General features: G+C 73.5%; 49 protein-coding genes and 3 pseudogenes (1 of these 52 running past the window's edge). 33 read left to right on the top strand and 19 right to left on the bottom strand.

What is annotated here, in order from left to right; all coding sequences use genetic code 11:
• The 3 genes from ACIRVF_RS35905 to ACIRVF_RS35895 all read left to right on the top strand — a co-directional run.
• Window positions 1-259 carry the 3' portion of a DoxX family protein gene (locus ACIRVF_RS35905; protein ID WP_033354361.1) on the top strand. 224 nt of this gene lie to the left of the window's left edge, so 259 of the gene's 483 nt are visible here — the last part of the coding sequence; its start codon lies beyond the left edge, outside the window; it ends in the stop codon at window positions 257-259.
• 144 nt (window positions 260-403) lie between these two features.
• On the top strand, window positions 404-1,828 hold the full coding sequence (locus tag ACIRVF_RS35900) for a dihydrolipoyl dehydrogenase family protein (RefSeq protein ID WP_402827700.1): 1,425 nt from the start codon (window positions 404-406) through the stop codon (window positions 1,826-1,828).
• Window positions 1,829-2,016: 188 nt separating this feature from the next.
• Entirely contained in the window at window positions 2,017-2,784 is a 768-nt protein-coding gene (locus tag ACIRVF_RS35895; protein WP_402827697.1) for a GPR1/FUN34/YaaH family transporter, read from the top strand.
• A 380-nt stretch (window positions 2,785-3,164) separates the two neighbouring features.
• Here ACIRVF_RS35895 and ACIRVF_RS35890 read toward each other — a convergent pair whose 3' ends face one another.
• On the bottom strand, window positions 3,165-3,719 hold the full coding sequence (locus ACIRVF_RS35890; protein ID WP_402827694.1) for a Dps family protein: 555 nt from the start codon (window positions 3,717-3,719) through the stop codon (window positions 3,165-3,167).
• Between the two features lie 251 nt (window positions 3,720-3,970).
• Between ACIRVF_RS35890 and ACIRVF_RS35885 the strand changes: the two genes are divergently transcribed.
• Window positions 3,971-4,807, top strand: coding sequence for an alpha/beta fold hydrolase (locus ACIRVF_RS35885; RefSeq protein ID WP_402827691.1), 837 nt, complete (start codon window positions 3,971-3,973; stop codon window positions 4,805-4,807).
• Window positions 4,808-4,968: 161 nt separating this feature from the next.
• Complete coding sequence (locus ACIRVF_RS35880) at window positions 4,969-5,889, top strand: VOC family protein (RefSeq protein ID WP_402827688.1); 921 nt, start codon at window positions 4,969-4,971, stop codon at window positions 5,887-5,889.
• Window positions 5,890-5,935: 46 nt separating this feature from the next.
• Here ACIRVF_RS35880 and ACIRVF_RS35875 read toward each other — a convergent pair whose 3' ends face one another.
• The 4 genes from ACIRVF_RS35875 to ACIRVF_RS35860 form a co-directional block, all read right to left on the bottom strand.
• A complete protein-coding gene (locus tag ACIRVF_RS35875; protein WP_402827685.1) occupies window positions 5,936-6,991 on the bottom strand; it encodes an alpha/beta hydrolase in 1,056 nt (351 codons plus the stop codon).
• The gene (locus ACIRVF_RS35870) at window positions 6,988-7,752 is read right to left on the bottom strand and encodes an alpha/beta fold hydrolase (protein ID WP_402827682.1); all 765 of its coding nucleotides are present in this window, start codon (window positions 7,750-7,752) and stop codon (window positions 6,988-6,990) included. The genes ACIRVF_RS35875 and ACIRVF_RS35870 overlap by 4 nt, the downstream gene beginning before the upstream one ends.
• A 32-nt stretch (window positions 7,753-7,784) precedes the next feature.
• On the bottom strand, window positions 7,785-8,633 hold the full coding sequence (locus ACIRVF_RS35865) for a helix-turn-helix domain-containing protein (RefSeq protein WP_402827679.1): 849 nt from the start codon (window positions 8,631-8,633) through the stop codon (window positions 7,785-7,787).
• A 334-nt stretch (window positions 8,634-8,967) separates the two neighbouring features.
• Window positions 8,968-10,293 (bottom strand): PucR family transcriptional regulator, encoded by a 1,326-nt coding sequence (locus ACIRVF_RS35860; RefSeq protein WP_402827676.1) that lies wholly within the window; start codon window positions 10,291-10,293, stop codon window positions 8,968-8,970.
• Window positions 10,294-10,871: 578 nt separating this feature from the next.
• On the opposite strand from ACIRVF_RS35860, the gene ACIRVF_RS35855 reads away from it, so the two are divergent.
• From ACIRVF_RS35855 to ACIRVF_RS35830, 6 genes are all read left to right on the top strand, one after another.
• Window positions 10,872-13,619, top strand: a complete 2,748-nt coding sequence (locus tag ACIRVF_RS35855; RefSeq protein WP_402827673.1) for an AAA family ATPase — start codon at window positions 10,872-10,874, stop codon at window positions 13,617-13,619.
• A gap of 103 nt (window positions 13,620-13,722) precedes the next feature.
• Complete coding sequence (locus ACIRVF_RS35850) at window positions 13,723-14,463, top strand: alpha/beta fold hydrolase (RefSeq protein ID WP_402827670.1); 741 nt, start codon at window positions 13,723-13,725, stop codon at window positions 14,461-14,463.
• 130 nt (window positions 14,464-14,593) lie between these two features.
• Window positions 14,594-15,781 carry an ABC transporter substrate-binding protein gene (locus ACIRVF_RS35845; RefSeq protein WP_402827667.1) on the top strand — a complete coding sequence of 396 codons (1,188 nt, stop codon included), beginning with the start codon at window positions 14,594-14,596 and terminating at the stop codon, window positions 15,779-15,781.
• On the top strand, window positions 15,753-16,676 hold the full coding sequence (locus tag ACIRVF_RS35840) for a carbohydrate ABC transporter permease (protein WP_402827664.1): 924 nt from the start codon (window positions 15,753-15,755) through the stop codon (window positions 16,674-16,676). Before ACIRVF_RS35845 ends, ACIRVF_RS35840 begins: the two co-directional genes overlap by 29 nt.
• Before the next feature lie 77 nt (window positions 16,677-16,753).
• The gene (locus tag ACIRVF_RS35835; protein ID WP_402827841.1) at window positions 16,754-17,506 is read left to right on the top strand and encodes a carbohydrate ABC transporter permease; all 753 of its coding nucleotides are present in this window, start codon (window positions 16,754-16,756) and stop codon (window positions 17,504-17,506) included.
• A 122-nt stretch (window positions 17,507-17,628) separates the two neighbouring features.
• Window positions 17,629-18,585 (top strand): helix-turn-helix domain-containing protein, encoded by a 957-nt coding sequence (locus ACIRVF_RS35830; RefSeq protein ID WP_402827662.1) that lies wholly within the window; start codon window positions 17,629-17,631, stop codon window positions 18,583-18,585.
• Window positions 18,586-18,801: 216 nt separating this feature from the next.
• On the opposite strand, the gene ACIRVF_RS35825 is transcribed toward ACIRVF_RS35830, so the two are convergent.
• Genes ACIRVF_RS35825 through ACIRVF_RS35815 form a run of 3 tightly spaced genes read right to left on the bottom strand, consistent with a single transcriptional unit; the run spans window position 18,802 to window position 20,978 of the window.
• Window positions 18,802-19,290, bottom strand: a complete 489-nt coding sequence (locus ACIRVF_RS35825) for a SitI3 family protein (protein WP_402827659.1) — start codon at window positions 19,288-19,290, stop codon at window positions 18,802-18,804.
• 18 nt (window positions 19,291-19,308) lie between these two features.
• Window positions 19,309-20,652: a putative T7SS-secreted protein gene (locus tag ACIRVF_RS35820; RefSeq protein WP_402827656.1), complete on the bottom strand. Its 1,344-nt coding sequence runs from the start codon at window positions 20,650-20,652 to the stop codon at window positions 19,309-19,311.
• A complete protein-coding gene (locus ACIRVF_RS35815) occupies window positions 20,652-20,978 on the bottom strand; it encodes a hypothetical protein (protein ID WP_402827653.1) in 327 nt (108 codons plus the stop codon). Before ACIRVF_RS35815 ends, ACIRVF_RS35820 begins: the two co-directional genes overlap by 1 nt.
• Window positions 20,979-22,051: 1,073 nt before the next feature.
• Here ACIRVF_RS35815 and ACIRVF_RS35810 point away from each other — a divergent pair.
• Window positions 22,052-22,191, top strand: a pseudogene (locus ACIRVF_RS35810) (exodeoxyribonuclease III); the annotation flags it as partial.
• Between the two features lie 109 nt (window positions 22,192-22,300).
• Window positions 22,301-22,656 (top strand): annotated as a pseudogene (locus tag ACIRVF_RS35805) (precorrin-6A synthase (deacetylating)); the annotation flags it as partial.
• Window positions 22,657-22,759: 103 nt separating this feature from the next.
• Here the strand turns inward: ACIRVF_RS35805 and ACIRVF_RS35800 are convergent.
• The 3 genes from ACIRVF_RS35800 to sigK (ACIRVF_RS35790) are packed head-to-tail and all read right to left on the bottom strand — an operon-like array spanning window position 22,760 to window position 24,879.
• On the bottom strand, window positions 22,760-23,821 hold the full coding sequence (locus tag ACIRVF_RS35800; RefSeq protein WP_402827650.1) for a MerR family transcriptional regulator: 1,062 nt from the start codon (window positions 23,819-23,821) through the stop codon (window positions 22,760-22,762).
• Window positions 23,815-24,033 (bottom strand): DUF6480 family protein, encoded by a 219-nt coding sequence (locus ACIRVF_RS35795; protein ID WP_402827648.1) that lies wholly within the window; start codon window positions 24,031-24,033, stop codon window positions 23,815-23,817. The genes ACIRVF_RS35800 and ACIRVF_RS35795 overlap by 7 nt, the downstream gene beginning before the upstream one ends.
• A 12-nt stretch (window positions 24,034-24,045) precedes the next feature.
• Window positions 24,046-24,879 (bottom strand): ECF RNA polymerase sigma factor SigK, encoded by an 834-nt coding sequence (gene sigK / locus ACIRVF_RS35790; RefSeq protein ID WP_402827838.1) that lies wholly within the window; start codon window positions 24,877-24,879, stop codon window positions 24,046-24,048.
• Between the two features lie 237 nt (window positions 24,880-25,116).
• Here sigK (ACIRVF_RS35790) and ACIRVF_RS35785 point away from each other — a divergent pair, with 237 nt between their 5' ends.
• Window positions 25,117-25,650, top strand: coding sequence for a DUF4383 domain-containing protein (locus ACIRVF_RS35785; RefSeq protein ID WP_402827835.1), 534 nt, complete (start codon window positions 25,117-25,119; stop codon window positions 25,648-25,650).
• A complete protein-coding gene (locus tag ACIRVF_RS35780) occupies window positions 25,647-27,173 on the top strand; it encodes a cryptochrome/photolyase family protein (RefSeq protein WP_402827645.1) in 1,527 nt (508 codons plus the stop codon). Before ACIRVF_RS35785 ends, ACIRVF_RS35780 begins: the two co-directional genes overlap by 4 nt.
• 36 nt (window positions 27,174-27,209) lie before the next feature.
• Here the strand turns inward: ACIRVF_RS35780 and ACIRVF_RS35775 are convergent, their stop codons facing one another.
• Window positions 27,210-29,321, bottom strand: a complete 2,112-nt coding sequence (locus ACIRVF_RS35775) for a glycosyltransferase (protein ID WP_402827642.1) — start codon at window positions 29,319-29,321, stop codon at window positions 27,210-27,212.
• A 194-nt stretch (window positions 29,322-29,515) separates the two neighbouring features.
• Between ACIRVF_RS35775 and ACIRVF_RS35770 the strand changes: the two genes are divergently transcribed.
• From ACIRVF_RS35770 to ACIRVF_RS35695, 16 genes and pseudogenes are all read left to right on the top strand, one after another.
• Window positions 29,516-30,865, top strand: coding sequence for a glycosyltransferase (locus ACIRVF_RS35770; RefSeq protein ID WP_402827639.1), 1,350 nt, complete (start codon window positions 29,516-29,518; stop codon window positions 30,863-30,865).
• A gap of 113 nt (window positions 30,866-30,978) precedes the next feature.
• Window positions 30,979-31,281: a DUF3040 domain-containing protein gene (locus tag ACIRVF_RS35765; protein WP_402827636.1), complete on the top strand. Its 303-nt coding sequence runs from the start codon at window positions 30,979-30,981 to the stop codon at window positions 31,279-31,281.
• A gap of 156 nt (window positions 31,282-31,437) precedes the next feature.
• On the top strand, window positions 31,438-31,719 hold the full coding sequence (locus ACIRVF_RS35760; RefSeq protein ID WP_402827633.1) for a hypothetical protein: 282 nt from the start codon (window positions 31,438-31,440) through the stop codon (window positions 31,717-31,719).
• Between the two features lie 187 nt (window positions 31,720-31,906).
• A pseudogene (locus ACIRVF_RS35755) lies at window positions 31,907-32,527 on the top strand (YqjF family protein); the annotation flags it as partial.
• 100 nt (window positions 32,528-32,627) lie between these two features.
• A complete protein-coding gene (locus tag ACIRVF_RS35750; RefSeq protein WP_402827630.1) occupies window positions 32,628-33,059 on the top strand; it encodes an SRPBCC family protein in 432 nt (143 codons plus the stop codon).
• A gap of 83 nt (window positions 33,060-33,142) precedes the next feature.
• Window positions 33,143-33,880 (top strand): SDR family NAD(P)-dependent oxidoreductase, encoded by a 738-nt coding sequence (locus tag ACIRVF_RS35745; RefSeq protein ID WP_402827832.1) that lies wholly within the window; start codon window positions 33,143-33,145, stop codon window positions 33,878-33,880.
• A 308-nt stretch (window positions 33,881-34,188) separates the two neighbouring features.
• On the top strand, window positions 34,189-35,844 hold the full coding sequence (locus tag ACIRVF_RS35740; RefSeq protein ID WP_402827627.1) for a molybdopterin-dependent oxidoreductase: 1,656 nt from the start codon (window positions 34,189-34,191) through the stop codon (window positions 35,842-35,844).
• Window positions 35,845-35,912: 68 nt separating this feature from the next.
• Entirely contained in the window at window positions 35,913-36,578 is a 666-nt protein-coding gene (locus ACIRVF_RS35735) for a fasciclin domain-containing protein (RefSeq protein WP_402827624.1), read from the top strand.
• Window positions 36,579-36,676: 98 nt separating this feature from the next.
• The gene (locus ACIRVF_RS35730; protein ID WP_402827622.1) at window positions 36,677-36,883 is read left to right on the top strand and encodes a ferritin-like domain-containing protein; all 207 of its coding nucleotides are present in this window, start codon (window positions 36,677-36,679) and stop codon (window positions 36,881-36,883) included.
• A 507-nt stretch (window positions 36,884-37,390) separates the two neighbouring features.
• A complete protein-coding gene (gene sigK, locus ACIRVF_RS35725) occupies window positions 37,391-37,909 on the top strand; it encodes an ECF RNA polymerase sigma factor SigK (RefSeq protein ID WP_402827829.1) in 519 nt (172 codons plus the stop codon).
• Entirely contained in the window at window positions 37,906-38,649 is a 744-nt protein-coding gene (locus tag ACIRVF_RS35720; RefSeq protein ID WP_402827620.1) for an anti-sigma factor domain-containing protein, read from the top strand. The genes sigK (ACIRVF_RS35725) and ACIRVF_RS35720 overlap by 4 nt, the downstream gene beginning before the upstream one ends.
• 392 nt (window positions 38,650-39,041) lie before the next feature.
• Complete coding sequence (locus tag ACIRVF_RS35715) at window positions 39,042-40,376, top strand: NAD(P)/FAD-dependent oxidoreductase (protein ID WP_402827617.1); 1,335 nt, start codon at window positions 39,042-39,044, stop codon at window positions 40,374-40,376.
• Entirely contained in the window at window positions 40,373-41,203 is an 831-nt protein-coding gene (locus ACIRVF_RS35710) for a DUF1365 domain-containing protein (RefSeq protein ID WP_402827614.1), read from the top strand. The genes ACIRVF_RS35715 and ACIRVF_RS35710 overlap by 4 nt, the downstream gene beginning before the upstream one ends.
• A complete protein-coding gene (locus tag ACIRVF_RS35705; protein ID WP_402827612.1) occupies window positions 41,187-42,476 on the top strand; it encodes a class I SAM-dependent methyltransferase in 1,290 nt (429 codons plus the stop codon). The genes ACIRVF_RS35710 and ACIRVF_RS35705 overlap by 17 nt, the downstream gene beginning before the upstream one ends.
• Window positions 42,473-43,741 carry a class I SAM-dependent methyltransferase gene (locus ACIRVF_RS35700; protein ID WP_402827609.1) on the top strand — a complete coding sequence of 423 codons (1,269 nt, stop codon included), beginning with the start codon at window positions 42,473-42,475 and terminating at the stop codon, window positions 43,739-43,741. The genes ACIRVF_RS35705 and ACIRVF_RS35700 overlap by 4 nt, the downstream gene beginning before the upstream one ends.
• Window positions 43,738-44,547, top strand: a complete 810-nt coding sequence (locus ACIRVF_RS35695; RefSeq protein ID WP_402827606.1) for a DUF1295 domain-containing protein — start codon at window positions 43,738-43,740, stop codon at window positions 44,545-44,547. The genes ACIRVF_RS35700 and ACIRVF_RS35695 overlap by 4 nt, the downstream gene beginning before the upstream one ends.
• A 537-nt stretch (window positions 44,548-45,084) precedes the next feature.
• On the opposite strand, the gene ACIRVF_RS35690 is transcribed toward ACIRVF_RS35695, so the two are convergent.
• The 4 genes from ACIRVF_RS35690 to ACIRVF_RS35675 form a co-directional block, all read right to left on the bottom strand.
• Window positions 45,085-45,615 (bottom strand): flavin reductase family protein, encoded by a 531-nt coding sequence (locus ACIRVF_RS35690; protein ID WP_402827603.1) that lies wholly within the window; start codon window positions 45,613-45,615, stop codon window positions 45,085-45,087.
• Entirely contained in the window at window positions 45,612-47,699 is a 2,088-nt protein-coding gene (locus ACIRVF_RS35685) for a tetratricopeptide repeat protein (RefSeq protein WP_402827600.1), read from the bottom strand. The genes ACIRVF_RS35690 and ACIRVF_RS35685 overlap by 4 nt, the downstream gene beginning before the upstream one ends.
• 174 nt (window positions 47,700-47,873) lie before the next feature.
• A complete protein-coding gene (locus ACIRVF_RS35680; RefSeq protein WP_402827597.1) occupies window positions 47,874-49,028 on the bottom strand; it encodes a hypothetical protein in 1,155 nt (384 codons plus the stop codon).
• Window positions 49,029-49,838: 810 nt separating this feature from the next.
• Window positions 49,839-50,234 (bottom strand): PLDc N-terminal domain-containing protein, encoded by a 396-nt coding sequence (locus tag ACIRVF_RS35675; RefSeq protein WP_402827595.1) that lies wholly within the window; start codon window positions 50,232-50,234, stop codon window positions 49,839-49,841.
• A 236-nt stretch (window positions 50,235-50,470) separates the two neighbouring features.
• Between ACIRVF_RS35675 and ACIRVF_RS35670 the strand changes: the two genes are divergently transcribed.
• On the top strand, window positions 50,471-51,316 hold the full coding sequence (locus tag ACIRVF_RS35670; RefSeq protein WP_402827593.1) for a hypothetical protein: 846 nt from the start codon (window positions 50,471-50,473) through the stop codon (window positions 51,314-51,316).
• A gap of 34 nt (window positions 51,317-51,350) precedes the next feature.
• Here the strand turns inward: ACIRVF_RS35670 and ACIRVF_RS35665 are convergent, their stop codons facing one another.
• The 3 genes from ACIRVF_RS35665 to ACIRVF_RS35655 all read right to left on the bottom strand — a co-directional run bounded on the left by ACIRVF_RS35665 (window position 51,351) and on the right by ACIRVF_RS35655 (window position 55,532).
• Window positions 51,351-54,086 carry a LuxR C-terminal-related transcriptional regulator gene (locus ACIRVF_RS35665; protein WP_402827590.1) on the bottom strand — a complete coding sequence of 912 codons (2,736 nt, stop codon included), beginning with the start codon at window positions 54,084-54,086 and terminating at the stop codon, window positions 51,351-51,353.
• Between the two features lie 149 nt (window positions 54,087-54,235).
• Window positions 54,236-55,126: a YhjD/YihY/BrkB family envelope integrity protein gene (locus tag ACIRVF_RS35660; RefSeq protein ID WP_402827587.1), complete on the bottom strand. Its 891-nt coding sequence runs from the start codon at window positions 55,124-55,126 to the stop codon at window positions 54,236-54,238.
• Between the two features lie 178 nt (window positions 55,127-55,304).
• The gene (locus ACIRVF_RS35655) at window positions 55,305-55,532 is read right to left on the bottom strand and encodes a hypothetical protein (RefSeq protein WP_402827585.1); all 228 of its coding nucleotides are present in this window, start codon (window positions 55,530-55,532) and stop codon (window positions 55,305-55,307) included.
• A 269-nt stretch (window positions 55,533-55,801) separates the two neighbouring features.
• Here ACIRVF_RS35655 and ACIRVF_RS35650 point away from each other — a divergent pair, with 269 nt between their 5' ends.
• Window positions 55,802-56,323 (top strand): hypothetical protein, encoded by a 522-nt coding sequence (locus ACIRVF_RS35650; RefSeq protein WP_402827583.1) that lies wholly within the window; start codon window positions 55,802-55,804, stop codon window positions 56,321-56,323.
• Window positions 56,324-56,495: the final 172 nt, after the last annotated feature.

Below are 56,495 nucleotides of genomic sequence, written 5' to 3'. Positions count from 1 at the left end.
CGGCGCGGGCGTCATGGGGGTGATGACCGTCGCGCTGACGGTCAAGTGGCCCCACGGGCTGTGGGTGCAGCACGACGGGTACGAGTTCCCGTTCGTCCTGATCGTCATCGGCGCGGCGCTGACCGCCACCGGCCCCGGACAGTGGTCGGTCGACGGGGCCCTCGGCCTGGCCCAGTGGCCGCTGTGGTGGCTGCCCGTGGCCCTCGTCGCCGGTGTGGGCGGCGGCCTGGCCACCCGGCTCGCGCTGCACCGCGCCTGAGGCGGCCGCGACCGAACGGGCTCGGGCCCCTGGACAGTTCTGCTGCCCAGGGGCCCGTTCGCGTGCGGGGAGGGCGCCGACGGCAGCTCATTCAATCGAGAACGACCGCCGCTCGCCCGGGGAGTGGCACGGAGGTGGCTGAAGATGAGTGGATCCGAAGAGTTCGACGTCGTGGTGCTGGGCGCCGGTCCGACCGGCGAGAACCTCGCCGATCGCGCGAGGGCGGGCGGCCTGAGCGTGGCGGTCGTGGAGCGGGAGCTCGTCGGGGGCGAGTGCTCGTACTGGGCCTGCATGCCGAGCAAGGCGATGCTCCGCCCGCCGTCCGCCCTGCGGGACGCGCAGCGGCTGCGCGGCGCCCGGGGGGCGGTCACGGGCGCTCCGGACGCCGTGGCGGTGCTGCGCCGGCGCGACGCCTTCGCCTCGCACTGGCAGGACCACGGCCAGGTGGCCTGGCTGGACTCCGCCGGGATCACGCTGGTCCGCGGGCACGGCCGGCTGGACGGCGCGCGGCGCGTCGTGGTGGACGGCGCCGACGGAACCCGCCGCGTGCTGACCGCGCGGCACGCCGTAGCGGTCTGCACCGGCACCCGGGCCGCCCTGCCCGACCTTCCGGGCCTGGAGCGCGCGGGCGTGTGGACGAGCCGTGAGGCGACCAGCGCCGCCGAGGTCCCCGCCCGGCTGGCCGTCGTCGGCGGCGGCGCCGTCGCCGCGGAGATGGCCACGGCCTGGAGCGCGCTGGGCAGCCGGGTGACCCTGCTCGTCCGCGGGTCCGGGCTGCTGCCGCGGATGGAACCCTTCGCGGGCGAGCTCACCGCCGCCGCCCTCCGGGGCTCCGGTGTCGACTTGCGGACCGGGGTGTCGGTGCACGGCCTCAGCCGCGACGGCGAGGTCGTCCTGGACCTCGGCGAGCACGGCGAACTCCGCGCCACCGAGGTGCTGTTCGCCACCGGGCGGCGGGCCGCCACGGCGGACCTCGGGTTGGAGAGCGTCGGCCTGGAACCCGGCGGCTGGATAGAGGTGGACGACACCGGGCTGGCCGTCGCCGTGGACGGCGGCTGGCTCTACGCCGCCGGCGACGTCAACGGCCGCTCCCTGTTGACCCATCAGGGCAAGTACCAGGCCCGGGTGTTCGGCACGGTGATCGCCGACCGAGCGGCCGGCCGGGAGCTGGACCTCGCCCCCTGGGGGCGCAGCGTCGCGACCGCCGACCGGGCCGGCGCGCCCCAGGTCGTCTTCACCGACCCGGAGGCGGCCTCGGTCGGCCTCACCCTCGCCGACGCGACCGCGCGGGGCCTGCGGGTGCGGGCCGTCGACTACGAGATCGGCGACGTGGCGGGCGCCTCGCTGCACGCCGACGGATACCGCGGCCGGGCACGGGCCGTCATCGACCTGGACCGGGAGACCGTGGTGGGGGCCACCTTCGTCGGCGCCGGGGTCGCGGAGCTGCTGCACTCGGCGACCGTCGCCGTCACCGCCGAGGTGCCGATCGGTCGGCTCTGGCACGCGGTGCCCGCCTACCCGGCCATCAGCGAAGTCTGGCTGCGCCTACTGGAGACGTACCGCGGCTGAGGCCCGGCTTCCTCGGCGGGCACGGGCACAACAGTGGCCGTACACATCGGGTCAAGTCCCGGACCATCCCAACTCATAGTCTTCTGAGGCGATTTCGCCCCACCAACCGGGCGCGTCGCCGAGGAAGCGGGTGGCCGCCCTGTCGGCGGCCACCCCAAGGACGCGAAGTATCGAGAGCGAGGAGCGAGATGATGGTGGCGGCAACGAGGGAAGACGAGCGCGCGCGTGAGCCGGACCCGACGGTGGCCGGGATCGAGACGCCCACCGGCACGGATCCGACGGCCGGCACCGGAGCCGAGCCGAACCTGCACGCCATGACACGGATCACCCTGCGGCCGATCGCCTCGCCGATGCCCCTGGGCTTCTTCACGGTGGCCATCTCCTCGGTCGTGACCAGCAGCCTGCAGCTCGGCCTTGTCGACGGTGCGCACCGGCAGGCCGTGGCACTCACGGTCTTCTCCGCCTTCGTGCTCCAACTCCTGGTCAGCATCCTGGCGTTCGGTGCCCGGGACGTCATCGCGGCGACGCTGATGGGCGGGTTCGCCGGCGCCTGGCTGGCCAACGGGCTGGTCACGTCGACGGACGCCCACGGCGGGGGCCAGGTGCTGGGCGTGATGAACCTGGCCTTCACGGTCTTCGCCGCGCTGATGGCATCGGTGGCCAAGCCGAAGAAGGTGCTGTGGGTGCTACTGCTGATCGCCGTACCGCGCTACTTCGTCGCCGGCCTCTACGGCCTCTCGGGTGCGGCCTGGCTGGGCCGGTCCGCCGGGGCGCTCGGCATGCTCCTGGCCGCAGTCGCGATGTACGCCGCCTACGCCCTGATGTTGGAGGAGCTCCGGGGCAGGGAGGCCCTGTGGATCGGTCGCAGCGGTCATGTGCGGGAGGCCATGCACGCGGGGCTGGCCGACCAGCTGAACCGGCTGGAACGGCAGGCCGGTGTGCGCCGGACCCTGTAGTCGGTGGCCCCGTCCGACCGTCCGCATCCGACGGCGGGACGGGACTCGGCTGTGCTCCGACCCGGTCCTCGGGGACGAGCACAGCCGAGTCGCGTTTGTCCACGGCCTACGGGGTCCGCGGCACCGCTCCCCGGCCGCGACCGCGCCCGCCGCGGGGCCCTGGCGGGGGAACGGATGTCGTCCGGGCACGGCACTCCAAGGACGACGGGTGGGACAGGTACGGCCGCCCACCGGCCGAACCACCGGCCGCCCGCACGGCCTCCGCGATCGCGCGGGCAGCGCCGAAGCCGGTGAACGGCACGAAAAGGTGCCGGGCCCGCCGACGAACGGACCCGGCACTGAGCGGGCCGGGCCCGCCGACGAACAGACCCGGCCCGCGGTCACGCCCCGGTCTCGGGGGTGACGACCAGGTGCTCGGCGAGGAACCAGACCTGGGTCTCACCGGTGCGGACGATCTGGGAGACCAGGAGGTCCTGGGTACCGTCGTCGCCGAGCCCAGCCACCCGGGTGGCGGCGTCGCGGACGTCGGCGAGGATGGTCTCGTGCGCGTCGAGGAGCCGGGAGAGCATCGAGTGCACGTCCTCGATGCCGTCCGGCGGGCGCGGCACCCCGGTGATCCGCGCGGCGTGCCGGGGGTCGCCCACGGCGACCCCGCCGAGCGTCTGCACCCGTTCGGCGAGCGCGTCGACCAGCTCCAGTTGCTCCTGGGCGTGCTTGTCGAAGAGCAGGTGCAGTTGGTAGGCGGTCGGCCCGTGCATGCCCCAGTGGCACTTCTTGTACAGCGCGTACAGGAACTGGGTGTCCGCGAGGACGCGGTTGAGCCGCTGGCACGAGTACTGCCGGGCGTCGTGGGAGAGCGCGATCGGCAGCTGGATGACGCTGCCGAACTCCCGGATCTCGGCGGCGTGTTGATGAAGGTGTGGCTGGCTGGTCATGGCGCTCCTGGGGACAGCTGGACTGTTCGGGGAACAGGCTAGGAACGCGCGAGCCCACGGCCTGTTCCGACCGCGCACTGCCTACGGTCCTTCCGCGCATCCGCGTGGGAGTTGAGCCCGCGTGAGCCGCCGGGCGCACGCGGAGCACTCTCGGACGACACCGGGTGCTCTCACGGGCAACAAGCCGGTGGCGGCCGCCCCTAGTGTGAGCCCCATCGCAGCCACACGCTGTCCGGAAGATAGGAAACCCCATGCCGTTCATCACCGTTGGCCAGGAGAACTCCACCTCCATCGACCTCTACTACGAGGACCACGGCACCGGGCAGCCGGTCGTCCTCATCCACGGGTTCCCGCTGAGCGGGCACTCCTGGGAGCGGCAGAGCGCCGCGCTGCTCGACGCCGGCTACCGGGTGATCACCTACGACCGCCGCGGTTTCGGCCAGTCCTCGCAGCCGACCATCGGCTACGACTACGACACCTTCGCCGCGGACCTCAACACCGTGCTGGAGACCCTCGACGTCCAGGACGCCGTGCTGGTCGGCTTCTCGATGGGCACCGGCGAGGTCGCCCGGTACGTCTCCCGGTTCGGCTCCGCCCGTGTCGCCAAGGTCGCCTTCCTGGCCTCCCTGGAGCCGTTCCTGCTGAAGACCGACGACAACCCGGACGGCGTCGCCACGAAGGACTTCTTCGACGGCATCGTCGCCACCGTGAAGGCCGACCGGTACGCCTACTACACCGCCTTCTACCAGGACTTCTACAACCTGGACGAGAACCTCGGCAGCCGGATCAGCGAGGAGGCCGTCCGCAACAGCTGGGACGTCGCGGCGAGCGGCGGTTCCTTCGCCGCCTCGGCCGCCCCGACCACCTGGTACACGGACTTCCGCGCCGACATCCCGCGCATCGACGTCCCCGCCCTGATCCTGCACGGCACCGGCGACCGCATCCTGCCGGTGGAGAACACCGCCCGGCCGTTCCACCGCGCGCTGCCCTCCGCCGAGTACGTGGAGATCGAGGGCGCGCCGCACGGCCTGCTCTGGACCCACGCCGAGGAAGTGAACACCGCGCTGCTCGCCTTCCTCGCGAAGTGACCCGGACGGCCGCGTTCCCCCGACCGCGGCCGTCCGTCCCATCGCCGGGACCGCCGTCACCGCCCCAGACCCGGACGGCGACGGCGGTCCCGGTCACACAACCCGCGCCCGGAGCCCGTTCGAGCGGGCTCCGGGCGCGAACCATGACCAGGAGGTCACCCGTGAAGCTTCGACTCGCCCGACGCGTGGTCCCGTTGGTCGCGGCGGTCGCCGCACTGACGGCGATCCCCACCGCCTCGGCGACCCAGAGCACCCCGGCGAAGCCGGGACCGCACCAGCAGTTCGCCGTCGGCCCGCAGTACGACACCACCCACGTCTACGTCGCACCCGGCACCGAGCAGGCCTTCGTGACCAGCTGGACGTCCACCTTCGGCGGCACCACGATCGGGCCGGTCTCCACCCAGGTGACCCCGACGCCCAGCCGGACGCTGTCCGAGCTGGTGGTGTCGCCGGTCGGCACGCTGTCGGTGTTCGACTACACCACGCCCGTCCCGTACCCGTTCGGCACCGAGCGCACCGGCTGGCTGGTGACCGACCTCGACCAGGCGGTCCGAGCCGCCCGCGCCGACGGCGCGGCCGTCACCGTGGCGCCGTTCGCCGACCCGATCGGCCGGGATGCCGTCGTCCAGTTCCCCGGTGGGATCAACGCGCAGCTCTACGTGCACAACGCCCCGACGTCGTACCCGGCCCTGGCCGACGTGCCGGAGAACCGGCTCTACCTGTCGCCGGACTCGGTCCGCGCCTTCCTGGACAGCTACCTCGCCTTCACCAGGGGCCGCATCGTCTCCGACGACCGGCACGCCGACGGCGCCGCGATCGGCCTGCCGGGGACGACCTACCGGCTCATCCGTCTCACCTCCGGCTTCGGCACCACCACCGTCACGGTGACGGACGGCCACCTGCCCCACCCGTTCGGTCTGGAGACCACCGGCTACGGCGTGCCGGACCTCGGCGCGACCCTGAACCGGGCGAAGGCCGCCGGCGCCACGGTGCTGTCGGGGCCGGCCCGCGCGGGCGGCCGGGAGAGCGCGATGGTCCGGTTCCCGGGCGGCTACGTCGCGGAGATCCACACAGACCGGTGACCGCCCCCGCAGGCCACGCCCGTACCCGGCGCTGCACCGCCCGCCCTCACCAGGACGGGCGGTGCAGCGCCATGTGGACGGTATCGACGACCTGCAGCAGCGCGGCCCTGGCTGTGCCGGTGGGGCAGCGTGCGCCGAGCAGCAGGAAGCCGTGCGACACCCCCTGGTAGCGCGTCGCCACCACCGGGACGCCCGCCAGCCGGAGCCGGGCGGCGTAGGCCTCGCCCTCGTCCCGCAGCACATCGGCCTCGGCGGTGACCACCAGCGCCGGGGGGAGCCCGGCGAGCTGTTCCAGGGTCGCCCGCAGCGGCGCGGCGACGGCCTCCCGCCGCCGGTGCGGCTCCGGCAGGTAGTCGTCCCAGAACCGGCGCATGTGGTCGCGGTGCAGGAAGTACCCGGTCGCGAACCGGCGGTAGGAGGCGGTGTCGAAGTCCGCGTCGGTCACCGGGCACAGCAGCACCTGGTGCACCAGCCGTACGTCTCCGCGCTCCCGGGCGAGCAACGTCAGGGCCGCCACCAGATTGGCCCCCGCGGAGTCACCTACGGCGGCGATCCGGTCCCCCACCAGCCCGACCTCCTGGCCGTGTGCACGGATCCAGCGGGCCACGGCGTAGCACTGCTCGACGGCCACCGGGTAGCGCGCGGCGGGCGCCCGGTCGTACTCCACGTACACGACGGCGGCGTCGGTACCCAGGGCGACGTCCCGGATCAACGGGCCGTAGCAGGCGGCGTCCCCGAGCGACCAACCCAGACCTGTCAGGAACAGCACCACCGGGCTCGGCTCGGCACCGCCGACGGGCCTGGTCACCTGGACCCGCACCCGCCCGGTCGGTCCGAACGGCAGGGCGAACCACTCCGACGTGGTGCCGTACGGATCGTCCTCGTACTCCTCCTGCCCGCTGTCGGAGCGGCCGTCGGAGGTGGGAGCGGCGAGGTCCGGCAGTTCCGTCGTGGACCGGCCGGCTCCGCCGTCCAGGAACTCCGCGAGTTCCCGCTCCAGCACCGGGCGCCGGCCGCACGAACCGCTTCCGACCTGCTCGGACGGGCAGCACCCGGGGTGCGGATCCTCGACCGCCCCCGCGACGACCGTTTCGTCGCTCACCGGTTGCGTTCTTTCCGCCCGGCAGACACCTCGGTCGGGCCTGGCCCGGCCCCGGCGGCGTCGTGGATGAGTTCCGCGACCGTGGTAGGCCGGGAGACGGCCACGGCGTGGGAAGCGTCGGGCAGTTCGAGAGTGGTGGCGCCGGCGCGCCGTGCCGTGAAGCGTTGGATCGGCGGCGGCAGCGCCCGGTCGGCGCCCGTCACCAGGGCCCAGGAGGGCTTGGTGCGCCAGGCCGCCATGGTCGGTGCGTCGGTGAACACCCGTTCGACAACGGGCCGTTGGAGCGCGGCGAGCACCTCCGCCACCTCCTGGTCCAAGTCGGCGGCGACGAACGGCCGGAAGCACTCCGCCGGAACGGTGAGTTCGGTCGCCCGGTCGTCGGTGGCGTCGGTGGCGAACTCGGTGCGCCGCAGCCGGGCGATCAGCGGCGAGGGGGTGAAGCGACTCGCGAGCGCGTCGTGACTCTCCCCCACGTCGGGGAGGTAGGCGGCCACGTAGACCAGCGAGATCACGTTGGGGGCGGCCCCGGCCTCCGTGATCACGGCGCCTCCGTAGGAGTGGCCGACCAGGACGACGGGGCCGTCCATGCTCGCGAGGACGGAGGCCAGGTAGGCGGCGTCGTGGGCCAGTCCGCGCAGCGGGTTCGCGAGGGCCAGGACGGTCAGGCCGCGTCGGTGGAGTTCGGCGATGACACCGAACCAGCTGGTCGCGTCGGAACAGCCGTCGTGGACGAGCACGACGGTGGGCCTGGTGAGGGGCATGGCGGCCTTTCGGATGGCACCGGGTGGAGGGATCAGGAGGCAGGGTTGTGGCCCTCGGTCCGGGTGGCGTAGGCCTGCCACTCGCGGGGCGAGACGCCGAAGGCGTCGCGGAACGCCCGGCTGAAGTGGGAGTGGCTGACGAAGCCCCAGCGGTGCGCGACGGCGGACACACTGGTCTGCCGACGGGACGGACGCTCCAGCTCCCGGCGACAGGCGTCCAGCCGGCGCCGCCGCACCCACTGGCCCACGGTCATCCCGTCCTGCTGGAAGAGCTTGTGGAGATAGCGCACCGAGATGTGCTGCGAGCGGGCGATCGATTCGGGCGAGAGGTCCGGATCGGCGAGGTTCTGCTCGATGTGGGCCCGGATCCGGGACAGCAACTCGGCCGCTCCGGTGGGGTGTTCCGGGTCCTCCCGGTCGAGCAGCTCGGTCACCAGGATGGCGACGACGTCGGAGACACTGCGCGCGAGATGGTTGCCCGGCCGGGCCCGGTGGGCCCGCGCCTGGGCGGCGAGGGTGCACAGGAACTGGGAGGCGAGCGAACCGATCCCCTCGCTCCCCCGCGCCATCAGCCAACCCGCGCGCCGGACGTCGCTCTGCCGGACGCCCAGGTAGAAGCAGGGGACGCGGAAGCGGACCATCCGGCACTCGGAGTCCTGCAACAGGCCCGCCGGGTGCGGGGTGGTGCCGATCAGCAGGTCCCCCGGGGCCAGCACGGTGCTGGCCCCGCCGCGTCGGACGGAGGCCGCGCCGTGGACGTGCAGGGCGACGTAGAGGCAGTCCTCGGGATCGGTTCCGGGCGGCGGGGAGAGGATGTCGATGCAGCCGTTGCCGACTTCGCGGGCGGCGTGGTCAAGCTGGCGGTGCTCGCTTTCGGGCATGGGTGAGGGACCCGACTGGCTCACGGGAGGCTCCGACCGGTTGGAAGTGGTTCTGTGCGGGTGCTGGGGGCCCGCCGCTCGGCACCCGCTGGTGGCGCCGCCGGCGACGGGGCGTTCAGGAGAGGAACTTCTCCATGACGGCGTTGGACTCGCCGGGGTTCTTGGTGATCAGTTGGTACACGGTGCTCGTTCTTGTCCGTTCGTGTCGGCTCCTGGGTTCAGGAAGCCCGAAACCGGCAGGTCATCGAGGAGGAGCGGCAGCTCGTAGTGACGAGTCTGGCTGTGCGCGGGGATCGTTGACCACCGACCGACGTAGGGATTGCCCGACGGGACTTCATCCCTCTGTAGCAACGGAGCTTCCTCGCTCTGTAGTGACGCGGCCCCGCCGCCCGGTGGCGGCCAGCCCGTCGCCGCCCGCAGCGCCGCCCTGGGGAGCCCGGAGCAGGTCCCACAGCCGCAGCCCCATGTGCAGGACGAGCCGGTGCGCGCCGCTGTCCAGGTCCAGGCCGGTGATCTCCTGGATCTGCCGAAGCCGGTAGTACAAGGAGGTGCGGTGGACCTCCAGGATCTCCGCCGTCCTGGGCACCGAACCGGCGTTCTCCAGGAAGCAACGCAGGGTCTCCTCCAGCCGAGAGCTTCCGCCGCCCTCCAACAGGCGCCGCAGCGGCTGCGGCACCAGCGAGTCGTTGAGCGCGTCGTCGGGCAACTGGAGGAACACGGCGTACTCCCCGAGCCGTTCCCAGTCGCCGATGCCCCCCAGCTGGGGCAGCCGGCGGGCCGCCCGGGCCGCCACCCGGGCCTGGTCGTACGAGGTCCACGCACCGGCGAGTGCGGTCTGGCGCCCACCCACGCCCACCACCGTGGCCGCCTCCTGACCCAGGAAGGTCTTCAGTGAGCGGACGACGGCGCGGCACTGCTGGTCGAGGTCGTCCTCCGCGGGCTCCCGTTCGAAGACCTGCACCAGGACCGCCCGGTCCTGCTCGATCGCCAGCAGGCCGAGGGCCGCCCGGGTCTGCCGGAACGGGTCCAGCGCACCGCGCAGCGCCACCGCGACCTGACCGGACGCCCCCCGCTGCCCCGAGACCGCCACGCTGGTCACCACGACATGGGGGCCGGCCGGCAGCAGGCCGTCGTCCACCAGGCGCCGGTGCGCCTCGCAGCGCTGCGCCGAGTCCGTGCCGACGAGCTGGTTCACCAGCCGGCGAACGTGTTCCTCCTCGACGTCCGAGGCCAGCCGCTCGGCGTACATCTCGGTCGCCACGGCGCGGGCGGTCCGGTCGATGGCCTCGGTCTCGGCCACCGTGAGGGGCTCTCCCGTCGCCACGACCATGAGGATGCCCAGCATGTGGCCCCGCTCGCGGACCGGGACGCAGTAGCGGGGCTGCAGCCCCAGGTCGTCGCGCCCCGGAATCACTCCCGGGCGGGTCCACTGGGCGACGCCCTGCGACAGCACGTAGCGGATGCTCTCGTCGTCCGCGACGCCCTGCAGCAGGGTGCGGACGCGCACCCTGTCCTCGTCGCCGAAGTGCCGGCTGGTGCAGATCATCCGCACCAGCGGGTCGTCGAGGACGACGGAACGGCCCAGCCTCTCCGCCAGGCCGTCCACCAACGACTGGACCGCCTCGCCTCCCGGACGAGCGCGTTGGATCCACTTCTTCATGATCAAAAGCCTCCCGGCGCCATTCATACAAGGAGTGGAACGGGATGGACAAACATTCAACAGACCGAGGTTCCGACGGCTTCGCCCGACCCGGACAGTGCTCGCCCCGAGTGCGCCCGCTCCTCGGAGGAGGCCGCGCCCACACCTCCCCAGAAGACGAAAAGGCTTGCAGCGCAGGGCAGTTCGGACCACCATCACCGAGGCGGCGACGACCGGCGAGGCCCCTTGACACGCCGGTCCCCGAGAACGGGCGCCGCCGGAACGAACCCACCTCCCGCCCGGTGCGGCGGCCCCACAGTGCGCAGACCGTCACATCGCCGTGCACCACCGGAACATCCCCGCCGGCACCCCTCCCTAGCCTGGACGGCGAATCCGCCTCCCCTCGTCCACGGCAGCTCCCAGGGCCCGGGGCGGGACCACCGGGACGCCGAACTGCCCGGCCGCACCGGCTGAGGGCCCCGCTGCCGTCACCTGCGGTGCAGCAGCCGACCACCCACCGCGTACCCTCTGGAAGCCGGGAACCGCGCCATGGACGGAGCCCGGCTTCGGCAGGCGTGGGCGGACGGGAAGAAGCTCGAATGGCAGGGTCAGGCGGTCCGCTGTCCCATCGTGGCCTGCGCGGCCGGGAGGCCGAGCTCGCAGAGCTCCAGGCGCTGATCGCCTCGGTGGCCCGCACCGGGAGCGGGGGGCTGGCCCTGCTCCAGGGGGAACCAGGCATCGGCAAGACCACCCTGCTCGCCGAGGCCGCCGCCCGGGCCGCCGCGGCGGGGTTCTCCGTGGGCCTCGGCAAGGCCGATGAGCTGCACCACATCGTGCCGCTCTCGTCGTTGGCGGCCAGCATCCTGCACGGCGACCGGCCGCTGCTGTCCGACGACGACCTCGCCGATCTCGCCCGCAACCACGACCAGCGGATCTGGCTGGTGGAGCGCCTGGCCGAGGCGATCGAGGCCAGGGCCACCGACACGCCGGTGCTGATCGGTCTGGACGACGTTCAGTGGGCCGACGCGCTGAGCCGGTTCGCCCTGCAGCAGCTGCCGACCCGCCTGCGGACCTCGCCGGTCCTGTGGCTGCTGACCGGGCGCCGGGAGCCCTCCGGCCCGGCGGAGGAGATCGTGGCGGCCGCCGCCGGCAACCTTGCGACGGTCACGGTGCCCCTGGGCCCGCTGTCCGGCGCGGCCATCGGTCAACTGGCCGACGACACGCTCGGACCGGCGGTCGACGCACGAGTGCGGGACCTGCTCGACGGCGCCGGCGGGAACCCGTTCCTGGCGGTCGAGATGCTGGCCGGACTGCGGACTGCCGACGCCTCGCAGGACGTCATGCCCTCCCGGCTCGTCGTCGGCGTGCGCGGCAGGCTCCGGTCCCTGCAGCCCGGCACGCTGCGCTTCCTCCAGATGGGCGCGGTGCTGGGCCGCCGGTTCGGCTTCGAGGACGCCGCCGCGCTCTGCGACCGCCCGGCCGCCGCTCTGCTCCCCGCGCTCGAGGAGGCGGTGCGCGCCGGGCTCCTGGACGACGACGGCGACCACCTGGTCTTCCGGCACGATCTGCTGCGCCAGGCGGTCCACGCCGACATCCCGCCGTCGGCCCGGAGGGCCCTGCACCGCGACGCCGCCCGCCGCCTGGTCACCGCAGGCCGGCAGCCGATCGACGCGGTGCCGCACATCCTCCGGGGCGCCGTGCCGGGGGACGAGGAGGCCGTGGCGCTGCTGCGGCGGGCGGCCGACGACGTGCTGGCGGTCACTCCCGGCGCGGCGGCCGACCTCATGCTGCGCGCCCTCGGACTGTCGCCGGCGGCCGGGGAGTTGAAGTTCGAGGTGGGCGAGCAGGCGATCCTCTGCCTGGCCCGGGCCGGCCGCAACCGCGAGGCGCTGGAGACCGGCGACCGGCTGTTGGCCGGCCAGCCGCCGCTGGAGATCTTCGGCCGGCTCCAGTCCGCCCTGGGCGGCGCACTGTGGACCATGGACCTCGCCGAGGAACTACGCCGCCGGGCCGAGGCCGCGCTCGCCGCCGGCGGCTCCGCCCCGGAGATCTGCGCCCGGCTGGCCGCCCTGCGCGCCCTGGCCCTGTCCCGGGGTGGCGACCTGGCCGCGGCCCGGGAGGCCGGCGAGACCGCGCTGCGGACCGCCACCGCGATCGGCGACCGGGAGGCCCATGTGCTGGCCCTGTCCGGGCTGGGCGAGATCGCGCTGAACGCGGGGGAGAACGCGGTCGCGCTGCAGCGCTTCGCCGCACTCAGCACCATCGACTCCGCTTTCCTCCCCGAGGAGGTCGTCGCGCACGTGCACGTGGACGACTTCGCCTCCGGTGAGCGCCTGCTCCTCCGCGCGGCGGACCGGGGCGGGGCGGTGCGTCAGGCCATGCTGCTGTGGGCCCAGGGCCAGCACGACCTGGGGCTCGGCCGCCTCGACGACGCCGAGGCCGACTTCGTGACCATGGAACGCCTGGAGGACGAGGTGCGGGTGCCCGTCCAGCAGGTGAACGGCCGGGTGATCCGCTCCCGGATCGCCCTGCTGCGCGGCGACCGGGAGGCGGCCCGGGAGCACCTGCTCGCCGCCCGAAAGGGACTGGCCGTCAAACCGAACCCGGGCAACACGGCCGCGGTGCGCTTCCTGGAGGCCGTCCACGCCGAGGCCGACGGGGACATCGGACTCGCCGTCGACCGGATTCGCCAGGTACAGCGGCAAGGACCCTTCATGCGGTGGCGGTTGCTGCGCGACTGGGTCGACGCCGCGGTCCGGATGTCCCTGCGCGCCGAGGAGCACCAGCTCGCCGAGGACCTGGCCGAGCAGGCCGAGGCCCACGCCGGGCGCAACCCGTCCGTGCCGACCGCCACCGGCATCGCGGCGCAGGCCCGCGGGCTCGTACGGAACGACCCCGCCGTGCTCGAACACGCCGTGGAACTTCTCGGAGCGAGCCCCCGCCCGCTGACCAGGGCCGCCGCCCACGCCGATCTCGGCCAGGCCCTGCTGGCCGCCGGGCGGCGAAGCCTGGCGGTGGCCGCGCTGGCGCACGCGCGGGGCACCTTCGCCGAGGCTGGTGCCCATGCCGCCGCGGCACACGTCCAACGCGCCCTGGTGGGTGCCGGAGGCGAAAGCCACAGGGCGGCCACCGTACGGCGACCTGTCCAGGGCTGGGGCGCCCTCACCACCTCGGAGGAGAAGGTCGCACGCCTCATCGCCCAGGGCCACACCAACCGGTCGGCCGCCGACGTGCTCGTGGTGTCCCCGCACACCGTCAACACCCATCTGACGTCCGTGTTCCGCAAACTGTCGATAGGCTCCCGGGTCCAGCTCGCCAACCTGGTCGCCTCCCTTCCCGAGGGATGAGCGGGGCACGTTGGTACGTTCACGCGATGCGCCGACACGGCCGGACCCGCTTGGTTGGGACTTCGCCCTGTCCCACTCCGCCGCCCAGTCGAAGGTCACCGGCATGCACGGCCCCACCCCCGCTTCACCGACCGTCGTACTGGTTCACGGGGCGTTCACCGACGCCTCGTCCTGGTCGGAGGTCATCGGCCGGCTGCGCGCCGCCGACGTGACGGTGTACGCCCCTGCGAACCAGTTGCGCGGCCTGGAGCATGACGCCGCGTGCGTCCGGAGCCTGGTGCGCGAGCTCGACACCCCCGTCGTCCTGGTCGGCCACGGCTACGGCGGTGCGGTGATCACCCAGGCGGCCGATGACGCCGACCAGGTGGTGGCCCTGTGCTACGTCGCCGCGTTCGGCCTCGACGCCGGCGAGTGCGTGCTGGACATCATCAACCGCTTCGCCCCCTCACCGCTGGCCGACGCCGCCATCACCGCGGCGCTGCCCGCCGGCCCTGACAGTGCGGTGTCCATCCGTGCGGAGCGGTTCCGGGAGGTGTACGCCGACGACCTGCCACCGTCGGTCGAGCAGGCGCTCGCCGCGGCACAACGCCCGATCTCCTGCGGCGCGCTGACCGACAGGTCGGGCTCGCCGGCTTGGGCGGACAAGCCGTCCTGGTACGCCATCGCGACCGCCGACCGGATGCTCAACCCCGCTGCCCAGCGCTTCATGGCCCAGCGCATGGCGGCCACGGAGTACGTGCTGGACGCCTCGCATGCCGTCCCGCTGTCGCGGCCCGACGCCGTGGTGGCGATGATCCGGGAGGCCACCGGGCACGCCACGGGTGCTCCCGGGGGTGGTGTTTAATGTGCGTTCGAACAGAAGAGTCCGATCGAACCCAGACACCCAGGCACTCCGCAAAGGCACCAGCATGATCTCACCGGCCAGATCGTCGGCTCGGCGGATCGCAGCCCTCCTGACCGGGCTCCTTCTCCTGGTGCCGGCCGCCGCCGGGTGCGGTCACAGCAGCGGTTCCGGGTCGGCCGGGGGCGAGGTCACCGCCATCACCGCACTCGACTACTACACCGACGAAGCCGAACACGCCCAATGGGGCGACCTGCTCACCGCGTGCGGCCGAACGGTCGGAGTGCGGGTCGAGCAGACGAGCGTCCCAGGGGCGTCCCTGATCCCCAAGGTCCTGCAGCAGGCGTCCTCGCGGACCCTCCCCGACCTGCTGATGCTCGACAACCCCGACCTCCAGCAGATCGCCCGAACCGGCGCACTGACCCCGCTGGACGGCTACGGCATCGACGCCGACGGCTTCGCCCAGGGCATCGTGTCGGCCGGCACCTACCAGGGCAAGCTGTACGGACTGGCTCCCAACGTCAGCACCGTCGCCCTGATCTACAACAAGGACATGCTCGCCGAGGCCGGCGTCGCCGTCCCGAGGACCTGGGACGAACTGAAGGCGGCCGCGGCCGCGTTGACCCGTCCCGGGCGCTACGGCATGGCAGTCGACGCGAACGCCACCTTCGAGGGCACCTGGCAGTTCCTGCCCTTCCTGTGGTCCAACGGCGGTGACGAACGGCAGTTGGACACCCCCCAGGCCGCGCAGGCGCTCCGGCTCTGGGTCGACATGGTGAAGAGCGGATCCATGTCGAAGTCGGTGCTGAACTGGACGCAGGCCGACGTCCACGACCAGTTCGTCGCCGGACGGACGGCCATGATGATCAACGGCCCGTGGCGCATCCCGGCCCTGGAGAAGGACGCGAACCTGCACTGGGGAGTGGCTTCCGTGCCCGTCCCCCGACTGGGGCAGAGCCCGGTCACCCCACTCGGCGGCGAGGTGTGGGCGGTCCCGCAGAGCCCTTCCAAGGCCCGGCAGGAGAAGGCCGCCCGGGTCCTCGCCTGCCTGAACTCCCCCTCGAACATGCTCACCCTGGCCCAGGAGCACCACACCGTGCCCTCCCGCACCTCGGTGGCCGCCCAGCACGCCGAGGAGAACCCGTCGATGGCCGCCTTCGCCCAGAGCGTCGCGGCGGCGCGCGCCCGTACCAGCGAGCTCGGCGTCGAGTGGCCCAAGGCGGCGACGGGGATCTACACCGCGATCCAGTCCGCGCTGACGGGTGAGCAGACACCGGAGGAAGCCCTCAGCCATGCGCAGCAGACCGCGACCGGCCACTGACCCCCTGCCGTTTCGGTGCGGGGAGCGATGGGCGCGGTGGCTGTTCATCGCGCCCGCCGCCGCGTACCTGCTGCTGTTCTTCGGCTACCCGGTCGTCGAGAACGCCATGATGAGTTTTCAGCGGTACACCGTCACGAGCTTCTACACCGGTGACGCCCCGTTCGTGGGGCTGCGGAACTACGCGGCGATCCTCTCGTCGAGCCACTTCCCCCGCACCCTGCTGACCACGGCCGTGTTCACGGTCGGATCGGTCCTGGGGCAGTTCACCATCGGCCTGGCCTTCGCCCTGTTCTTCCGGCGCCGTTTCCCGCTCGGCGGCGTGCTGCGATCGCTCCTGCTGCTGCCGTGGCTGCTGCCGCTGGTCGCTTCCGGAACCACCTGGAAGTGGATGCTCGACCCCGACACCGGAGTCGTCAACGCGGTGCTGCGAGGCCTCCACCTCCGGTCGTCCGGCGTTCCCTGGCTCACCGGCACCTCCCAGGCGCTGCTGTCGGTGGTCCTGGTCAACATCTGGGTCGGCGTCCCCTTCAACACCGCGATCCTGTACGGCGGTCTGCAGGACATCCCCCCGCACCTGTACGAGGCGGCGAAGCTGGACGGCGCCGGCCCACTGGCCTCGTTCCGCCACATCACCTGGCCGCTGCTGCGGCCGGTGGTGAGCGTGGTGCTCGTGCTGGGCGTGGTCTACACCGTCAAGGTGCTGGACGTCATCCTGGTGGTCACGGGCGGAGGACCGGCCGACGCCACCGAGACCATCGCCACCCAGTCCTACGAACTGTCCTTCCGGCAGTTCGACTTCGGGCGCGGCGCCGCGATGAGCAACCTGCTCATCGTCCTGTCACTGGTGTTCGCCGTTCTCTACCTGCGCGCCGACCGACGCGCCCGGACCGTCTGAGAGGCGATCCCGTGAAGCGCCCACCCGGCCACGGCGGCCGACTGTCCACCCTCGTCGGGATCGTCCTGCTCGCGCTGATGCTGTTTCCCGTCTACTGGCTGGTGAACGCCTCCCTCCAGCCGGCCGGCAACACCTTGCGCGGAGGGTGGTTCCCGCTCCATCCGGACCTCAGCGGGTACGCCACCGCGCTGCGCGACCAGGGGCGCAACCTCGTCACCAGCCTCGTGGTGGCCCTCGGCAGCGCGGTGCTCAGCCTGGCACTCGCGGCGCCGGCGGCACACGCGCTGGCCCGGTTCCGCCTGCGCGGCACCAACGTCGTGCTCCTCGGCATCCTGACCACCCAGATGGTGCCGAGCATCGCGGTGGCCAACGCGCTCTACGGTGCCTACAACGACCTGGGACTCCTGAACTCCCACCTCGGGCTGATCCTCGCCGACTCCACCGCCGGCATCCCCTTCGCGATCGTCATCCTGCACTCGTTCATGCGGAGCATCCCCGGGGAGATCATCGAGGCCGCGCGGGTGGACGGCGCGGGCCGGCTGCGCGTCTTCCGCTCCGTGGTGCTCCCGTTGAGCCGGAACGCATTGGTCACGGCCGGTGTCTTCACCTTCCTCTTCGCCTGGAGCGACTTCCTCTTCGCCCTCACCCTGACCACCACGGACACCGTCCGGCCGATCACCCTGGGCGTCTACCAGTACCTCGGCGCCCACACCAACCAGTGGAACGCCGTGATGGCCACCACCGTCCTGGCGTCCATGCCCGCCGCCGTCCTGCTCGTCGTCGCCCAGCGCCACGTCACCAGCGCCGCCACCGGTGCGGCCGTCAGGTGAGGGTCACGTCCCCGATCTGGTAGGTTCACGCGATGCCCCGCCCCGGGCCCGCTGGCATGGTGGTCCGGACGGCACGGCGGTGGACGGGACCACCGTCGGCCGACCGACCCGAGGGGAACCCGGTGCCCGCATCTCTCTCCACCGCGCGACTGTCCGCCTCCGACCGGGCCGAGAGCTGGCGCGAGGCGGTGTCCCACGCCTACGTGCCGATGGCAGTGGACTTCCTGGAGGAGGTGCCGTCGCCCGGGGTGATCGTCTGCCGGCAACTCGGCCCGGTGCGGATATCGAGGGTCCAGGCGGGGCCCCAGGTGGCGACTCGCAGCCGGCGCATGATCGCCGAGGGCGGCCCCCCGTCGCTGATCCTCACCCTGCAGGAGCGTGGCACCGCGCTCAAGGAGCAGGACGGCAGGGAGTCGGCCATCCGGCCGGGCGAGTTCTCCATCACCGACACCTCCCGGGTCTTCCGGAAGAGGATGGACGAGAGGTTCGTCTTCACCTCCTTCCTTTTCCCCCGCGCGGAGTTGGACGTCCCGGAGCGGGACCTGCGGGCGCTCACCGCGACCTCGTTCAGCGGGGCCGAGGGCAGCGCCGCACTGGTGGCGACCTACCTCTCGCAGATGGCGCGCGAGGCGGCGGGGCTGGACGAGGCCGTCGGCCGTCGGGCCGCGGCCACCGCGCTCGACCTGCTGGCGCTGCTGGTCGACGACCGGTCCGGGCGCTCCCGGCCGCAGGCCTCCCGGAGCGCGGCCTCGCTGGAGCGGGTCAAGGAGCACATCCTGCGCAACCTCCGCGATCCGGACCTCTCCCCGTCCACGATCGCGGAGGCGAACTTCATGTCGGTCCGATTCCTCCACAAGCTCTTCCGCCTCGAAAACACCACGGTCAGCAGCTGGATCCGCGCCCAACGTCTGGAACGCTGCAGCCGCGACCTCCTCCGCCCGATGGCCGCGGAACTCGGGGTGGCGGGGATCGCCCGCCGCTGGGGCTTCGCCAACTCCAGCCACTTCAGCCGCGCCTTCCGTGCGGCCTACGGCATGGCACCGAGGGACTGGCAGGGCGGCGGCAAACCGGCGCGGTGACCCTCCGCCGCCCGCGACACCTCCACCCCTGGCGGGCCCGGCCGTCGGGCGGAGCGCCCCGGGTTGCTGCGCCCACCCCGCACGGCAGCACGCATGATGCCCCGGCCCACTCCGCCGGAGCCGTCCTGTTCTGGCGACCGCAGTCCCGACCGGCAGAAGAGCCGCAAAAGGGGCTGGGCCCGGAAGCAAGCTGTACTTCCGGGCCCAGCGCATTGCTCACTCCTCGTCGACGAATTCCTGGCTCCGGCGGCGGTACGGCGCCGAGATGCCGGCCAGGCGGTTCGGCGGCCAGAAGTCGGAGCGCTCACTCAGGGTCAACTCGCCGTTCTGGCGGACCATCCAGACGTCCTCGTAGTCGAGGTGCAGGACCGCGTCGCCGGGCACCTGCGCCAGCAGGCCGTCGGCGAGGCGGGTCATGTCGTCCTGCTGGCCGGAGATGTCGGCGTCCTTGCCCAGCCGGAACACGATCGAGACGGTCGGGGTGAAGACGCGGCCGCCGATCTCCGGGTCCCCCCACGGAGTGGGCTTGCGGGTGGCCACTCGGAGCCAGGTGCCGTACACCGTGAGCACGCCGTCGCCGAGCATCGCGTCGACAGTCGCGGAGGCGTCGACGAGCCGCAGGGACCGGGCGACGTCGGCGAACGTCTGGGCGACCTGGGCCGTGGACCACGGGGTCACCAGTTCGAGGCTGTAGGAGATTGCCATGTCCGTCTTTCTGTTCTGCTACGGGTAGAGGGAGATCACCTTTCCGGCCTTGTCGATCACGGTGACCTCCTTCAGCCCATCGATCGGCCAGTCGTTCAGCTGCTTGCGCATGGCGCCCACGTCGACGTCGCTGTCGGACAGGTTCAGCACGATGCGGTCCGCCTGTCCCTCGTCGACCTTCTTCTGGATACCGGTGGCGATGGAACGCGGGTTCTTCGCGGTGGGCGCGTAGCAGTCCATCACCTCGCCCTCGACACGGTAGTCGGGGTTCTTGGTCGTGCCGGGAACGTCGGGGTTCTGCTCGACCTTGTAGCCGTTCTTCGCGAGGATGTCGGCCGACTCGTTCTCCCGGGTGAACGCGCGCCTGGTCGTGTCGTCCGCGTTCTTGGGGATGTTGGTGACGCGTCCCTCGGGGGTGGCGTTGGGGTCGGCCGCCCTGGACGGCTGGGTGCGCATGTCCGGGGTGCTGCTTCCGCCGCCCCCGCCGTTGCCCTCCATCTGGACCCGGTCGGGCCCCATCGCGTCGTTGGCGATGTTGGCCGCGCCGATACCGGCCATGCCGAGGCCGGTGGCGATGACGCCGGCCGAGGCGACGTTGACGGGGATGCCGATGGCCGCACCGACACCCGTCAGGTCCAGGCCGACGCCCAGGACCTCGCCGCCGGCGCCGAGCGTCGCGAGGCCGAGGCCGCCCGCGATCTCCAGGACGGAGCCCGGGTCGTGGATCATCGCGTTGCCGACGGAGGCCAGGTCCGCGACGGCGGTCTTGCCCATGTCCTCGAGGAAGTCCCCGGCGTCGGAGAAGAAGTCGCCCACCTTGTCCAGCCAGCCGGGCTCCTCAGGGGCCTTGTCGCGGCCCTTGGCTATCGCGTCGGCTGCGGTGTCACCCGCGGTCTTGAGCTGGCTCCGCGCGTTGCTCAGGGTGTGCTGGGCGGCAGTCCGGGTGCCGTCGCCGGGATCGGTGAACGGCAGCGTGTGGCCTTCGCTCTTCTCCTGGGCGTCGTGCTCGGTCTTGGCCTTGTCGGTCGCGGCCTGGGCTTCGCCCCACTGCCGGATCGCGTCCTTGGCCTGCCCTTGTGCCCACTCCAGGGTCGACTTGTAGGTGGTCAGCGCGGTGGCGGCGTCGTGGAAGCAGTCACCCGCCTCCAGCCACTTCTGGGGCTCGCCCTTGAAGGCGGCCCGGAACGCGTCACCGGCCTCACCCGACCACCCGTCGGTGGTGTCGATCCGTTTGAGCCCCTCACCGGTCGAGTGCAGGGTGTCTCCGTAGCTCTTCAGCCAGGCGGCGGTCGACCCGACCGCTTCCGGGTCGCCGGGTACGAGCTCCTTCGGGTCGGACGTCTCTCCGAGTTCCTTCGCCACTACTTCGCCCCCGGGTCCTCACCGCTGTCACGGCTGAGCGTGCCGTGCAGGTGCCCGGCGAGCTGCCCTTCGAGCTGTCCGTACGCCTTCACGCTCGCGTTGAGGCGCTGGGAGACCTGGGAGGCGTCCTTCCCAAGGTTCTCCACGCCGATCTCCCAGCGTTTCAGGAAGTGCCCGAGGACGTCGGCCAGATGGTCGTGACCGATGTCCTCCTTCTTGTGGTCGAGGTCACTGACCTTCTTGAACTGAAGCTTTGCCAAGGTGTCGGTGATGCCCGAGGCCGCCTTGTCGAGGGAATCCAGGTCGACCTTGAATCCGTCCGCCATCAGCCCTCCCCCGTGTCCATTCGATCGCTTTTGGGGTGAACAGGTTAATGGATGCCCAGATGACCGCCTTTGGTTCCCCTCGTTCAGCGGAGGCCCGCAGCCGTGACGGTCACCTCACCAGGGCGAGTATCGGGTCGTGGTCAATCCGTGGGATTCGCCCTCGCGCGGTGAGGCCCGACCAGCTGGATCACGTCGTGTGACGTGAGTGCAACTACACCGAGGACCGTCAACGTCTCGCTGACCGCCAGGACCCACACCGTGCCCGCTGGCAGCTGCACCTACCAGCGGCGGTGAGCGACGTGTCCGGGCGGCGCCCGGCGCCGGTCCTTGGTGGTCAGCGGTGGGGGCGGAGTGCTCGGGTGGGGCGGGCGGAGAGCGGTCGTCCGTGTGCGCTCCCCGTGCGGGGCTGGCGTGCTCCGGGTGCGCCGGTCGTGAACGCGCCATGTTCACCGGTTCCCGGTCCAGGGTCGTCCGGTTGTCAGGAGGATACGTGGGACGGTCGCCCACGGGCCCGGACCCGCCGTGCGGGTCGGGCCGAGCCCACCTGTGGTGCGAGGTCGTTGCACCGCCGTTCGTGCCCCCAACTCACCGTCGGCGGCGTCGCGTTCCCCGTCCTGCCCGTCGGCACCGGCGGCATCGAGATCGGCTGACCACCTCGGCTCATCCGTCAGGCCGAGAACCACCAGACCTGACCGGACCGACCACCACCAAGGCCGTGTGGCCCGGACACCTCAATCCGGCCACACGGCCCTGACGGTCCTGGACCTGTCCGGCTCGGCGAAAAGCCGGTCGCCGACCGCTGTGACAGTTCGGCTGCCGAAAAGACCCCGGCCCATGGCGATCACAGGCGCCACACTGCCACCGCCGAATGTGCAGAGCCCCTCCAGTTGCTGTAGACGGGCGCCACGTTCGGCGGGCAGGTACCAGCCTTCGGTGGTGGGTGTCATGCAGAGACGGGCTTTGAGGCCGAGGAGGTGCTGGCGGCGCCCTTCCTGGTCGGCTTGGGTCCAGTCGTCGGCGAAGGTCTGGCCGGCTCGAACGAGTGGACCCTTTGAGAAAAGGCGTCCATCCGCTGGAGAATCGACCTCCAGGTCGCCATTCGCCCGGTCTCGCCGCCGAGGCCGTCGAGGCCTACGTCGAGCGTGCCGCCACCCACGCCGAACGCTGGTCGGACCACGCACCTGTCACCGTGGCGTACGACCACGACAACTGAGGACTCCCTCTGGGAGAAGTGCCCTGTCGGACACAGGCGTGTGCGCGCCGTACCCGTCATCAGGTTCTACTCGCACATCAGGTCTTCCGGGGACGCGGCAGGCGTCGTCGACCACGAGGTGGTCCCGGACATCAGCAGCGTCTCCGCGCTCGCCGCCCGTCACCGCACCACGCTGACCCGGGTCGGCCGTCCGGTGCAGATCACCACCGGCCGCCGATCGGCCGAAGGCTTCCCCGAGGACGTGGACGACGTGATGGTCATGCTCGACGGCCGGGCCGCGTTCACCGAGATCGACCCCGAGGGGCTGGAGATCCGCTACGGCGCCTACCTCGGCACCCCGACGAAATCCTCGTCGCCGGCCCGCTCGCCGAGGCCGCCCCGAGGATCCGCGAGCTGCGCGAGCAGGCCCGCGCACGCAAGGGCTGGAGCATGGACACCTACCTGCTCCGACGGTCCGAGAGCTGACGGGTGGTGCGCCGCCCCCGGACGAAGGGCGGCGCAGCACACGGGCCGTCAGCCGTTGCGGACCTCCCGGACCGCGGAGTGGGCCGGCACCCGGCCGGCGGATTCAGTTCGTCACCGTCTGTTCCAGGAAGTCGACGGCGTCCGCCAGGGTGCGGGGACAAACGGCGCCGATCGGCAGCCGGGACCGGGCCCAGCCGGGGCCTGCGGCGACGACGACCGCCCCGCCGCGCGAGCCGCGCGGCCCCCAGACACTGGCGCTGACGCGGCGTACCAGCTCGTGTTCCGCGCTGCGCCGGTCCTGGGACCAGATCATCACGGCCGCCGGGCCGAGCCGCTGGACGGCGTCGAGCAGGGCCCGGGGCGGGACGGCAGCCCCCAGCATGCGGAAGGGGACGCCGCGCTCGGCCAACGCGGCGGACGTCGCCTCCAGCGGGAGCGTGTGCAGTTCGGTGGGCGTCGCGGCCAGCAGGACGGGCGATACGGGCCGGGTGGCAGCAGTGGCCACCGCGGCGCCGCGCAGAACGGTGGAGACGTGCCAGGACAGCAGGTGTTCGACCTCGACGTACTGCTCGCCGTCCGCCGCCCATTTGCGGCCTGCGGCGCGCAGCGCGGGCATCATGACCTCGGTCCACGCGTCGATCACCCCGAGGGTGGCGACCGCTTCGCGCAGGATCGCGACGATCTGCGGCGCGTCGAGGCGCACCGCCGCGCGCGCCAGGCCGCGGCACTCGGGGCGCACCGTTCCGACGCCCAGGGCGCGACTCCCTCCCGCAGTGGGGCGGCGGACGGCCTGGACCTCGTCCCGAGGAAGCGGATCCGGCCGACGGAGGGCGGGACCCGCCGTGTGGTTCTCGGTGACGGATCCCCTCCCGGCCAGGGCCGCTCGGGCCGCCTCGCCGGGGGGTACCCCTCGGGCGGTCAGCCGGCACATGGCCTCCAGGACGGCGATGTCCTGCCGGGCCCACCGACGGTGGTGGCCGGCCTCCCGGTTGGCGGGGCCGATGCCGTAGCGGCGCTCCCAGGAGCGGACCGTGGTGGGGGAGACGCCGAGCTGTTGGGCCACGGCCCCCGTGGGCAGACCCACGTCATCGGCGGGGCCGGGGGCACCGACGGAGTCGCCGTCCGACGGCCCGGCGTCATCGCGTCCCGGGGTGGTCGTCACCATCCCGCGATCCTCCCCACGGCGAACCCCACGCAGGACACCACCATGACGGCGATGATCAGCAGCGGGATCCAGCCGGGCCAGGCCGTGTGCAGTTCGACCGACTCAGGGGTCGAGATGCCCGAGCACGTCGACGACTCGCACTCGGGCGTCTCGGTGGGAGGAACTGCGGGCACGGGGCGCTCGCGGGCGGGAATCCGGTGATTGACGGTCATGACGTCCTCCGGCTACGGGGAAGGGTGCGGAAGAGTGGAGTTCAGCTCCTCCCGGTCGTTGCGCCGAGGCTCCGCGATCAGCGCTCCGCCGAACCACACCTGGACGAGTCTGCCGCGGGCGGCGCGGACCACCGGCGGACGCGGGTAGTCCCCCACCGATTCCGGGCTCGGCCCCGCCGCCGTCACTGCCGGGCCCCTGCCACGCGGCACGGTCCGAGGAGCGGCCCGGCCGACAGCTCGCCCACTGTCGCCGGCGGGTGCGAGGACAGCCCGGAGCCGGATGAGCCCGTCGCGGATCCGGGTCTTCACGGTGCCCAGCGGCACACCGACCCGGTGCGCGATCTCGCGCTGCGTGTAGCCGCCGTAGTAGGCCAGCACCACGGCCTCGCGCTGCACCGCACTCAGTTCGGCGAGAGCGGACCGGACCCGCTGCCGGTCGAGTGAGCGGACTGCCTGGGACTCCGGCGGGTCGCACTCCGACTCGTACGGGTCCTGGATGACGACACGGAGGTCACGCTCGGTGGAGGCCTGCACGGAGCGCACACGGTCCACCGCCCGGCGGTGCGCGATCGTCAGCACCCACGCCATCACGGATCCCTGCTCGGGCCGGTAGCGGGAGGCGGTGCGCCACACTTCGAGGAGGACCTCCTGGGCGACCTCCTCGGCGTGGGCCGGGCTGCGCAGCGTTCGCAGCGCGACGCCGTAGACCGGCCCGGCGACTGCCTGGTACAGCGTTTCGAACGCGGCCTCGTCGCCGCGGCCCGCCCGCTGGAGGACGCTGGGCATGTCCTCGGACACCGGCCAGGCGCTGCTGACGGAGCGGGAAACGCTGATGCTCTTCACCATCGAGGTCACGGCTTCACGGTGCATCGCTTCGCACCACCCGGACGAGTCGGATCGTTTGTGCAGCGTTTTGCGGAGGGCACGAGGGCCGCCTCCGGGCGATCCGCGAACGAGGCAAACGATGCGGCACCGCTGCGACTGTTCCGGTCGGACACCGCGGCCGATGCTCCAGACAGGGCCCGCGTGCCGCGTGCCCGACACGATCACCGAGGAACGGAGCGGGCCATGAAACTCCAGACCATGAAACTCCACGAGGAACTGCCGGTCGATCACCGACTGTCCCAGGTCTACCGCGCCGGAGCCGGTCTCTGCGGTGCCGCTCTGCTGGTCTTCGGCTTTCTCGGACTCTCGGACGGACTGCCCTTCTTCAGCACCGACGGCGAGAAGATCGCCGGTCTCTCCAGCAACGGCCTGCTCAGCCTCGTCTCGGTGGTCACGGCCGCGGTCCTTCTCGGCGGCGCCGTGATCGGCGGAAACATCGCCTCCACGGTCAACATCACCGTCGGCACCCTCTTCGTCCTCAGCGGCTTCGTGAACCTCGCGCTGCTGGACTCGTCGGCCAACATCCTGGCCTTCCACATCCAGAACGTGCTGTTCAGTTTCGTCATGGGCCTGGTGATCACCACGTTCGGCATGTACGGCCGGGTGAGCGGCAAGCTCCCGCTCGACAACCCCTACTGGCGCCACCGCCACCCGGGACCCGGCGAGCGCCAGGATGCTCCGGCGCGCCCCCTCGGCTCCAGGCCGGCCGACCTGCCCGGGCCGCCGGCGTGAGCGGGCCCCGCCCGCACTGGCTCTTCGGCGACCAGCTCGGGCCGCACTTCCTCACCGCCGGCCTCACCCCCGGCGAGGACGATCCCGACCCGGACGCCCCGCTCGTCATGATCGAGGCCCGCTCGGTTCTCCGCCGGCGGCGGTTCCACCGGGCGAAGGCCCACCTGGTGCTGTCCGCGATGCGCCACGCCGCGGACGCCCTGGGCGACCGGGTGCGCTACGTCCAGGCCGACACCTACCGCGAGGGCCTGGCCCGGGCCGTCGGACGCCGCCGGGTCACCGTGTACCACCCGACCTCGCGCGCGGCCCTCGGCCTGGTGGACGCCCTCCCCCACGTCACGGTGCTGCCGCCGCGCGGCTTCCTCGTGCCCTTCGCCGACTTCCGCCGCTGGGCGGGCCAACCCGGTGAACGGCGCCTGCTGCTGGAGGACTTCTACCACCGGGTGCGCCGCGCCGAGCACCTGCTGCTGGAACCGGACGGCAGCCCGGCCGGCGGCCGCTGGAACCTCGACCGGGACAACCGCGAACCACCGCCCCAGGGCGCCGCCACCCTGCCGCTCCCCCCGCCCTTCGAGCCCGAGGAGGACGGCATCGACGAGCGCGTCCGGGCCGACCTCGACCGCTGGGAGCGCGACGGGGACGTCGCCTTCGTCGGCCGGGACGGCCCGCGCCGCTTCGCCGCGACCCGGCCGGAGGCCGAACGGGCTCTCGCGCACTTCGTCGCCCACCGTCTCGCCGACTTCGGGCGGTACGAGGACGCCATGCTGCACGCCGACCCGTGGATGGCCCACAGCGCGCTGTCCGTCCCGCTCAACCTCGGTCTGCTCGACCCCGGCGAGTGCGTGCGCGCGGCCGAGGCCGCGTACCGGGCCGGGCAGGTGCCGCTCAACAGCGCCGAGGGCTTCGTGCGGCAGATCGCCGGCTGGCGCGAGTACGTGTGGCAGCTCTACTGGCACCTGGGCGCGGACTACCGCGACGCCAACCGGCTCGGCCACCACGAGCCGCTGCCCGCCTGGTTCCGCGACCTGGACGCCGACGCCGTCACTGCCCGCTGCCTCTCCGGCGTCCTCGGGGAGGTCCGCAATCACGGCTGGGTGCACCACATCCCCCGGCTGATGGTGCTCGGCAACTGGGCCCTCCAGCACGGCTGGGATCCGCGCGAGCTCACCGACTGGTTCCACCGGTGCTTCGTCGACGGCTACGACTGGGTGATGACCGCGAACGTCGTCGGCATGTCCCAGTTCGCCGACGGCGGCCTCGTCACCACCAAGCCCTACGCGGCGGGTGGCGCCTACCTGCACCGGATGAGCGACCACTGCGGTCCCTGCCGCTACCGCCCCACCGAACGCCTCGGCGACCGGGCCTGCCCGTTCACCACCGGCTACTGGGCCTTCGTCCACCGCCACCGGGACCTCCTCGCCGCCAACCACCGCACGGCGCAGGCCGCCGCCGGCCTGCGCCGTCTCACCGGCCTGCCCGAGGTGCTGGCCGCCGAACGCGCCCGCGGCCAGTCACCCCCGTGACGGCAGGCGAAGACGGTGCCTCCACCGCCCGCCCGCTCAGCCGCGTCCCGCGACGCCGGGCACGGGGCCTCCGCCGTCCCCGTCCTGCGGCCGATCCGCGAGGCGGCCCGTTCGGCACGTCGCCCGGTAGGCGTCGGCCAGGGACGCGGCCATGGCGTCGATGCCGAAACGCTCGCGCACCGTCGCGGCCCCTGCCCTCGCCATCGCCGCCAGTTCCGCCGCGGGGGTGGCGACCAGGGAGCGCAGGCCGTCGGCCAGCCGCCCCGCCGACTCGGTGGTCAGCAGTCGCCCGTTGACGCCGTCGCACAGGTAGTGCGAGGCCCCGCCGCGCTGCGGGGCGGCCACCGGGAGGCCCGCTTCCATGGCCTCCAGCACGGCCAGCCCGAACTCCTCCTTGGCACTGGGGCACACGTACAGCGCGGAGCCCGGCCGGCCCTGCGCCAACGCCCGTTCCAGCAGCCGGACATGCCGGTTGGACAGCGCGGGCCACAAGGCCGCCCGACGCCGCGCGACCGGGTCCGCCGCCAGGAGCTCGGTGAGCCGGCGGCGCACCTCCGCCTCGACGGCGGTCGGGGCCACGGGGCACCCGCCCACCAGCAGCAGGGTCGTGCGGTGGTGGAGGCCCGCGAGCATCCAGGCCCGGACCAGTTGCTCCTGCTGCTTGACGGGGTGGAGCCGTCCCACGCACAGCAACAACGGCAGGTCGCGGTCGGCGGCATCCAGTCCGCTGCCCGTCCCGCCGCCGTCGTAGAGACGGCCGAGCAGTCCGTAGGCCGTCGCCCCGTCCTCCAGCGCGGGCCGGAACGGGGCGATGCCCTCGGGCTGCACGTGGACCCGCCGGTCCCGCAACTGCGGGAAGTACGCGGCGAGTTCCCCCGTCCCCGGCCTTCCCGGCATGGCCACCAGCAGATCGGCGCGGGCCACCAGGCGGTCGGCGACGAAGACCCGGTGCAGGTCCAGGCGCAGCGCGCGTGCGGCATCACCGGTCTGTTGCGGAGCCAGGCCGGTGTGCCGTTCGTCCATCGTGCGGTGGGGGTCGGGGGTGACGGTGAACGCGAGCTTCGAGCCGTGGCGGCGGGCGGCCCGGGCGACGGCGAGGGAGGCGTCGTCGGCGAACCTGACGTGCGCGATGTCCGGTCGGGCGCCCGGGAGTTCGAAGACCCGGCCGGCCCACCAGGCCAGCGCCGCCTGGTGGCCGGCGGCGTTCTCCGGATCGAGCGGTTCGGACGCGTCCACGGGCAACCGCACCAGCACGTGTGCACGCCCCAACCAGTGGACCAGGTCCGTGCGTTCCGCCTCCTCGGTCCGGGCCGTGGTCAGTGTGAGGACCCTTGCGACGCCCGCACCGGCCGTAAGCGCCTCCCCCAGCCCGGTCAGCAGGACGCTCATTCCGCCGCTGAGTCCGGCGCCGGGTTCCTCCAGGCGGCCCAGCAGCATCGACTGGGCAACCACCGGAGATCCCCGCGAGGGCTCGGCCAGGGCCGCGAACGCCGCCCGGAACCGCCGCCCGGACGGCGAGCCGGGTCGCGCCCGCTCGGCGCAGGCGGACAGCAGGAGCCGTTCGTAGCCGTCCCCCGCCCCGTCGGCCCCCGGGAGCACGGGGCCCGCGCCGGGAATCCCCGACAGGTAGCGCCACACCGCGTGGGCCTGGTCCCGGCCGACGAGGTCCAGCGCGGCCGCCTCCCGGAGCGAGAGCGGTCGCAGACCGTTGGCATCCGCAACGTCGAGCAGGAAGGCGGTCTCGGCCGGTCCCGGCTCCGCGAGCAGCCTGCGGCGGATCTGCTGGGTCGCGGTCCGCCCGTCGCCCAGGCCCGCGCTGCGCTCCCAGGCCTCCGCGAGCGCCGTCCGCTCCCGGGGCGCCGGATCGGGCGCAGCACCGGCGGCGGCCAGGATCCATGCCGGTACAGCGCGTTCGCCCCGTGCGAGCTGCCGCAGCCGCGCGGCACGCCGGTCGGACACCGGCAGCGCCGCGTCGGGACGCACCCACGATCCCCCGTACTCGGCCCGTGCCAGCCGGCCGAGCAGGTCACCGCCCGGGAGGACGGTGACGTCCCGGGCGAAGTGAAACCTGCGCCACGCGGCAAGGGCCCCGGTCTCCACGGCGTCGATGCGTGGAGCTGCCGCGGCCGGTGTGACGTAGTGGGTCATCGTGCTTCCTCCCGTGTCGCCGTACGGTCAGGGGCTGCTTCGGAAGCGCACGACGAAACGGATTGGCCCCGGCCCGCCGGCCTCGCGACCCGTCCGCCGCGGCGGCCCGGGGCGGGCGTCCGGCTGCGGCGGCCACCGGGCGCCTGGCATCATCGGAGGCCGCCCGCGAAGCACCGCCCCCGAGGCAGGACCGCATGACCCGCGTCGCCGTGATCAGCCCGCCGTTCCACTCCCACGCCCGGCCGATGGCCGCCCTGGGCGCGGCGCTGAGCAGCCACGGCGCCCGCGTCGACTTCGCCTGCACACGCGCCTTCGCCGACCTCGCCACCGCCAACGGCCTCGGCTTCGCCGAACTGGCGGTCACCCGCAACGCGAACCACGGCGTCGCCGAGACCACACGGCAGGACAGGGCCGAAGCCCGTCGCCTGCGCGAGTTCCTGGACGCCACGCACGACGGCCCGACGGCGACCCTGCTCACCCAGGCCCGTCACCGCCGGGACGACATGCTCGCCGACCCCGAGCACGTCCTGCGGGACCTCGCCGCCCTCGACCGGAGGCTGCGCCCCGACTGGTACCTCGTCGACCAGCTCGCGTACTCCGCGACCCTCGCCCTGCACTGCCTCGATCTGCCGTACGCCACCTTCTGCCCGGGCCACCCCAGCTACCTGCCGACCGCGCCCGACGCCTACTTCGGCCTCCCCTACGCCTGGCCGGACACCCTGCGCCCCGCCACCGCCGACCTCGACCGGCTACGCCGCGCGGCGGCCGCCAACGACACCGCGTTCACCGACGCGTTCACGGCGGTCATCCGCCGCCACGCGCCCGGCCGGCCGGAACCCGAGCGGGCCTTCGCCCTGTGCTCCCCGCACGCCGTCGTGTTCAACTACCCCGGCCTGCCGTGGCTGCCGCCCCCACCGGCCGGCCCCCGAGCCCTGTACGCCGGGCACCTGCTGCCCGAAGCCGGCCCCGGGCCGCTGGACGAGCACTGGCAGGCCGTCCTCACCCGGCTGACGGCCGAGGGGCGGCCGGTGGTCCTGGTCGCCCTGGGCACCTTCCTGTCCGCCCGTCACGACGTCCTGGCCGTCGCCGCGGCCGGAATCCTCCGGCACACCCCGGCCTCGGTGGTCGTGGCCGCGGGCGAACGCGTCGGCGCCGTCACGTCCGACCCCCTGCTGCGCGGCGCCGACCCCGAACGGATCCACGTCGCTGCGACGATCCCGCAGCAGGAACTGCTCCCGCACGCCGCCGCCATGGTCCACCACGGCGGCAACAACTCGTTCACCGAGTGCCTGCACGCCGGCGTGCCCACACTGGTCCTGCCGTTCTCCAGCGACCAGTTCGCCATCGCCCACGACGCCGAACGTGCCGCGGCCGGCCGATGCCTGGACCCCAACACGCTCACCCCCGCCGCCGCCGGCCGCGCCGTCGCCGCCCTCCTCGCCGGCCGGGCGGACGGCGCCGGCGCACTCGGCGACCGCCTACGCCCTCACGGCCCCGCCCGAGCCGCCTCCGCGCTCCTGGGGTGCATGCCCTCCCGCCCCTGAACCGTCGGCCGCCCCCGGTCGACGCACCACCGATGCGACAGGCGCCACGGCGCCGTGGGCGGAGGGTGTAAGACGCTGACGCGCGAAGGGGGCGACCGAAGGGCGGCACTGCCGTGGACCGACACCTCACCGGCCAGGAGCAACGTCTGCTGGACGACATCGAGACCCACCTGCGGCGGGACGACCCGGCACTGGACCGCCTGCTCGGGGCGCGCCCGACCCTCCTGGCACGGCTCTGGCACCGGCCCCGGTTCCTCGCCGCCCTGGCCTCGGCACTGGCGGCGCTGACCGCCGCATGCGCCCTGTGCGCGGCAACGGGCACACCGGCCGCTCCCGCGGCCGCCATCACGGCGGCCGCCTCGGCGTTCGTGCTCGCACTCGTCTTCCGCCGCCTCGCGGCGCTCCGAGCGGCCTGAGCCGGACGCCCGCACGCCGGCCGACCGGCCGGGAGCGCATCCCGCCGGCCCCGGCCGGACAGGACGATGCATCAACGATGCGACTCCCGCTCTGCGGGCGGCGGTCTGAAAGTGGAGGAACAGGAACGGTCACAGCACAGCCCCTTGGAGGACGTCATGACCATCGTGCGCAGGCTCCACGAAGCCGGAATCACCAGTGAGCACGCCTATGCGGCGGCGTTCGGGTCCATCGGCCTGTCCCTGCTGAGCTGGATCACCTCGATGAAGGCCGAACAGGCCGGAGTCGAACGCGCAGACCGGTGGGGCATCTTCGTGGGCGAATGGGCGCCCACGTTCTTCGGGCTCGGACTGGCACTCGCCGGCTACGAACGCGAAGCGCCCGCCGCCAAGGGCTCGCGCAGCGCCTGGCTGGACGAGCCGGGCGGAAAGACCGCCTGACCGGCCCGACCGCGGGGCCCCGAAGCCCATCTCCGGGGCTCCCGCCCGTGCCCCGCTGCCCCGGAACCGCACCCGCGGATCCGGGGCAGGCTGCCCGGATCCTCTCCCCCTCCAGGAACAATGCGGGTTCCCGCCCGGGTGGCCACTGCCGCACCCTCCGCTTCGTGGTGCCCGTGGGAGGTGACCGATGTTCGTCGAACCGGTGACGCCGACCCCGGCCCGGCCGGTCCGCCGGCCGCTGCTGTCGCAGTACTGGCGTCACGCGCTCTTCCTGCACTGGCCGGTCAGTCCCGCCTCCGTCTCGCCCCTGCTCCCGCCCGGTGTCGCACCGGATATCCGGCACGGGACCAGCTGGGTGGGACTCGTCGCGTTCGCCATGGCACGCCTCGGTCCCGGCCGTTTCCCCGGCCTCCCGTACCTGGGCAGCTTTCCCGAGGTCAACGTCCGGCTCTACTCGGTCGACCGGCAGGGTCGTCGCGGTGTCCTGTTCAGGTCGCTCGACTGCCCCCGGCTGGCCGCCGTCCTGACCGCGCGGGCCCTGTTCGCGCTGCCGTACCGGTGGCCCTCGATCCACCGCGCGGTCGACGGGGGCAGCTACGCCCTGGCGACCGGGACCAGGGGCTCCGGCGGTACCCACACCTCATGCGTCCTCTCCGGGCACATCGGGCAGCGCTTGGCGCGTCCCGGGCCGCTGGCGGACTTCCTGACCGCCCGGTGGGGCCTGCACACCCGGGTCCGCGGCCGGACCGTCTGCCTGCCGACCGACCACCCGCCGTGGCCCCTGTACGAGGCCCGGCTCACCGGCCTGACGCAAAACCTCTGCCATCCGTGGACGCGTCCGCGACGAAGGAGTAGGGCGACGTCAACCAGCCGGGGCGGACGGCCCCAGGCAACGGGAAGGAGATCCGATGATCAGCGTGGAACGCCGGATGGTCGTCGAGCAGCCGGCCGAAGAGGTCCTGCGGTACCTGGCGGACTTCGGGAACACTGCGGAGTGGGATCCGGGCACCGTGAGGTGCGTGCGTCTGGACTCCGGTCCCGTGGTGGCGGGTGCGCGCTGGCGGAACACCTCGCGGTTCAGGGGGAGGCAGACGGAGCTGGACTACCGCCTCAAGGACTACCGACCCGATCGGCTGGTCTTCGTCGGGCACAACCGCACCGTCACCGCGACCGACGACATCTCGGTCCGTACCTTGGACGGCCGCACGCTGCTGGTCTACCGGGCTTCGCTCCGGTTCAACGGGCTGGCGCGTCTGGCCGCGCCGTTCCTGCGCGCGGAGTTCGGGCGTCTCGCGGATGCGGTCGCCGAGCGGCTTCCCCGGGTGCTGGCAGGTCGGTGACCGGCGGTAGGACGACCGGGTCGCCGCCGGCCCGTTCCATCGAACGCCCGGCGTCGCCCGTCAGCTGGGAGGTAGTCGTGGAGATGGACGGATGGCGGCTGCTCGTGGTCGGGGCCACCGGCGTCATCGGCGCCGAGGTGGCGGCGGCCGCGGCGGCCCGAGGGGCCCGGGTCGCCGTGGCCGGGCGGGATCCCGTCCGCCTGGACCAGGTGGCACGGCGCGCGGGCGCCGACCGGGGGCAGGTCTTCGAGGCCTACGACCTGGAACGCTGCCGTGACCTCCCGGCACGGGCCGCACGCGGCCTGGGAGGGCTGGACGCGGCGCTGGTCGCCATCGGCGCGGTCGCGTTCGGCCGGGCCGGGGAGGTGCCCCTCGCGGTGCAGGAGCATCTCATGACGGTGAACGCGTCGGCCCCCGTGGCCGTGCTCGAAGGGGCGCTCGGCGTCATCACCCCGGGCGGCGCGATCGGGGCGCTGACCGGCGTCATCGTCGAGCGCCCCGTTCCGGGGACCGCCGCCTACCGGGCGTCCAAGGCCGCCCTGGCCTCCTGGCTGGACTCGGTGCGGGCCGAGCACCGCCGCGACGGGCTCACGGTGCTCGACGCACGGCTGCCGCATCTGGACACCGGCTTCGCGGAGCGCTCCCTCGCCGGAACTCCACCGCCCCTGCCGCCCGGCGCGGACCTGGGCCGATGGGTCTGGGCGGTGCTCGACGGCCTCCTCCACGGGGCCGGCGTCCTCAGGCCCGAGGGCACGCACGCGAACCCGGTGAGCGGGCCGGCCACTCGTGGTCCGGCGAATCCCCGGGGTGACACCCCATGAGTGCCGCCCACCCGCGGCCGCAGGACTCCGCCGATCTGGTCGTCCGGATCTGCCGAACGATGGCGGCGGGCGACGGCGCCCTGGTCGAAGCACTGCTGAGGTCCTGGAAGTCGTCGCCGACGAGACCATGCTCACCCGGCTCACCGAAGCGCTGACCCTGCCGGCCCCCGGCAGCGCCGCAACGCGGACACCCAAACCTCGGGGACCGCGCCCGAACCGGCCGGGCGGAGCGCCGGTGCCGCAGCGCGGCCCGTGAATCGGCTGGGACTCGCACCCATCCGCCGCACCGGGTGCACCGAATCCCGGACGTGAGCAACGACCTACCCCATCCCCCGGCCCGTTCCGGGCATCGCCGCGGACGGCTCCTGCGGGCGGCCGCCGCCGCGGCGACCGGGTGGGCCGCGGCGGCGGCCGCGCTCGGAGCCGGTGAACTGGTCGCCGCCTTCACCGGGCCCGGCACCGCGCCGGTCATCGTGATCGGCTCCGCCGCGATCGATCTGACGCCGACACCGTTGAAGGAGTACGCCGTTCGCACGTTCGGCACCGACGACAAGCCGGTGCTGCTCGGCGGGATCTACCTGATGACGGCACTGCTCGCCGCGTTCGCCGGCGTGCTGGCCGCACGCAGGCCCGTGCTCGGTGCGGGCGTCTTCGCGGCCTTCGGACTGCTCGGCACCTGGGCCGCGCTCTCCCGGCCCGAAGCCGGTGCCGCGGATGCCGCACCCGCTCTGGCCGCCGGCCTGGCCGCCACGGCGACCGCACTCGTCCTCGCCCGGATGCTGCACGCCGCCACACCGGCGGCCTCCCCCGCGGCCGCGCCCCACCGGGTGACGCCGGAACACCCGGTGAGCGCGGACGGGCCGGGCGAGCAGCCCGCCGCACGCGGCGGCGGCACGTCCCGCCGGGCCGTCCTCGCCGCCACCGGCGGTACGATCGCCGTCGGTGCGCTCGCCGGCCTCGGCGCCCGCATCCTCTCCGACCGCCGCTACGACATCGGTGCCGCCCGCACCGACGTCCGCCTCCCCCTGGCCGCTCGGCCCCTGCCGCCCCTGGCCGCCGCCCTGCACCCCGGCGTCCCGGGCCTGTCCCCGTTCGTCACCCCCAACCCGGACTTCTACCGGGTGGACACCGCCCTCACACTGCCCCGCATCGACCCGCGGCGCTGGACCCTGCGCATCCGCGGCATGGTCGACCACCCCCTCCTCATCAGCTTCGACGACCTGCTGCGCGAACCGCTGGAGGAGCTCGACCACACCCTGTCCTGCGTCTCCAACGAGGTCGGCGGCCCGTACGTCGGCACCACCCGCTGGCTCGGCGCCTCCCTCCCGGCCCTGCTGCGCCGGGCCGGCGTGCGGCCCGGCGCGGACCAACTCGTCGGCCGCTCCCAGGACGGCATGACCATCGGCACCCCGCTGGAATCCGTGCTCGACGGGCGCCCCGCGCTGCTCGCCGTCGCGATGAACGGTGAGGCCCTGCCTGTGGCACACGGCTTCCCGTGCCGCAGCGTCGTCCCCGGCTTCTACGGCTACACCTCGGCCACCAAATGGCTCGTCGATCTCGACGTCACCACCTTCGCCGCCTACGACCCGTACTGGGTGCGCCGGGGCTGGGACCGCACCGGCGCGGTCCGCACCGCCTCGCGCATCGAGGTCCCGGCGCCGTTCGCCCGCGTGCCCGCCGGGAACGTGACCGTGGCCGGCACCGCGTGGGCCACCCATCGCGGCATCGCCGCCGTCGAGGTCCGCGTCGACGCCGGCCCCTGGCAGGAAGCCCTGCTCACCGCCGACCCGGGGCCCGACCTGTGGCGGCAGTGGACACACACCTGGACCGGGGCCACCCCCGGCACCCACCGGATCGAGGTCCGGGCCACCGACGCCACCGGCACCGTCCAGATTGAGAACCGTGCGGCGCCCTACCCCGCCGGCGCCACCGGCTGGCACAGCAGCGTCGTCACGGTCACCTGAAAGCCACCCCGTACCCACCCGGCCGGGCCGCCGGCCCAGCCGTCACCACGCACAAGGAGATCCGACCCATGTCCGCCACCACCCGCCGCCGCAACACCCTCGCCGCCCTCCTGACCGCCACCGCGCTCGCCGTGAGCCTCGGCGCCTGCAGCAGCAGCGGGTCCGGATCCTCGGCCGCCACCACGGCCCCCGCCGCCGTGCCGTCCACGTCCGCCGGCAGCGCGGCCCCGGGCGGCGGCGCCTCCGCCACGGCCATGGACGACCAGCCGTTCGGCAGCGCCTGCGCGGCCGTGCCCAAGGACGGCGCCGGCTCCTTCGCGGGCATGGCCAAGGACCCCGTCGCGACCGCCGCCTCCCACAACCCGCTGCTGTCCACCCTCGTCACCGCCGTCAAGCAGGCCGGCCTCGTGGACACCCTCAACTCCGCGCAGAACATCACCGTCTTCGCACCCACCAACGACGCCTTCGCCAAGATCCCGAAGGCCACCCTCGACGCCGTCCTCGCCGACAAGGACAAGCTCACCAAGATCCTCACCTACCACGTCGTCCCCCAGCGCCTGGCCCCCACCGCCCTCACCGGCACCCACAAGACCCTGGAGACCGACAACCTCACCGTCACCGGCAACAGCCCCGACTTCACCGTGAACAGCACGGCCAAGGTGCTGTGCGGCAACGTCCAGACCGCCAACGCCACCGTCTACATCGTCGACACCGTCCTGATGCCCGCCTCCTGACCCACCCCGAGCGCTCCGGGCCGGGGCCCGCCCACCAGGCGGACCGCGGCCACCACCCGCCACCCCGGTCCGGTCCGGTCGAATGAGCCGACACCGTCATGCCAGCCGACGAACCGGCCGCCCGGACCTACCTGTTCGCGACCTACAACGTCACCGGGCCGGCCGGGGTCGCGACCGCAGCCGGCATCGCGCCGGTCGAGGCCATGCACGCCGCGATCCTGAACTACGTGCTCGGCCAGTACCCCGTCCCCGACGACTTCCCGCCCGTCGACAAGGCCACCAGCCCCACGCTGCTCACCGTCTGACCGGGAGGACGCCCAGACCGGTGCGTGCCCGGGCGCGAAACGACACCCCCGCGCCCGGGCACGCACCTTCCCGTGTTCCGGTGGCGGGCCTGCGTGAGCACCGGTGAGCCCTACCACCCCACCGGCCCCCGCACCCGCCGCCGGCCGGGCCCGCCTGGTGGCCCGAGCCGCTCTCCACGAGGTTCGGGACACTGAGTGCGGCGGACGGGCCGGTTGTGCCGTCGACAGGATCGCGCAGGCCCGTGCCCGACCCGGGGTCGTCATGTTCGAGCAGCCACCGCAGGTGGGACCAATCCGCGAGGTCGGCGGTCGCGAATGCAGAGCGACTGACGGTGCCCGCTGTTCGATCCAGGAGGTTCTCATGCACAGCTGCCGGCCCTCGGGCAGGTCGCGGCCACCGCGCTCGGCCGCACGTGCCACCCGCGTCGGGGGGGCGGTCCGGTGAACGCGGTCGTGCACATTGCGGCGCCGAGGTTCCGCGGCCCGGACCTCAAGGAGCTGGTCGCCATGACCGCCTTCGGCGACCAGGAGGCGTTCTCCAGGCTCTACGACGCGGTGGCCGGCCCGGTGCTGGGGCTGGTGCGGCGGGTGCTGCGGGACCCCGCCCAGTCGGAGGAGGTCACCCAGGAGGTGATGTTCGAGGTGTGGCGCACCGCCGCCCGGTACGAGCCGCAGCGCGGCGAGGTGCTGCCATGGGTGCTGACCATGGCTCACCGGCGCGCGGTGGACCGGGTCCGTGCCGCACAGGCGGCCGCCGACCGGGACCAGAAGGCGGCCGCGCGCTCGCACACGCCCGCGTTCGACGAGGTTGCCGAGCAGGTCGAGAACCGGCTGGAACGCGAGCAGGTCCGCCGCTGCCTGGAGGCGCTGACGGAGTTGCAGCGCGAGTCGGTCACCCTGGCGTACTACCGGGGGTACACCTACCCTGAGGTCGCCGAGCTGCTGGGCACCCCGCTCGGCACCGTCAAGACCCGGATGCGGGACGGGCTGATCCGCCTGCGCGACTGCCTCGGAGTGGGATCATGAACGCCGCACCCGACCTGCACACCCTCACCGGCGCCTACGCGACCCACGCGCTGCCCGAGGAGGAACGACTCGCCTTCGAACGGCACCTGGCCCAGTGCCCGGCCTGCGCGCAGGAGGTCGCCGAGTTCGGGGGGACCTTGGCACGGCTCGGGGCCGCCGAGTCGAGCCGCCCGCCGTCCGGGCTCAAGACGGCGGTGATGGCGGGAATCGGTGACGTGCGCCAGCTGCCGCCCCTGACCGGCCCCGCCGAACGCCGGCGGCGGACCTCGCGGCTGGTCCGGCAGTGGCCCAAACTGACGCTCGCGGCGTGCCTGGCGCTGGCCACCGGGTTGGGAGCGGTCGCCGTCCAGCAGCACGACCGGGCCCAGCGGGCCCAGTCCCGGGCCAGCAGCCTGCGCGCGGAGCAGGCCGCCGTCACCAGCCTGCTGACCGCCCCGGACGCCCGTACCACCACCACGGCCTCCGGGTCGGCCGTCGCCACGGTGGTCTGGTCGGCAGACCGCGGGCAGGCCGCCTTCCTCGCCAGCGGAATGCCCGCCCTGCCCCAGGGCCGCACCTACGAACTGTGGTTCAACGACTCCGGCACGATGCGCCCGGCCGGACTGCTGCCCGCGGACCACGGGCAGCTCCTCCTCACCGGCACCATCAACGGCGCCGTGGGTGTCGGGGTGACGCAGGAACCGTCCGGCGGCTCCGCCCATCCCACCGGGCAGCCCCTCATGCTGCTGCCCCTGACCTGACACGGCCCCACGGAGCCGGGCACCGGCAACCGGCGGTGCCCGGCTCCGGCCACCGCCGGTTCGTCCCTGGCCGGGGCCGGCTCGCGCGCCCCAGGACGCCGACCGGACGCCGCCCTGACCGGCGCTCACCGTGCCGGCGCCGGCGGCCGATCCGGCCGAGCGGCTCCCGAACGGCTCCCGAGTGGTTCCCGGCGCCTCCCTGGTGACGGCCGACTCCCGCCCTGCCCGCGCCCGCAACGCCGCCGCGGTGCCGCACGCATCTGCTCCCCGGCGTCGGCAGCCGGCCCGGACGGCTCGCCCACCTCCGGAGCAATCCGCGGCCGCGAGCGCGCCGAACACCGAGCAGAGGGAGGGCACGGAATGGCGCCCTTCCGTGCGGAGGAGAGGACACCATGGCGGCAAACACCCGGCAGCCCACGGCCGGCTCGTGGCGATACGGTCGAGCGGGACGCGGCACGGTGGCCGTGGTCGGCGCGGGGATCGCCGGCCTGACGGCCGCCTACCGGCTGCAGGGCAGCGGACTGACCGTGGAGCTGTTCGAGGCCGACGACCGGCTGGGCGGGCACGCGCACACCCAGCGGGCGGTGGGCACCGACGGCCGGGAGGTGGCGCTGGACACCGGGTTCCTGGTCCACAACGAACGGACCTATCCGCACCTGGTGGCCCTGTTCCGCGAGCTCCGGGTGGCCACCCGCGACAGCGACATGAGCATGTCGGTGCGCTGCGACGCGTGCGGTCTGGAGTACGCGGGCGCGCGCGGCCCGGCCGGGCTGGTCGCCCAGCCCGGCGCGTTGCTGCGCGGGCGGTACCTGCGGATGCTGGCCGAGGTGCCGCGCTTCCACCGCCGGGCCCGCGCGCTGCTGGCCGCCCCGGAGGCCGGCGATCCCACCCTGGGCGAGTTCCTGGCGGCGGGCGGGTTCTCCCGCTACTTCGTCGAGCACTTCATGACGCCGGTGGTGGCGGCGGTCTGGTCGTGCGCACCGGACCGGACGGGCGAGTACCCGGCACGCTACCTGTTCGCGTTCCTGGCCAACCACGGCATGCTCTCCGTCACGGGATCACCGACCTGGCGCACCGTGGTCGGCGGCTCGCAGACCTACGTGGCGAGGATCGCCGAGCAACTGACCGCGGTGCACCGCAGGGCGCCGGTGCGGGCCGTCACCCGCCACGACGACGGCGTCACGGTGACCACGCAGGACGGCCGGAGCACCGAGGTCGACGCGGTCGTGATCGCCACCCACGCCGACCAGGCCCTCGGGCTGCTGGCCGACCCCACCCCGGCCGAGCGCGAGGTCCTGGGTGTCTTCCGCTACTCCGTCAACCCCACCGTGCTGCACCGCGACGCCTCCCACCTGCCCCGGGCCGCCCGGGCCCGGGGCTCGTGGAACTACCGGACCGCGGGGTGCGGTGACAGTGCCGCGGGCGTGCGGGTCAGCTACCACCTCAACCGCCTGCTGGGCCTCGACACCGCGGAGCACTACCTGGTGACGCTCAACGAGGACCCCGACCGGCCGGTGCCGGCCGAGCACGTCGTCTCCCGCACCGTGTACGAGCACCCGATCTACACCCGCGAGAGCGTCGCCGCCCAGGGTCGCCTGCCCGAACTCAGCCGCGGGCGCACCGCGTTCGCCGGCGCCTACCACGGCTGGGGCTTCCACGAGGACGGCTGCCGCTCCGGCCTCGTGGCCGCCCACGCGCTGCTGGGGGCCGGGGTGAGCGCGCCATGACCGCCGCCCCGCACGCCCAACGCGCCATCACCGCCGCCCCGCACGCCCCGGCACCGCCGACGGCTCCCGCTCTGCCGGGCCCGTGGGGCGCCGCCCTGTACGAGTGCCGGATCAGCCACGGGCGCACCGCTCCGGTGCACCACGCCTTCCGCCACCGCACCTACCTGTGGTTGACCGACCTGGACCGGCCCCCGCGCCTGCCGCGGCCGCTGCGCCTCCTGGCCTCCTTCCCCGCCGGCGGCCGCACCGCCGGGCCGGGCCGGTCGCTCCGGGAGGATCTGGACCGCTACCTCGACTCGGTGGGCGTCGACCTCGCGGGCGGGCGGGTCCTGATGCTCGCTCACGCCCGCTCGCTGGGGTACGTCTTCAACCCGCTGACGGTCTACTGGTGCTACGACCGCCAGGGCCGGGCAGTGTGCACGGTCGCCGAGGTCCACAACACCTACGGCCAGCGCCACCGCTACCTCCTGCACCCCGACGAGCGCGGCCGTGCACGGGCGGCCAAGGAGTTCTACGTCTCCCCGTTCTTCCCCGTCGACGGGCACTACCGGATGTCCCTGCCCGTGCCGGGTGAACGGCTGGCCCTCACCGTCCAGCTGGAACGCGCAGGCGGCCGCCCGTTCACGGCGACCGTACGCGGCACCCGCCGACCCGCCCGCGGCACCACACTGCTGCGGGCCGCCGCGACCCACCCGCTGTCCACCCTCGCGGTCAGCGCCCACATCCGCTACCAGGGCGTGCGGCTGTGGCTGCGCGGTCTGCCCGTTCACCCCCGCCCAGACCGCACCCCCTCGAACAGGACCTGCCGCCATGACCACGCACGTTGAAGCCCTCGCACCCGACGCGTCCGCGACGGCCGATCCGCAGCACTGGCCCGACGTGGCCCGCGTACCCCGCACACCGCTCAAGGCGGCGGTGGCCCGCAGGTTGCTGCGCCGCATCGCCCGCAGGCGAGGCCTTCGGGTCGAGCTGCCGAAAGGACGGTTCCTCGAACCCGCCCCGGCCGGGGCGCCGGTGCTGCGCCTGCACCGGCCCGGCGCGTTCTTCCACCGGGTGGGGATGAGCGGGCTGATCGGCTTCGGGGAGTCCTACCAGGCCGGCGAGTGGGACTCGCCCGACCTGGTCGGGCTGCTCACCGAGCTGGCGACCGCCCCCGAGACGCTGGTGCCCACCGGCGCCCAGTGGCTGCGCCGCCTGTACGTGAAGCGGTCGCCGGCCGGGGAGCTGAGCACGCCCGACAACGCGCGCACGAACATCCACCGGCACTACGACCTGTCCAACGAGCTGTTCGCGCTGTTCCTCGACCCCACCCTGTCCTACTCCTCGGCCCTCTTCCCCACCGACCCCGCCGGCGCACCCGTCGCCTCCTGGGAGAACCTCGCGCAGGCCCAGCACCGCAAGATCGACCGGCTGCTGGACCTCGCCGGGGTCGAGGCGGGCAGCCGGGTACTGGAGATCGGCACCGGTTGGGGCGAACTGGCGATCCGCGCGGCCGCGCGCGGCGCGCGGGTGGTCAGCCTCACCCTGTCCGAGGAACAGCTGGCGCTGGCCCGGCGCCGGATCGCCGCGGCCGGGTTCGCGGACCGGGCCGAGGTGCGGCTGTGCGACTACCGAGCCGCCGAGGGCGAGTTCGACGCGGTGGTGAGCGTGGAGATGATCGAGGCGGTCGGCCGGCCGTTCTGGCCCGTCTACTTCGCCACGATCGACCGTGTCCTGGCTCCGGGCGGGCGGGCGGCACTGCAGGCCATCACCATGCCGCACGAGCGGATGCTGGCCAGCAGCGGCACCTACACCTGGATCCTCAAGTACATCTTCCCCGGCGGCCAGATCCCCTCCACCGAGGCCATCCGCCAGGCCACCGCACGGCACACCGGCCTGCGCGTGGCGGCCTGCGACTCCTTCGGCCCGCACTACGCCCAGACCCTCCGGCTGTGGCGCGAGCGCTTCACCGAACGGGCCGACGAGGTCTCCGCGCTCGGCTTCGACCAGGTGTTCCAGCGGATGTGGGAGCTGTACCTGGCCTACTCCGAGGCCGGGTTCGCCGTCGGCTACCTCGACGTCCAGCAGATCCTCCTCACCCGCCCGGAGCCGACCCGATGACCCCCGCCACCCGCCTCGCCGGCCTGCTCACCGACCTGCTCGGCCAACCACTGCCGTTCCGGATCCAGGCGTGGGACGGCTCGACCGCCGGCCCCGCCGGCGCCCCGACCGTGGTCCTGCGCAACCGGCGCGCGCTGCGCCGCCTGCTCTGGCAGCCCGGCGAACTCGGTCTGGCCGACGCCTACATCAGCGGCGACCTCGACGTCGACGGCGAGTTGAGGCCCACGCTGTCGAAGGCGCGGGCCGCGCTGGCCGGACACGGCCCGGTGCGCCCCGGCCTGCGGGACTGGGCGAAGCTGCTCGCCGGCGCCGCACGCCTGGGTGCCCTCGGTCCGCGACCCGTCCCGCCCGGCGGCCGGGCCCGGGTCGGGGGCGCCGTGCACAGCCGCGCCCGCGACCGTGCGGTGATCAGCCACCACTACGACCTGTCCAACGAGTTCTACGCCCTGCTGCTCGGCCCGGCGATGGCCTACTCCTGCGCCTACTGGACGCCCGAGAGCGACAGCCTGCAGACTGCCCAGGAGGCCAAGTTCGACCTGATCTGCCGCAAGCTGGACCTGCAACCCGGCAGCCGCCTGCTCGATGTCGGCTGTGGCTGGGGGGCGCTGGCCGTGCACGCCGCCCGTGCCTTCGGCGCCCAGGTCACCGCCGTCACCCTCTCCAGGGAGCAGCACGCCTTCGCCACCGCCGCCGTCGAGGCCGCGGGCCTGGGCGAGCGGGTGAGTGTGCTGCTGCGCGACTACCGGGAGATCGCCGACGGCCGGTTCGACGCGATCAGCTGCGTCGAGATGGGCGAGCACGTCGGTGACCAGCTGTACCCCGCCTTCGCCCGGCGCCTGCACGACCTGCTCCAGCCGCGCGGGCGGCTGATGGTGCAGCAGATGTCGCGTCGTGCGGTGGCGCCCGGCGGCGGAGCGTTCATCGAGAACTACATCACTCCCGACATGTCGATGCGGCCGGTCGGCCGGACCGTCGCCCTGCTGGAGGAGGCGGGCCTGGAGGTGCTCAACGTCGAGGCGCTGCGCGAGCACTACGCCCGCACCATCGACGCCTGGTACGACAACCTGCGTGAACGCCGCGGCGAGTTCACGGATCTGGTCGGCGAGCCGGCGGTGCGGCTGTGGCAGCTCTACATGGCCGGCAGCTCACTGGCGTTCGCCGAGCGCCGGATGGGGGTGGACCAGATCCTGGCGGTGCGGCCGAGCCAGGACGGCGTGAGCGGTGCCCCCGCCACGCCGGCCGACTGGTACCAGGGGCCGGCGTGAACGCCGCAGCGTTCGCCGTCAACCTCGCCGCCACGGCCGGGGCGGCGCTGGCCGTCCTGCTGGCCGCGTTCGCGGTGGGCGTGCACACCGGCCGCCACCGCGGCGTCGACGTCGCCTGGGGCCTGGCCTTCACGGCCGTGGCCTGGACCGGCTGCGTCCTCTCGGCCGGTCACGGGGACCTCGCACGGCGCCTGCTCGTCACGATCCTGGTCACGGTGTGGGGGCTGCGCCTGTCGGCCCACATCTGGTCGCGCTCGCGCGGCCACGGCGAGGACCCGCGCTACGACCGGATGCTCGCCAAGGCCCCCGGCGGACGCCGCGACCTCTACGCACTGCGCATGGTCTACCTGCTGCAGGCCGCGATCGTCTGGTTCGTCTCGCTCCCGGTCCAGGCCGCCCAGTACCTGACCGCCGGGCTCGGCCCCCTGACCCTCGCCGCGGTGGCCCTGTGGGCGGTCGGGATGTTCTTCGAGACCGTGGGCGACTGGCAGCTCGCCCGGTTCAAGGCCGATGCGGCCAACCGCAGCCGGATCATGGACCGCGGACTGTGGGCCTGGACCCGCCACCCCAACTACTTCGGCGACGCCTGCGTCTGGTGGGCCCCGTTCCTGCTCGTGGCGTCCGAGCCGGTTGGCTGGGCTTTCGTCCTCAGCCCGGTCCTGATGACCTACCTGCTCGCCTTCGGCAGCGGCAAGCCCCTGCTGGAGCGCCAACTCGGCTCCACCAAGCCGGGCTGGGACGCCTACGTCGCCCGCACCAGCAGCTTCCTGCCCCGTCCTCCGCGCCGGTCACCGGACGCCCGATGACCGGCGCACCGCCGGGAACGCCTTCGACCCGGCGAGGGCAACCGCCTGCCTCGCCACGGCGGGCTGGTGCACCAGGGCCCGGGGACGGCCTGGCCGGCACGTCCGGGTGGAAGCTGCCCCGGGTGGCGCCGCAGGCGTTGAGGGCGTGCCGCTCCGCCTCAGGGCACCGGCAGTTCCCGTCGGCTGCGCAGGGGGCCGGTGAGGAGGAGCAGGGCGCAGAGCGCGTTGCCCGTGTACAGGAGCCACAGGGCGCCGCGGTCGCCGAGGACGGTGCCCAGGGCTCCCCCGAGGAGGCTGCCGATCGGAATCGTCCCGGGACCACGTGCCCGACCAGCCGCTTGCCGCCGCCCGGACCGTCGGACCTCAGGGCCACGGCGGCGTGGGCGATGCCGGGAGCGGCTGCGACCACCGCCTCGACCTCACTGAGTTCGACACCCGCCCGTCACGGTCCGGTGAGGTCCGCACCTGGCGCCGGAGTCCGCCCGGGGCGCCCGGCTTCCCGTCTGCGGTGGACGGAAGGCGCAGGTCGGAGTCCTGTCAGGAGACGCCGGGGGCCGCGCCGCTCACCGCGCTCCGCGGCGGGGCCGCGGGGGCCGCCCGGAGCCGGCCGTCCAGGAAGAGCAGCGGCGGGCCCGGCTCCGACCGGTGGTCCAGCACGGTGCCGGTCAGGATCACGTGGTCCCCGGCGGTGATCACCCGCTCGCGGCGGCACACCAGGGTGGCGACGACCCCTTCCAGCAGCGGCACCCCGTACGGCCCCGGCAGCTGCCGCAGCCGCTCGAAGCGGTCGCCGGGCCCCGCGAAACGGACCGCCAGCTCGCGCTGGTCGGCGGCCAGCACGTGGACGGCGAAGTGCGTGCCCAGGGTGAAGGCCGCCCGGCTGGCGGAGGAGCGGTTCAGGCACCAGAGCACCAGCGGCGGGTCCAGCGACACCGAGGTGAAGGAGTTGACGGTCAGTCCGGCGGGCCGGCCGCGATGCCGGGTGGTGACGACCGCGACGCCGGTGGCGTAGCGGCCGAGCACCTCCCGCAGCGGCCGGTGCCGGGCGTCGCCGTCGGCCGCGCTCATCGCGCCGAGGCCGCCTTCCGGCGGCAGGCCTCCAGCGCCGAGGTGATGTCCTCGTCCTCGGGGGCCAGCGCGGAGGCCGCGCCGAGGTCCGCCAGCGCCTCGTCCCAGCGGCCGGTGTCCTGGTAGACGAAGGCCCGGTTGTAGCGCAGCGCCGGGTCGTCCGGTTCCAGCTCCACGGCGTGCGTCAGATCGGCGAGCGCGGCGGGCAGGTTGCCGGTCTGGTAGGCGACGGTGGCCCGTCCGGAGAGCGCCGTGACCATGTCGGGGTCGGCCGCCACCGCCCGGTCGAAGGACTCCCGGGCCGCCCGGTACTCCTCCCGTTCGGCCTGCACCTGTCCGAGCACCGCGTGCAGGTAGGGGTTGTCCGGATCGGTGCGCAGCCCGGCCCGGGCGTCCTGCTCGGCCGCCGCCAGGTCGCCCGCCTCCAGGTGGATGCCGGCCCGGTTGACGTACGCGTCGACGAAGTCCGGCTCCAGCTCCAGGACGTAGCTGAAGTCCGCCAGTGCGCCCTCGGTGTCGCCCTCGCCGAGCAGCAGGTCGCCCCGGTTGTAGTAGATCTCCGGGAAGGGCGGCGAGAGCTCGATGGCCCGCCGGTAGTCGGCGGCGGCCTCCGCCGGGCGGCCGAGGCGGCGCAGGATGTTGCCGCGCTCCAGGTAGTGCTCGGCGTGGTTCGGGTCCTGCTCGATCACGACGGCGTAGTCGGCCAGCGCCTCGTCGAGGCGCCCGAGAGCGGAGTACACCCGGGCCCGGTTGTTCTTGAGCACCGACCTGTGCAGTCGGTGTTCGTCCGGGGTGAGCAGCTCGTCCAGGCTGGCCACGCACTCGTCCACCAGTCGGAGGGCCTCGTTCAGGTCGCCGAGGTTGACCTCGACCAGCGCCTTGCCGTTCTTGTAGAACGCGCTCTGGAAGGCCCGCTCGCTTCGGTCCTCCAGCAGCGAGGCCGTGGCGATCGCCGAGTTGAGCCAGGACTTGGCCTTCCGTTCGTCGCGCTCCTCGGGCTCGTTGTGCCGGGTGTAGAGCATCGCCGTCGAGTAGGCCGCCGCCATGTGGACGGCCGGGCGGGTGGACACCAGCCGGGCCTCGTCGTACAGCGCCATCGCCTCGTGGGTGCGGGACAGGATGGAGAGCGCCAGGCCGAGCTCCAGCGCGGTGGCCCACCACTGCGCCTCCGACTCGCGGGGATCGACCAGCGCCAGCCCGCGCCGCCCGTAGTCGACGGTGGCCTCGTAGAAGCCGATGCAGACGCAGTGGTCCTGGGCCGCGTACAGCGCCTTGACGCCCGCGCCGGCCGGATCGCCGCCGTGTTCCAGGTGGTACGGGATCGCGCCCAGGCGCAGCGACTGCTCGTCCAGCGCGGCCAGTTCGGCGGCCCGCCGGTCGTGCAGGGCGGCGCGGGCGCTCGCGTCCAGCGCCGCGTAGGCGGACCGCTGGGCGGGGACGTCGCTGGTGCAGTCCGAGGCGACGTACGCCCAGGCGTCGGCCGGCTCCGCCGGGTCCGGATCGGCGGCGACCGCAGTCACCGGCTCGGTGTGGGCGCGCAGTTCGGCCAGCAGCTGCTCGTCCGGCAGGCCGTCGCCCGCCGAGCAGAGGACGATCCGGAGCCGGGCCGGGTCGGTGCGGCGGACCAGGGCGGCCAGGAACTCCAGGTCGGTGTGCTCGGCCTGGTCGACGCTCTCCACCACCAGGGTGCGCGGTTCGCCGGCCGGCAGGCAGGTGTGCAGGAACTCGACCAGGCCGTGCGAGATCCGCCGGGTGCGCAGCCGGGCGTAGAACCTGGTCCGCTCGGCCGGGATCGCCATCGAGGTCAGCGTCTCCCGGGAGTTGGGCAGGATCGCGCTCAACTCCGGTGCCACCGAGAGGAGTTCGATGTCAAAGCGGCGTACGGTGGCCGGATCCCGGCGCAGCGCGCCGGGTACCAGGGCGCGGGCCAGGGTGCCGGCGGCGGTGAACGGGCCGCGCAGGTTGCGATGGGCGTCCACCGGCGGGAGCAGCGCGGCGGGCAGCTCCGGCGCGGCCGCCAGTGCGGCCCGGTCCGCCCGCAGGCCGCCGAGGATCCAGCGGTGACGGGGAAGTGCGTCGTCCATGGGGTCTCTCCTCCGTGCGCCGACGGGGTGGCACCGGGGTGGGCCGACGGGGCGGCGCCGTGGGCGCCGCGCCCGTCGGTCGGGTCGTCGGGCGGGTCGTCGGGCGGTCGTCGAGTGGGCCGCCGGGTGCGGCCGGGCGGCGGTCAGGCTGGGCGGGTTGCCTCGGACCGGGCCCTAGGCGGCGGTCGGCCGCTCGCGGCGGCGGTACTGACGGAGCGCCAGGACTCCGGCCAGCACCAGCTCGCCGAAGTTGAGCACCAGGAAGAGGCACACGTCGAGGATGTTCAGCGGCGACAGGTCCGCGCCCAGCTTGTGCAGGGCGAGCCGGGTGACGCTGATCGCGGCCGGCACGACGGCGGTGACCAGCAGGACGGTCAGCACCGCGTACCCGGTGACCATCAGCCAGGAGTACCAGCGGGCGACGGCCGCGTCGCGCGGGTGCCAGTCGGCCTCGTCCACCAGTTTCTCGCGCCGCCCGAGCAGGGCGTTCACCCGGTTGGCCATCAGCTGGCGGGCGACGGTCTGCAGGTCGTTGCAGCCCAGCACGGTGGTGGCGAGGTAGTACAGGTCGGTGCGCAGGAAGAAGTAGAACTGCCAGGCGAACCGCAGCACCACGCCGAAGGCCATCGACAGCAGGAGCTTGCCGATCAGTCCGCCCGCGCCGCCCGCCGACCGCAGCGGAGCGGCCGCCAGGGTGAGCGCGGCGACCGCCAGGACGTCCAGCACCATGCCGGCGAGCATCGGCAGGTACCGCTTTCGGCGCGGCACCGCGACGAGTCCGTCCAGCGAGGTCACGAAAACCACGTAGTAGAACCGGCGACCGATTCGTAGGGTCGAGTTCAGCCCGATTCGCCGTCCGGCGAGGGCGTGGAAGGCCTCGTGCAGCAGAATCCACGGCACCTGGCCGAGCACGATTCCGAGCGTGAGCAGAACGAGCGAGGAACGCGTGAAGAAAAGGTGCTGATAGGTCGGCACCAGACTGTGGTCCCGGGCCATCGCGACCGCCCCGGCGCCGACGAGAAGGGCGTAGCCCACCCAGGCGGCAGGGGAGAAGAGCGCGCGCCCGAGCCGCTGCCAGCGCACCGGCGCGACTTCGGCGGACTCCTCGCCGTCCTTTACCAGCATCTCGAATTCCTCCAGCACTTCGAGGAATTCGATGATGTCCACCTGGTCGCCGAACTGCTCGGCGTACCAGCGCGCCGACTCGTTCGGTGAATGGCCCTCTTCAAGGTGTTTGAGCAATGCCGCGCCATCCACCGGGAAAAGGCCGTAAGAATTGATGTCAGCTCGCCCGACGGTGACCTCGTCGCCCTCTTCGAGATAGGTCAACGGGTGAACTCGGAGCGGTTTGTCGAGATCCACAGAAGCCGGGTCCATCTCTTCCCCACGGTCGCCGGGTATCCTGGTGGCCGGCCCGGGGCTCGATGAGAGCGAGCCCCGGGCCGGCCTGCGGCGCCACCCGCGAACCGCCCGGTGGGTCACCGGACTTCAGATGGCGCTCACTGCACTGGTCAGGCCAGGACGGGGCCGGTGCCGCAGCAGTACGCGGAGGCGGCGGCCGAGGTCAGCCGGACGGTGCCGGCCTTGCGAACGGCGATCTTCTTCATGCTGTTCTCCTTCTCTCCTGTGCTTCACCGGCCACAGGGGAGGGCCGGTGCGCCCGATTTCTCGGGAGCTCTTTATCCGCACAATGCGGCAGGTATCCGCACGGCGGTGGACGGCGGACGGGGAACGAAAAAGCAGTGACCAGGCCGTGCCGGTCGCCCGACCGATCATTCACCCGACTGACGCCTCGACAGATTTGCATGTGCTTCAGACCGCTGTCAACGGGCGGAGCAACGCGCTCCGAAGATTGCATCGGCCACCCGTTGATCATCTTTCTCGTGATGGCTGAAGGTCATTATTCACGCGCGTCCGGCCCATTTTCGTGACAATGGGTGATAGCTCGTCGGATATATTGGCAGGTGCTCGACAGGAATTGCACCGGTCGCAGCGGACGGGTCGCGGCGGGGACGCCTCGGGGCCGCGAACGCCCGGCGTCCGGCGGTGCCGGTGCCGTCGTCGACGCGGAGGCCGGAGCGGCGCGACCGGCCCGGCGGTCGGGGACCACCGGGCCTGGGGGCGCTGTCGAGGGGCGTGTCAGGTGAGGACGAGCTCCTTGGCGCGCTGGTACTCGGCCTCGGTGATGTCGCCGTGGTTCTTGAGGTCGGCGAGCCGCGAAAGTTCGGCGACGTGGTCGGTGGGCGCGGTGGTGGTGCCGGCGGCGTCCCGGATGTAGGTGCGGAACTCCTGCTCCGCCTCGGCAGCCTCCTGGTACTCGCGCTTCCCCATGCCCTTGCCCCTGGCGATCAGGTAGACGAACACACCGAGGAACGGCAGGACGAGCACGAACACGCTCCAGCCGGCCTTGGCCCAGCCGCTCAGGGCGTCGTCCCGGAAGAGGTCTCCGAAGACTCGGAACAGGAGGAAGAACCACATGATCCACAGGAAGATCCACATGGTCGTGAAGAAGATGTTGAGCAACGGGTAGTCCACCGGGGGCCTCCTGACATCGATGGTCTGCCCCGAACTCCGTGGCAGACGCGGTCTATCGCCGGTGTACCGCTCTGCGGCCCGGCGGGGCATCACCCGCCCCGGGTGAGTTCCGCGCCCGGGGCGGCCCCTCAGCGGCGGGACTATTCTGGCGACTGATGGGCGGAGCGGAGAGCGCGCAGCGGCGACGGCCCGGCCTGGGCGACCTGCTGAGGACGGTTCGGGCGGACCCTGTCCGCATGCCCGAGCGGCTGGCCGCCTTCACGGTGGAGTTCCTGGGCCCCCAGGTGGCCGACACGATGGTGCGGGCGCGCGGAGCGGAACGGACCGGGACCCCGCCGGGCGGGAGCGTCGAGGAGGTGATCGGGCGGGGCGTGCGCCGCTCCGTGGTGGACGGCTCGTTCCTCGGCGGCCCCTTCGTGCTCCTGCTGCCGGTCGCGTTCATCGGCGCACTGCTCGCCCAGCTGCGGATGGTGCTGGAGCTGGGCGCCCTGGCCGGCCGCGATCCGTGTGACCAGGAGGCGGCGGTGGAGATCCTGCTGGTCCAGGGCGTCCACCCGACGCGTGCGAAGGCCAGGGCGGCCCTGCGGGAGGCGACCCGGGGTCCGGCCGACGAGGGCGGCAAAGCCTCCTGGCTCGCCCTCGTCCGCCGCCAGGCCTACCTGATCGGCCTGGTGGCGCCGGACGACCCGGCCCGGAGCCGGGTTCGCAAGTGGCTCGGCTGGGCCGGCATCGGGGGGCTGCTGGTCATCGGGACGGTGGTGCCGTTCGTCTGGGTGCCCGCCTGCGCCGAGATGTACCGTCGCGCCACCGACCGGCTCGCGGACCGTACCCTCGCCCTGCTCGGGTCGGAGGGCGGCGGGCCCGTGCCGGTCCGGGACCGTGACCGGTCCGTGCTGCGCCCCGGACTGCTCCTGGTCGTGCTGCGGACCGTGCTGGCGTGCGCGGCGACGGTGGGCGGGGTGCTCGTCGTGCTGCTCACCGGAGCGCGGGTCGCCGGCAACTCCTGGCTCGCCGTGTTCCTCGTCCTGCTGGGTGCGAGCGCGGTGGTGACCGGCTGGCACTGGCTGCGCTCCCGCCACTGAGCACCCGGCTGCGTCCGCCCCCCGATGGACGCGGTCAGATCAGCCGCAGTTCACGGGCCCGACGGACGGCCCTGCTGCGCCCGGAGACCGCGAGCTTCCGGTTGATGCTCTTGAGGTGCGTCTTGACCGTGTTCACCGAGAGGAACAGTTCGGCGGCGATCTCCTCGGTGGAGAGCAGCCGTGCGGCGGCCTCCAGGACCTCGGTCTCCCGGTCGCTCAACGGCTCGACGGGCGGGTCCGGCACCGGGTCGTCACCGCCCGCCGCCCCCGGCGGCCCCTGCGACCCCGGGAGGAGGTCGGGGGGCAGCCAGTCGTGGGCGTCCACCGGCGCCGGCCGGGCCCGTAGCAGCCGCCGCAGCCACGGGCCGGCCTCCCGGAACGGTCGGACCACCTGTTCGGACCGGGCGACCGCGAGGGCGCGGGTGAGCAGCCGCCGGGCGCCGGCCTCGTCGCCCAGGGCCGCTGCGACCTGTGCCCTGGCCAGCAACACCCGGACGGTGACCGCCGGTCCGTGGCCGTCCCGGTCGGGGATCGCGTCCAGGGCCCGGCGGGCGCTCGGGCCGTCCCCGGCCGCGAGATGGGCACGGGCCGCCGCGATGGCGCAGTCCGGTCCCCCGGCACCGTCCTGGTCCAGTACCGCCAGGGCGGCGGCCGGATCGCCGTCGGCGAGGTGCGCGGCCGAACCGACCACGGCCGCGCCCTCCGTCACCCAGGCAGGCAGTGGTCCGGCCGTCGGAGGGCGGCCTTGGTCCACCCGGTCGAGCGCGTCCAGGGCCGCCCGGGCCCGGCCGTCGGCCAGCAGGATCCTCGCCCGGACGATCGCCAGGACGGCGGCGACCGCGGGATCGTACCGGGCGGCGGCCGACCTGGCCGCCCGGTCGAGCGCCGCGCGGGCCGTCGGCAGGTCGTCCCGGTCGACGGCGAGCGTGGCGGACACCAGCTGACCGACGCCGGTGCGGGAGACCGGCGGCAGGCCGGCGCGTTCGGCTTCGGCCGCGGCCCTCCGCAGACGGGCCTCCGACCGCCCCGGCCGGCCGTGCAGCAGTTCGATCAGGGCGAGGCGGGCGAGCGCCTCGTGGCGCGGACCGGCCGTGGTGGCCCCCTCGGGCGTCCTCGCTGCCGCAGCCAGCGCCGCACTCGCGTCGCCGAGACTGCCTTCCCAGAGAAGCGCCGAGCCGAGGTCGTTCATCCGCAGCGTGGACAGCTCCGGGTGCCCCGCCACCAGGTCCTGCGGCACCAACTCCTGGAGCTGTTCGGCCTGTTCGGCGGCAGCCCGGGCCTGGTCGGCCGAGCCGGCCAGCCGAGCTGCCAGCACCCGCAGCTGGGCCACGGTGAACAGGGCCGCCGAGTCGTCCTCGCCCTGGTGTTCGGCGAGGAGCGCCTCCGCGCGCCGGAGGTGTTCGGCACCCTTGTCCACGTCGTACCGGGTGAGGTCACAGGCCGCCCGGACCAGTTCGGCGGCCGGCCCCTGGGCGTCGGGGGCCATCGTGGCGAACAGCCGCTCCAACCGCTCCGCGTCCCGGCCGGTGAACAGCCGACCGATGGCCAGTTGATCGACCACCTGCGTCGCGGCGAACTCCCAGTCACCGGCCGCCGCGGCGTGCGGAAGCGCCTCCGTCAGCTGCCCCGCCCCGGCCAGCCACCGGGCGGCCCTGCGGTGGAGTTCCCGTTCCAGCCCCGGGCTCCGGGCTCCCAGGTGGATGCGCAGGATCTCGGAGAAGAGCGGGTGGCACCGGTACCAGGAGTGTCCGACGGGCTCCACGAAGGCGTTGGCCCGGGAGAGCGCCGACAAGGTCCGCGCACCGTCCGGACGCCCGGTCAGGGCGTCGGCGAGGTCCGGGTGGATCCGGTCCAGGACACTCGTCCGCAGGAGGAAGTCCTGGCTCTCGACCGGTTGGGTGTCGAGGACCTCGGCGAGCAGGAAGTCCGCGACCGTGCTCTGCCCGGCCTCGAACTCCGCCAGGTACGCCGCGGGATCGGCGGCGCCCTGGGCGGCCAGTGCCAACAGCCGCAGGCCGGCGGCCCAGCCACCGGTCCGCTCGGTCAGGGCGCGCACGCTCCCGGCGGACAGCGCGAGCCCGTGCCGGTGCAGCAGCACGGAGGCCTCGTCGGGCCGGAAGGCCAGGTCGGCGGCCCTGATCTCGGTCACGCTGCCGGACACCCGGTAGCGGTGGATCGGCAGGAGCGGCTCCGTCCGGCTGAGCAGGGCCAGGCGCAGACCGGGGCCCGCGTGGCCGAGCAGGAAGTGCAGACCGGAGGCCACCTCCGCGGAGGACACCTGCTCGAACTCGTCGAGCACGAGGACGACGGGCTCGTCCCGGACGCTCAGGTGGGCGGCCAGCCGGGCCAGCAGGGAGTGGTCGACCTCGTGGGCCCGGGCCGGACTGCCGATGCCGGCCGGCAGGGCGACGCCGTGGTGCCGGAGCGCTTCCAGCAGGTAGGCCCAGAAGACCCCCGGCGCGTTGTCCTCGTGCTCGACGGTGAGCCAGGCCACCGGACCGGGCAGTCGTTCCGTGGCGACCCAGTCGGCGACGAGCAGGGTCTTCCCTGCACCCGCCGGTCCGGTCACCAGCAGCAGGGGCGTCGGCGGGCCGTCGACGAGCCGGTCGACCAGGCGCTGCCGGCGAACGAAGGTCTCCGGCGTCGCGGGCACCGCGAACCGAGCCGCGAGCACCGGGTCGCCGCCGGGTATCCGGGACGACGGCCCGGCGTCACCGCGGGGACCGTCCACCGGGCGGTACTGCCTCCTGGCCGCTGGACTGGAGGCCATGGTCTTCACCTTCGGGGGGTCATGGCGCGCCGACGACGCACATGTGTGACGACTCCCATCGTTTCCGACTTCCCCCGGCTCGGCAAAAGGGCCGACAAATCCTCCCAGGGGGGCCACCCGGTCCGCGCCTCCCGACCGTACGGGGGGTCCTAGCCCTCGTCCTCCCCGGTCGGCTCAGGGGTGCCCAGGAGCCTGGCCAGCCAGCCCTGGCCGGCCACCACGTAGCCGATGCCGATACCGAGCGTGACGGCCGTGAAGACCACGATCAGCCAGCTGAGCAGGGTGAAGACCAGACCGAGCGGGCCGAACTGGTCGATGCTGCGGTTCAGCGAGCGGGGAACGTAGAGCTGCGACGCCCAGGCGAGCGCGGTCAGGCCGGCACTGGTCAGCAGGGCCCCCGGGACCAACGGGAGCCAGGGGACCCGCCCGCCGAGCAGAAGGTGCTGCGTCCACAGCCAGAGCAGCCCGGCCGTGATCACGTAGAGGACGATCCCGAGGGCCTCGCCCCCGCCGAATCCGTTCCGCACCTTTCCCTGGAGGACCAGCGCGGTGATCCACACCAGCAGCCAGGCGAGCCATCGCCAGGCCGCCAACCGCCCGGAGAGGTGGGGCAGGTGCCAAGTCCGCTCGCACAGGCGCTGCAGGATGCGGCTGCAACTCGTGGCCGAGAGCACGGTCACCAGGATGCCGATGCCGCCGAAGGCATCCGTGGTCGCCTCCTTGCCGACGGGCTGGAGCGCCCGCTTGACGTCGTCGAGCGAGCTGCCGTGGAGGCCCAGGACGGTCCGCAGCGAGTCGGCGGCGCTGCTGCGCGCCCCCTGGGGCAGGAAGGCGGCCAGCACGAACAGCACCGGGATGGCCGTCAGGAACGTCTGCGCGGCGAGCCGGGTGGCGGTGTCCAGGACGTGGATGTGGATCAGCTGGGCCGCCAGCCGGCGCAGGAACGGCGCGTCGCGTAGGTCGGCCGTCCGCCCCAGTAGCCGGGCCGACCTGGCGCGGAACCGGTCAGCGCGGGTCGGCTCACCACGCTGCTGCGCCACTGCGCTCTCCCCTCGGTCGATGCCGGCGGCCGGGCCGCCGAGGTACGGCCGGCGACCCGGCGCCGCGGACCGTCCACCGTTCCAGCCTCGGCGACGGGTCGCCGGGCGGCACCCCGGGCGGGCTGCTGTACGGCGCGACCGGCGTGGCCGGCGCGACCCGTCCCGGTGCCGGTGGTCTTCAGCTCCCCGGCCAGCGGAGCGCCCCCGGCTCGGGCAGCCGGCGGAACTCCATGACGTGCAGCCCGAGCGCCTGGAACCGGCTCAGCAGGCCGTAGAGGTGGGCCTCGTCCGTGACGGGGCCGAACAGCAGCGTCTGGTCCGGAACGAACACGCTCTCCAGCTCCGGAAAAGCCTCGCGGACGGTCCGTCCTGACATCGCCCCGGCGATGCGGAACTCGTAGCGCATGGGAGTCCTTCTCTCGCGTGCTGCACGGGGCCTCGCCGATTCCCCGTGGGTCCAGGCTGCGCCCCGGCTCGCCGGAGGGGGATCACCCGGTCGGGGTGAGCGGGCAACGCCGGGCGGCAGGGCTCCGCGCGGGGCGTGGGCGGCGTCGCGGCGGGCGGCGACGGGGCCCGCTCACCTGCCGGAGCGGAGGCGGCGTGCCGGGGAACGGGTGATCATGGGCCGAGCGGGTTCAACGGTCGTCCCCGGACGGGGACGGGAGGAGGCGCATCGTGTCCACGCCCCGCAGCCGTCCTCCAACCGCCCGCGGGCCGGCCCCGGTGGGAACCGCCGACCGGACGGACTACGCCGGAGCGGTCTACGGTTCGATGCTGGCCGCCTCCGTGATCGCGGCCTCCGGAGTGCACGAAACCCATCCGCGGCTGTCGCTCATCGTGCTGCTGGCGGTCACCGGGCTGGTCTTCTGGGTCGCCCACGTCTACGCGCATCTGGTGGGAGAGCGCGAGGTCGCCCGCCGGGTCCGGTGGGACCGGGTGCGGGAGGTCGGCCGGGAGGAGTGGCCGCTCGTCGAGGCGTCCGCGCTCCCGGCCCTGGCGGTGTTGGTCAGCCCCTGGCTCGGGACGGGCGACAGCGCCTGGCTGGCTCTCGGCGTCGCCGTGGCGCAGCAGGTGGGCTGGGCGACCCTGGGTGCCCGTCGGGCCGGCGCCTCCACCGGCCAGGCGGCCGTGGAGGGCGTGGTGAACCTCCTTCTGGGCCTGCTCATCGTGGCGGCCAAGGTGGCGGTCGGGCACTGAGCCGGCCGACGGGTGCCGGGGGATCCGATCCGGATGCGGTGGTGGGCCCGCCCCCCGCCCCCCCCGGGGCGGGCGGCCCCCGGGGGCGGGCGGGGCGGGGCGCCCGTCTGTGTGGGTGGTGCGGGGCCGCTGGGGTCAGCGGCCCGTCGTGCGGGTCGGCGGTCCGGATCTA

It is taken from the genome of Kitasatospora sp. NPDC101157 (assembly GCF_044768255.1).
Taxonomy (GTDB): domain Bacteria; phylum Actinomycetota; class Actinomycetes; order Streptomycetales; family Streptomycetaceae; genus Kitasatospora.
Note: the sequence above shows the minus strand (reverse complement) of the source record. Positions and strands in the feature narration are given on the sequence as shown.

Coding starts and splice junctions, on each gene's coding strand:
- ACIRVF_RS35770 (WP_402827639.1), top strand. CDS start 29,516: ATGACCCGCGTCGCCGTGATCAGCCCGCCGTTCCACTCCCACGCCCGG.
- ACIRVF_RS35865 (WP_402827679.1), bottom strand. CDS start 8,633: ATGCCCGAAAGCGAGCACCGCCAGCTTGACCACGCCGCCCGCGAAGTC.
- ACIRVF_RS35795 (WP_402827648.1), bottom strand. CDS start 24,033: ATGACCGTCAATCACCGGATTCCCGCCCGCGAGCGCCCCGTGCCCGCA.
- ACIRVF_RS35860 (WP_402827676.1), bottom strand. CDS start 10,293: ATGAAGAAGTGGATCCAACGCGCTCGTCCGGGAGGCGAGGCGGTCCAG.
- sigK (WP_402827829.1), top strand. CDS start 37,391: ATGACCGCCTTCGGCGACCAGGAGGCGTTCTCCAGGCTCTACGACGCG.
- ACIRVF_RS35775 (WP_402827642.1), bottom strand. CDS start 29,321: ATGACCCACTACGTCACACCGGCCGCGGCAGCTCCACGCATCGACGCC.
- ACIRVF_RS35900 (WP_402827700.1), top strand. CDS start 404: ATGAGTGGATCCGAAGAGTTCGACGTCGTGGTGCTGGGCGCCGGTCCG.
- ACIRVF_RS35815 (WP_402827653.1), bottom strand. CDS start 20,978: ATGGCGGACGGATTCAAGGTCGACCTGGATTCCCTCGACAAGGCGGCC.
- ACIRVF_RS35835 (WP_402827841.1), top strand. CDS start 16,754: ATGCTGTTTCCCGTCTACTGGCTGGTGAACGCCTCCCTCCAGCCGGCC.
- ACIRVF_RS35715 (WP_402827617.1), top strand. CDS start 39,042: ATGGCGGCAAACACCCGGCAGCCCACGGCCGGCTCGTGGCGATACGGT.
- ACIRVF_RS35745 (WP_402827832.1), top strand. CDS start 33,143: ATGGACGGATGGCGGCTGCTCGTGGTCGGGGCCACCGGCGTCATCGGC.
- ACIRVF_RS35670 (WP_402827593.1), top strand. CDS start 50,471: ATGCCCGAGCGGCTGGCCGCCTTCACGGTGGAGTTCCTGGGCCCCCAG.
- ACIRVF_RS35710 (WP_402827614.1), top strand. CDS start 40,373: ATGACCGCCGCCCCGCACGCCCAACGCGCCATCACCGCCGCCCCGCAC.
- ACIRVF_RS35665 (WP_402827590.1), bottom strand. CDS start 54,086: ATGGCCTCCAGTCCAGCGGCCAGGAGGCAGTACCGCCCGGTGGACGGT.
- ACIRVF_RS35870 (WP_402827682.1), bottom strand. CDS start 7,752: ATGCCCCTCACCAGGCCCACCGTCGTGCTCGTCCACGACGGCTGTTCC.
- ACIRVF_RS35735 (WP_402827624.1), top strand. CDS start 35,913: ATGTCCGCCACCACCCGCCGCCGCAACACCCTCGCCGCCCTCCTGACC.
- ACIRVF_RS35800 (WP_402827650.1), bottom strand. CDS start 23,821: ATGGTGACGACCACCCCGGGACGCGATGACGCCGGGCCGTCGGACGGC.
- ACIRVF_RS35705 (WP_402827612.1), top strand. CDS start 41,187: ATGACCACGCACGTTGAAGCCCTCGCACCCGACGCGTCCGCGACGGCC.
- ACIRVF_RS35890 (WP_402827694.1), bottom strand. CDS start 3,719: ATGACCAGCCAGCCACACCTTCATCAACACGCCGCCGAGATCCGGGAG.
- ACIRVF_RS35730 (WP_402827622.1), top strand. CDS start 36,677: ATGCCAGCCGACGAACCGGCCGCCCGGACCTACCTGTTCGCGACCTAC.
- ACIRVF_RS35700 (WP_402827609.1), top strand. CDS start 42,473: ATGACCCCCGCCACCCGCCTCGCCGGCCTGCTCACCGACCTGCTCGGC.
- ACIRVF_RS35825 (WP_402827659.1), bottom strand. CDS start 19,290: ATGGCAATCTCCTACAGCCTCGAACTGGTGACCCCGTGGTCCACGGCC.
- ACIRVF_RS35885 (WP_402827691.1), top strand. CDS start 3,971: ATGCCGTTCATCACCGTTGGCCAGGAGAACTCCACCTCCATCGACCTC.
- sigK (WP_402827838.1), bottom strand. CDS start 24,879: ATGGTGAAGAGCATCAGCGTTTCCCGCTCCGTCAGCAGCGCCTGGCCG.
- ACIRVF_RS35850 (WP_402827670.1), top strand. CDS start 13,723: ATGCACGGCCCCACCCCCGCTTCACCGACCGTCGTACTGGTTCACGGG.
- ACIRVF_RS35750 (WP_402827630.1), top strand. CDS start 32,628: ATGATCAGCGTGGAACGCCGGATGGTCGTCGAGCAGCCGGCCGAAGAG.
- ACIRVF_RS35685 (WP_402827600.1), bottom strand. CDS start 47,699: ATGGACGACGCACTTCCCCGTCACCGCTGGATCCTCGGCGGCCTGCGG.
- ACIRVF_RS35655 (WP_402827585.1), bottom strand. CDS start 55,532: ATGCGCTACGAGTTCCGCATCGCCGGGGCGATGTCAGGACGGACCGTC.
- ACIRVF_RS35690 (WP_402827603.1), bottom strand. CDS start 45,615: ATGAGCGCGGCCGACGGCGACGCCCGGCACCGGCCGCTGCGGGAGGTG.
- ACIRVF_RS35895 (WP_402827697.1), top strand. CDS start 2,017: ATGATGGTGGCGGCAACGAGGGAAGACGAGCGCGCGCGTGAGCCGGAC.
- ACIRVF_RS35785 (WP_402827835.1), top strand. CDS start 25,117: ATGAAACTCCACGAGGAACTGCCGGTCGATCACCGACTGTCCCAGGTC.
- ACIRVF_RS35720 (WP_402827620.1), top strand. CDS start 37,906: ATGAACGCCGCACCCGACCTGCACACCCTCACCGGCGCCTACGCGACC.
- ACIRVF_RS35760 (WP_402827633.1), top strand. CDS start 31,438: ATGACCATCGTGCGCAGGCTCCACGAAGCCGGAATCACCAGTGAGCAC.
- ACIRVF_RS35855 (WP_402827673.1), top strand. CDS start 10,872: ATGGCAGGGTCAGGCGGTCCGCTGTCCCATCGTGGCCTGCGCGGCCGG.
- ACIRVF_RS35840 (WP_402827664.1), top strand. CDS start 15,753: ATGCGCAGCAGACCGCGACCGGCCACTGACCCCCTGCCGTTTCGGTGC.